Here is a 51,229-nt window from a genome sequence, read left to right as displayed (position 1 = left end):
GAACTCGATCCACCCGTCGCTCGCCGAACGCCCCTGCACCCACTTGGTGTTGACACCGTTCAGATCCGCCTTGTCAGCGGCCACCGTCCCCCACTCGCGGCTCCCGGCGCCCTGGTACACGTTGAGGCCCGCGGGCGGGAACTCGATCCACCCGTCGCTCGCCGAACGCCCCTGCACCCACTTGGTGTTGACACCGTTCAGATCCGCCTTGTCAGCGGCCACCGTCCCCCACTCCTGCTGTCCGTCCTTGCGCACGTTCACGCCGGACTGCGGGAAGTCGATCCACCCCTTGCCGGAGTCGCGGTCCCCCACCCACGTGGTGTTGATGCCGTTCACGCTGATCTTCTCGGCCGTGACCGTTCCCAGGTCGTTGCCGGTGCCGTGGCCGACCTTGATCCCGTCCGACGGGAACTGGATCCACCCGGCGCTGCCGTCCCGGCCCCGCACCCACGTGGCGGTCACGGTGTCGACGTCCGCCGTGGCGGCGGAGACCGTCCCGGGCGCGTCGGAGTCGTTCCGCACCTGCGCGCCCTGCGCGGTGAGGACGACCCGGCCCCGGTCCGTCGTCCCCTCCACCCACGGGGTGTGCACCCCGCCGGTCGCCGTCACGCCCTCGAACTCGGGGCTGCGCAGGTGGACGGTGGTGGTCAGGATGTAGCCCGGCTGCCGCCGGCTCGGCGAGGTGGCGATCAGGGTGTAGGTGGCGTCCCGCTTCGGCTCCCGGCCCGGCTTCGGCGACCACTGCCAACCGGCCGCCGTCCCGGTCCTCGGCGGGACCGCCTCCGGGGGACCGTCCGGACCCTGGATCTGGTACGTGAGATCGTCGGGGCCGCTCCACTGCAGGACGACGTCCTTGCCCGCGGCCACCAGGGACGCCCTGGGCCGGAAGTTGCGCGGCACCCTGGGTTCCCGCTTGAGCAGGCTCAGGGTCACCGGATTCGTCTTCACCCAGGGGCCGTTCGCCGCCCGCTCCGCCACCAGCAGCAGGACCAGGCCCGCCTTCGCGGAGACCGGGAAGCCCTCCAGCACCAGGACCAGCGAGCCGCTTCCCTTGAACACGGAGCGGCCGGGGTCCTTGGCGGCCACCCTGAGGAGACCCGTCGTCGGGTCCCAGCCGATCGTCGGCTCGTCCGCCGGGTCCGTCGCGCTGTTCTGCGCGATCCGCACGGCGACGGCCTTCGGATCCGGCGTCAGGTCGCCGTCCTTGTCCCCGAAGGGCACGCGCACCTCGGTGGAGAACCAGAGCGCGTCGTCGGTGGTCGGGTTGGAGACGACGAGGTACACGGCTCCCCGCGATTCCTCACCCGCCTCCGACACCTGGAGCGGAGCCGGGTCGGTGAGGATTTCGTAGTTCAGATATGCCACCGCTGAGAACCCCCTGCTTCTGCTGTGCGGGCGCTCGCCCCCCACGGGCACGGCCCCTGTACCAGCACTGTCCTGCCGGACGGAAAGCGGGGAAGCCCGATTCACCGCATGCGGCGCGAACCGGACCTGCACTGGCCGAAAGCGGGGTCGCCCGATTTCCGGCCTCTCGGTTTCCCACGCGGCACTTCAGGCCCGGAGAATGCGTGATCACCCGGCAGCATCAGCGGTTGCCACCGCTTTCGGCCGTTCGATCCCATTGATCGGCCTGCAGGGCGGGCTATGGCAAAGTGAATCCACAGGCGACCAGCTGCGGCACATTGATTCCGCTTTCCCCGGTCTTGAAATCGAACTCGGCCTGACCGGAGTCCTGGGCGCCGAGGACGAGCTCCACTCTCACAATAAATACCGCAGTGGATCCTTGATCCACAAAGGAAAGGTTCCTGTCGGCGAGAAAGGAGGAGTTGCTGATGAGTCCACTCTTGTCGGTGTAGCTGTCCCAAAATCCGGACGAGACGCCCGCAACGACGGGGGCCTTGGCATCACCGGCCGGAAGTTCCGTCATTGCACCATCAGGCGAATAGGAATAGAGGAGCAGGATCGTGGAATAGGACAGCTCCCCGCTGCCCAAAGGCCAGTCCCCCTCCAGGAAGTACGACCCATTGGGCTGGACGTATGTGATCGCGTTCAGTAGCAATGGTCGATCCATGAGCCATTCGAACATGAAATCCAGCCTGAAAACCGAAAAGTAGTCCGGATTATCGCCATAATCGGTGCTCATATTGGCATACACCTTGGCCCGATTATTCAGCGGATCCATCTGGACAACTTCTGAATCGAAGCTGGTGTCCTCCGACGTGATAAACGGCGTGGGTCGAATTTCTGAGGCGGTTTCGAGATTGGCCGTTTCCTGCCACTGGAGCGGCCCGTTCCCCAACGCCGGAATCGGCCTGGCGGCCCTCGCGATCTTCGCGACCGTAGCCGCATGCTGCTCCGTCTCTCGCGCTTGACGCTCGGCGACGACCTTGGAGCGGCCCACGACATTGGCCCGCCGGACTTCGAGGAACGACCGAGCCCACGAGTCGTCCCGCCGGCCCTGCCGGTCCAGCTTGGTGGTGTCAATGCCGGCAAGCTCAAGCAGTCTGCGCTGGGCCTGCGCTCGCTCCGGGAAGGCCGCCTCTGCGCGCCGGCGCCATTCTTCTCGGCTTGCGTGCCTGAGGAGGCGGGAGAACTCTTCCTCGCTCTGGCGGCGACCCTCGATCGCAGCCCACACTGCGTCTCGTTGCGTTTTGGTCAGGGTCATTTGAGGTCCCTCGTCACTCATGGCGATCCGAAGCTCCATCAGGGAGCTGGATTATCAGCCTGATGAGGTACCGCGCTTCACGCGCACACTGTCCGGATTTGAGCGCCGAAGTTCGAGGGCCGAACAGGAGGTAGCGCGAACTCCCGTCACGGTGCCGGAAGCTGTCGCCCGGCGCCTCTGTGGCCTCCTTCCAGCCTGCGCCGAACCGGACTCCACCGCATCTTCAAACCTGAGCTTGACGTTCCGACCGGGTCCTGTGCGGTGCGGCGGATCAGGTGTTTGCAGCAGCACAGGGTGGCGGCGGGGCCGAGGAGGACCGTCAGGGCGGTTCGTGGGCAGTCCGAAGCCCGCCGGATGCTTCTCCTCGTAGGACAGGAAGACCTGGTGCTCAACCTCTCGACCGCGTCCGATCCGCGCCCAGGCACCGCCCTTCGAGACGGAACAAGGCGCGAGGTTCACCGGAACTCCGCGACCGCACGTCGGCCCCGGAGGCCAGGCAGCGCGGCATAGGGGACGAAGGTGCTGGTGTGCTCGTCGACGGCCAGTGGCCGGCCGATGGCCGGGGCGGAGCGCTGCGGACAGGCCGGGCGTTCGCAGACCTTGCAGCCCGTTGGGCTTCCCCCAGTAGCTTCCGTCCCCGGTGGAGGTGGAGCTTCGTCCTGGCGACCTGTGCCTGCGCCCCACCCTTTCGGTTCAGGGGTGCGCCGGTCCAGTGGGCTGCGCAGCGGTGGGCGGCCCCACATCGGCGGCCGGACCGTGGTGAGCCTCGAAGCGCACCGTGGGCTCGAAGTTGGCGCGGCGGGCCGCACGGCGGAAGACGGTCAGGACGGCGGGCCCGACGACGAGGACGGCGGTGAAGGTGGTGACGGCGCGGCCGGTGTCCCAGCCGAGCGAGGTGGCGAGGTCGAAGAGCAGGTAGCGGTGCCACTGTTCGGTGAAGGGCAGGCCGGGGAGGTAGGCGATGGAGCTGTTGGGATCGGTGGAGAACGGCCAGAACGACAGGTTGAGCAGGAAGCCGAACAGGTAGCCGGAGAACGCCCCGTACACGGCCAGCATGGGCACCTCCACACGGCGCCGCCGGACCTTCGGCAGCAACCCGGCGAGCAGGCCGACGAAGGCGCAGCCGAACATCTGGTAGGGCATCCAGGGGCCGACGCCGCCGGTGAGCAGGGCGGAGGCGAAGAGCGAGGTGCAGCCGAGGGTGAAGCCGAAGCCGGGGCCGAAGATCCGGCCGGCCAGGACAAGGATGAAGAAGACCGTCTCCACCCCGGCCGTCCCGGCGCCGAGCGGACGCAGTCCGGCGTTGACGGCGGACAGGACGCCGAGCATGGCCAGGGCCTTGGCGTCGATGCCGCCGGACGAGAGCTCCGCGATGACGACGGCGAGGACCAGGACCAGGAGGGCGCCGAAGATCAGCGGCGGGGCGTAGGAGGAGCCGAACTTCCCGGGCGCGACGACGAACGGCCAGGTGAAGGCGACCAGCCCGATGAAAGCCGCCAGGGCGATGACGACCCGGGCCCGGCCGGGGATCCGTAGGGCGGTCATCGGGCCGCCTCCGCGGGTTCGAGGGCCTCGGCGACCTGTCGGGTGGACAGGTAGGGCAGCGGGGCGAGGATCTTGGCGGTCTGCGGGGCGAAGGTGGGCGAGGCGACGATGACCTCGGCGGTGGGTCCGTCCGCGACGATCTCGCCCTCGGCCATCACCACGACGCGGTCGGCGGCGGAGGCGACGAACTCGACGTCGTGGGTGGAGACGACGACCGTACGGCCTTCGGCGGCGAGGGCGTCCACGATGCCGGTGAGCGCCGCCTTCGCCTGGTAGTCCAGGCCCCGGGTGGGTTCGTCCAGCAGCACGACCCGTGGTGCGGCGGCGAGTTGGATCGCCAGGACGAGGGCCAGCTTCTGCCCCTCGGAGAGGTCCCGGGGGTGGGTGTCGTCCGGGATCCCGGGGGCGAGGCGGTCGAGGATCCGCCGTGCGGTCGGCCCCCCGGTGTCATCGGCTTCGAGGTCGCTCTGGGCGAGTTCCTGGGCGACCGTCTCCAGGTACAGCAGGTCGGTGGGGGTCTGCGGGACGAGCCCGACCAGTTTCCGGGCCCGGGCCGCGGGCAGGCGCTTGGGGTCCTCGGGCTTCCCGCCCTCGGTGCCGACCACCTTCACGCTGCCGCCCTGGCGGGGCCCGGAGCCCTGGAGGGCCCACAGGAGCGAGGACTTGCCGGAGCCGTTGCGGCCCATCAGAGCGGTGACCTCGCCCGCGCGCAGCGCCAGGTCGACCTCCCGGACGGCGGCCACCGGCCCGTACCGGACGATCACCCCCTTCGCGTCCAGCACCGGCTCCCTCGCCACCGCTGCCCGGCGCGGCGGGGGAACCGGCAGATCGGTGAGCCGTTCCCGCAGCGGCGCGGCGGCCCGGCGGGCGTCCCGGACGGACAGCGGCAGCGGCCGCCAGCCGGCCAGGCGGCCGAGCTCGACGACGGGCGGCGCGATCGCGGTGTCCCGGAAGACCTCGGCCGGGTGGCCGTGCACGACCGTCCCGTCGCCGGGCAGGTAGGCGACCCGGTCGGCGTACTGGACGACCCGCTCCAGCCGGTGCTCGGCCAGCAGGACGGTCACGCCGAGGTCGTGGACCAGCCGGGTGATCGCGGCCAGTACCTCCTCGGCGGCGGTCGGGTCGAGCGCGGAGGTCGGCTCGTCCAGCACCAGGACGCGCGGGTGCGCGGTGAGCACCGAGCCGATGGCGACGCGCTGCTGCTGGCCGCCGGAGAGCTCGTGCAGGGCGCGGTGGCGCAGCTCGGCCAGGCCGAGCAGGTCGAGGGTCTCCTCGACGCGCTTGCGCATGGTCTCCGGCGGGATCGCCAACTGCTCCATGACGTAGGCCAGTTCCTCTTCCACCGTGTCGGTGGTGAAGCCGGCCAGCGGGTCCTGCCCGACCACGCCGACCACGTCGGCGAGTTCGCGCGGCGGGTGGTGGGCGGTGTCGCGCCCGTCCACGGTGACCCGGCCGCGCAGGGTGCCGCCGGTGAAGTGCGGCACGAGGCCGTTGACGGCGCCGAGCAGGGTCGACTTGCCGGCGCCGGTGCGGCCGACCACCAGGCAGAGCTCGCCCTCCGGGATGTGCAGGTCGACGTCGCGCAGGACGGGCGTGGTCTCGCCGTCGTACACCACGCCGACCCGGTCGAATCGGATCACGTGCTCACCTCGGAGGTCGTGCGGTCGGTGCGGGTGCTGCTGGTTCCGCCGGTCCTGCCGGGAACACCAGCGGCTACCGGCGTCCGGCCGGGCGGCGGTGAGACGATCCCGGCCGCGCCCGCCACAAGCAGGGCGAGCACCGGGACGAGCGGCAGCGTCGGCCAGGTCAGCGGGTACAGGGAAGGGTTGAGGTCGGTGGCGTCGTAGCCGACGGTGGCGAACAGCAGCACGGCGGCGGTCACCCCGCAGCCGGCCACGCCCCACTCGGCGGCCCGCCAGCGGTCCGGCCGGTAGGTGGTGCGCCGGACGCGCCGCCCGCCGAGCAGCAGGCCGGCCACGCAGAGCACGGCACCCGCGAGGAAGGCGGGCAGACCGAGCGCGGCCGGGGCCGTTCCGTCCAGCAGCCCGTACACCCCGGCACACAGGCCGCACATGCCGAGCAGCATCAGCGCGCCGGTGAGCCGGCGGGAGCGGCGCGAGGCGGTGCCGGAACGCCCGTAGCCGCGCGAGTCCATCGCGGCCGCGAGGCTGAGCGAACGCTCCAGCGCGTCCTCCAGGACCGGCACCACGATGCTGCGCAGGGCGCGCACGCCCTTGCGCTGCCCCGCGCGCAACCGCCGTGCCCGGGCGACGCGTTGGACGCTCTGCACCAGCTGGGGCGCGACACTGAGCGACACCGTCACCGCGACGCCCAGCTCGTACAGCGCACCGGGCAGGACCCGCAGGGCCCGCTTGGGGTTCGCGAGGGTGTTGGCGGCGCCGATGCAGCAGATCAGGCAGGCCAGCCGCAGCCCGTCGAAGGCCGCGGAGAGCGTGGCCTCCAGCGAGACCGGGCCGCCGATCCGGATGCCCGCGTACCAGTCGGGGGTGGGAATGTGCGGCAGGGAGAAGAGCAGGTGGTCGTGCGGGGTGATCCCGGTGGCGAAGACGCACCGGAAGACCACCCGGATCGCCACCACCGTCAGGGCCAGCCACAGGTAGTAGGTGAATCCGCGCGCCCACGGGGCGTCGCTGCGGCGGGCGGTGACCACGTAGCCGAGCACGGCGAGGACGAGCAGGAGCAGCAGCGGGTTGGTGGTGCGGCTGGCCGCCGTCGCCAGGGCGAGTGCCCAGGCCCACCAGGCCAGCGGGTGGAGGTTGCGCGGGATGCGCCGGCCCCCCGTGACCCGCCCGGGGGCGGTGGGTGGGGTGACGGGCGGCGTGACAGCGTGCTTGTCAAGCGTGGTCAACCGGATCACTCGGCCTGTCGCCGGCGGCGGCGCGCCGTGATCACGGTCACCACGCCCAGGACCACGACGAGGACGGAGCCCACCACCGCGGGGAGCATCGAGCCGGAGTCGTGCGGAGCGTCGGCGACGGGGTTGGCGTCCACCACCCCGCCGGGTACGGCGGGGGTGGGCGTCGGCGCGGCCGCGGCGGGCTGCTCCGTCGGCTGGTCGCTCGGGGTGTCGGTCGGCGCTGCGGTGGGTGTATCGACCGGTACCGGTGTCGCGGGTACCGGCGTCGGCTCGGGCGCGCCCGGCGGGGTGATGCCGTCCTCGGGGGTGACGGCGGTGCCGGGGGGCGTGCCGGGCGCGGGCGGACGGGCGCCGCCCGCCGGGGGCTTGGTGGGAGCCGGGGCCCGTCCGGTCCCGGAGCCACCGGTCGTGCCGGTGGCTCCGCCGGAGCCGCTGCCGGAACCATTGCCGCCGGTCGTCCCGGCACCACCACTTGTCGACCCGCTGCCGGAACCGCCCGAGGCACCGCCGGTGCCGCCCGCAGTGCCCTGGCCCGGGTCGGCCGGCTGCCCACCGGGGCTGGAGTTGTGCGCCCGGACACTGTCGGGCGAGAAGGTCGGACGCCCCTCGGTGCCCTCGATGTCGGTGCCGCCGAAGATCCACAGGTCGACGCTGCCGGGCTTCGGCTGGTAGCTCATCGCGCCCAACTGGCTGTACGACCAGGTGTTCTGGCCCGGGTCGGCGTGCCAGTACGACCAGTACGCGGTGGCCGGGGGCGTCAGGACGCACTTCTCCTGGTCGGGGGTCGGGTACTGCTTGCCGCCCTGGAAGCCGCTGTAGCCGATGCGGCAGATGAAGGCCGGGCCGTCGTGCCCGGTGCCGGTGGTCTTCCAGCCTCCCTGGTTCAGCAGGGCGTACCCGGTGGTCGGCGTGGTGCCGCAGGAGCGCAGCAGCGGTCCGCCCCACGTGCCGAAGTCCACGGCGAGCACGACGCCGGAGGTGGTGGTGCACTGGTCCATCGGCAACGGCGCCGCGGACGCCGGGGCGGTGCCCACGGCGACGCCGCCGAACGCGACAGCCAGGGTCGTGGCCGCTGCGCCCAGCAGCCGGCCGAAGCGCCGGATCACCGGTGACGCCCCGGGCCGGAGGCGGTACGACGGCGGGCGGCCAGGACGGCCGCAGCGCCGAGCACGGTCAGCAGACCGGCGGCCCCCGTCAGTGCGAGTGCTTCGCTCCCCGTGGCCGCGAGGCCGCCGGTACCGGACCGCCCGGCACCGGCGGAGGCGCCACCGCCGACCGGGCCACCGGCGAGCGGGTCACCGACGGGCGGGGCGTCGGACGGACGGGTGGTCGAGCCGTCACCGGGATTGGACGCGACGGAGGTGGGGGACGTCGTCGCCGTCTGCGTGCCGGTGCCCGTCGGGGTCGGCGTACCGGTCGCGGTCGCGGTGCCCGTGGGAGTGCCGGTCGGCGTCCCGGTGGGAGTCGGCGTCGGCGTGCCTCCGAGGTTGCGGGACAGCGTGCCGAAGGGGATTCCGGTGGCACCGCCCAGCACCTGCGTGGACGCCCGGACGTCCGAGCCCTGCTGTCCCCCGGAGGCGACGTTGAACCCGCCGTCGCCGTTCTGCTGCCCGGCGAGGAAGTCGAGCGCCCTGGCGATCTGCCCGCCGTAGGCGGCCTTGCGCAGCGTCATGCCCTGGACGGCCAGCGCGGCCGAGTTGGTCGAGTCGCCGGCCGCGCCGGGGAAGCCGCCGTCGGGCAGCTGCCGCGAGGCGAGCCAGCCGAGCCCCTTGTCGACCGCCTGGGCGGCCTCGTCCCCGGGGACGAGGGCGAAGGCCATGACGGCCATCGCCGTGCTGTCCACGTCGGCATCGCCGGTGGCGGGGATCAGGCTCGGCCAGGAGCCGTCCGGGTGCTGGAGGCCTCTCAGGTAGGCGATCGCAGGGGCGGCGTTGGCGGCGTCCCCGGCCCGGAGCTGGGCCATGACGGCGAGCGCCTGGGAGAACACCGAGGTCGCGTAGACGTAGTTGCCCGGGGCGGCGCAGCCGGTGTTCGCGTCGGCCTTGGTGCACACCATCGCGGCGAGGGCGGCGATCAGGTCGTGACCGCCGAAGGCGCGCGGGTCGCGGCCGACCACCTCGGCGAGCAGCGCCTCCTTGCCGATCGACCCACCGCCGGCGTACTCGGTACCGATGGCCGTCCAGTCGTTGACGGTGCGCTCGCTCGCGTCCTTGCCCTGCTGGTCCAGGAAGTCGACGATCCGGCGCAGCGCCGCGTCATCGGTGCCGGTCGCGGCGAGGGCGTAGGCCCCGTCGATGGTCAGGCCGAAGTCGGCGAAGGCCGGGAAGCCCTCGTAGTAGTGGCCGTCGATCAGCCGGGCCGGGTCGGTGAGGTAGGCGCTGCCCTTGGCCGCGTCCGGCTTTCGCCCGGCAGGCGTGGTCGGGGGCGTGGTGGCCGGCGTGGTGGTCGGCGGAATGGTGGCGCCGTCCGGGTTGTGCCGGACGCTGGTGAGGTCGGTGCCCGTCAGGGCCAGGATCGCCTGTTCGGTGGCTGCGGCGTCCGGGTCGGTGGTCGACGCGTCCGGGCCGAAGCCGCCGTCCTTGTTCTGGCGGGCGGCGAGCCAGGCGGTGGCTGCGGCCCGGCAGGCGCCCTGGCCGCTGGCCTGGAAGGCCTGGGCGGCGCTCGCGGTGCTGGTGGTGTCGCCGGGGGCGCCGACGTAGGGCAGGAGGGAGCCGTCCGGCTGCTGGCTCGCCGCCAGCTGGTCGGCGGCCTTCCTCGCCGCCGCCTCGTACCCGGGGGCGGTCCGCAGGGCGAGGACGGCGACGGCGGTGGTGAGCGGGTCCGACTCGCAGTGCTCACCCGCGACGATCATCGAGCCGGCCATGCCGCCGTCGGCGCACTGGAGGGCGGTGAAGCGGGCGAGCGCCGGCGCGGGCGGGGTGACGCCGGCGCGCTGGAGCGCGATGACGCCGAGGGACTGGACCCAGGGCGAGGCCGCGCCGAGGAAGTCCCCGGCAGCGGTGCAGTTGCCGTTCTCCCCGGCTGCGGTGCAGACGTGGTCGGTGAGCGCGGCGATCAGGTCCCGCCCGCCGAAGGTGCGCGGGTCGCGGCCGGTGCTCTCGGCGACGAGGGCCAGCAGCGCAGCGGCCCGCGTGTCGGGCGTGCCGGTGGGGCCGGCGGGGTGGAGGAACGCGTCGGTGTGGTCGGCGAGGAAGCCGACGACCTTCCGCAGCGCCGGGTCCTGCGTGCCCGCGGCGGCGAGCGCGATGGCGGTGAGAGCGGTCCGGGGGTAGTCCGGCCCCGGGGCGGCCCAGTTCTCCATGTGGTCGCCGCCGACCAGTTGTCCGGCCAGCCAGGCCGCGGCCGGGTCGCCGGTGGCACTGGGACCGGTCGGGCTCGCGGACGGCGAAGGGGTCGCGGAGGGCGAAGGGGTCACGGAGGGCGAGGCACCGCCGTTCCTGGCCCGCACCGAGTCCGGGGTGAAGCTCGGCGCCCCGCTGGTGCCCCCGATGTCGGTGCCGCCGTACACCCAGGCCTCGACCTCGCCGGGCTTGGGCTGCTGCGTGCCGGCGCCGAACCGGCTGTAGGACCAGGTCTGTTGGCCGGGTGCGGCGATCCAGTACGACCAGTACGCGGTGGCCTGCGGGGTGTTGACGCACGGCTCCTCGGCCGGAGTCGGGTACTGGGCACCGCCGTTGAAGGTCCCGGTGCCGAGTCGGCAGATGAAGGCGGGCCCGTCGTGCTCGGTTCCGGTCGTGGTGAATCCCGCGTTGTGAAGCAGGTTCATGCCCGTCGTGGGGTGGGCGTCACAGCCCCGGACGACCCCGCCGCCCCAGTGGCTGAAGTCGACGGCGACGATCGCGCCCGTCGTCGCCGTGCACTGCTCGATCGGATCGGCTGCCGCGGAGCCGGGGTGGCCCAGCAGGACGGTTCCTCCCGCGGCCACCGCGACGGCCGTGGTGACCAGAAGCGAGCCCAGTTCTCTGCTTCTGTGACGCGTAGGACTGCTGCTGACCCTCACCGGCGACTCCCCGATCGGTCGTCGGGGTCCCACGACGCAGCCGACGGCTCTCCCCGGTACGGGGGGCCGTCGCGACCGCGTCGTAGTCCACGACGACGCATGCACTCATGAACAAGGCCCCGGCGCAGGCATTCCGGCTCACCGGCCCTTGCGGGCGGGTCTACGGTTGCGGGTCAGCGCCGGAATCGGACCGGCTTCCCCTGACTGCCGAGGATTAAAAAGCGGTTCATCACACCATGTGCTCGGAGTCGTCGTCAACGAGTCGTCATGTCGCTTTCGCCACCTCGTAGATCCGTTCACGGGTGCGGTAACGTCCGCGGTGGCCGAGCGGGGGAATCCGGTGCGAATCCGGAGCTGACGCGCAGCGGTGTGGGGCGGTGGTTGCACCGGCCCCGAGCCCGAATGCCCGCGCGGTCGTGCAGCACCAGCACCAGCCAGCCCACGCGATCCGGGCGGCCGCCGCCCCGTACCGCCGCGCTCCTGGAACGAGTGCGCTGGGTCCCGGGGCAGGACCGGCGCGCCCGTCACCCCAAGGAGCCCGTTCCGTGTCCGTTCCCGCGCACTCGCGCTTCGTCTCCTCACGTCTCGCTTCCGCGGCGACCGTCTCGATGGCCGCCGGCGCCCTCCTGATGTCGGCCGTCCCTGCGCACGCCACCGCCTCGCCGAGCCAGATAGCCACCTCCAGGAGCACCGGCGTCACGTACCTCAAGTCCCTCCAGGCCGCCGACGGCAGCTACGTCACCGGCGGCGGGCTCTCCAACGAGTGGGCCTTCGGCGCGCTCGCCGCCGCCGGCACCGCCGCGGCCGATGTCACCCCTGGCGGTGACACGAGCAAGAACGCGCGCCTGGTCTACCGCAACCAGCTCGCCGCGAACAGCTGGCCGAGCGCCTCGCCGGTCGTCACCGACTACGAGCGCGGCATCCTCAACTCCTACGCGGCCGGCATCGACCCCGCGCGGATCGGCCCGGCCCGCAACCTCGTGGCCGACCTCGCCGCCTACTGGCAGACCGCCGAACCCGGCTACTACGGCCCGTCCGCGAACTTCAACGGGACCGTCTTCGGCCTGCTCGCCCTCGGCGGCGCCAAGACCCGGAGCGGCGGCCAACGCGTCCCGCAGGCCCTGCTGAACGCCTCGGTCGCGGCCGTGCGCGCCAACCAGCACAACGACGGCGGCTGGAACTACAGCAAGGCCGCCGGCGACCCGACGGCTCTCGCCCAGGGCAGCGACATCGACATGACCGGTGCCGCCATGGCCTCCCTGTGTGCCGGCGGCGTCCCGAACACCGACGCCGCGGTCGTGGCCGCGAAGAACTTCCTCAAGGGCAAGCTCGCCTCCTCCGGCGCCTTCAACGCCATGTTCGGCGTCAACACCGACTCCAACGGCTGGGCCGTGTCCGGCCTCAACGCCTGCGGCATCAACCCCCAGGGCACCGACTTCACCAGCGGTACCGGCAAGACCCCGCTCGACTTCCTCATCGCCCAGCAGTTCAAGCCCGGCGGCGGCTTCAAGTACCTGCCCACCGACACCTCCCCGTCCCCCTACGCCTCCGTCGACGGCCTGCGCGCCGTCGCCGGCGCCGGGTTCACCGCCACCCCGCCGACACCGACCACCTCGGGCGAGCCCGTCTGGGCCGCCACCGGCGACTTCACCGCGGGTACGGCCGCGAAGCTCGCCCTGGTCGTCGACGACGGCACCAGCAACCTCAAGGTCTGCGCCGTCACCCTCACCCCCACCGGCACCACCACGACCCTCGGCGACGTCCTTGACGCGGCGGGCACCGCCACTCCGAGCGGCTGCGTCACCTCCGTCACCCCGTCCACCGGCGGCGGCACCGTCACCGCGCTCAACGGCACCGCGAACAGCGGCTCCTCCACCTGGAAGGTCAGTCTCGACGGCACCGCCTCCACCGCCGCCACCCGGGCCACCACCGTCCACCTCGGCGACACCGTCTCGCTGCGCTACGGCAGCTGATCCACCGACAGGACGAAGCTGCGGCGGCAGTCCTGCATCGGCCGTGCGTGTTCGGGTGCGGGCCCCCGGGCCCGGCGCGCGCGGTCCGTCTCGGCCCCCGCGCGAACGGCCGCGTGGACCGCGCGCGCCACCCGTGCGCCCCACAGCGAGCGCGGGCCGCCGAACGGCTCCGGCTCGTCGCCCGCCCCGGTGCGCCGCACCGCGACGCACACCGCGTCGGAGGGCGTTCCGGAGCAGTCGTAGCCGGCGTCCAACAGGGCCTGGACCTTCGCCTCCGTGGCCGTGGCGAGCAGGTTCACCAGGCCCGCGTCGGACACCGCCGCCGGGACGACGACGAGGATGTTGATCGTGCCCGGCACGTACGCGTGGGCCGGGGCGGTTTCGGGCTCGGCGGCCCAGATCGGCACGCCGATCCCCGTCGTGACCACCGCCGAGGCCCCGCCGTCGCACGCCCAGGTGAAGTCGTCCACCTGGGCGGCGGTCATCAGCCCCGCCCCGGCGCCCCGCAGCCGCTCCGCGGCAGCCAGCTCCGCCAGGTGCTGCTCCGGGTCCATCCGGCTGTATCCCGGCCTGACCTGTGCGTTCACCACCCACTCCCGTTCGCCGAGGCCACCGCCGAGGACGGCGCTGCCGAGCAGCCGCCAGCCGGGCCCGCAGCGCCAGACCAACAGGTGGCGGCATGCCCCCTCCTCCGTGCGGCACGCCCGTTCGATCACCAGGCCGCCGGGCGACCGGCCGGCCTCCGCCGGGCCGTCGGACTTCTGCTGCGGGATCACCACGAGAAACGGTCCACCTTCGAGGGAGCGATCCCCCGGTGTCCGCGGCGGGTACCTCCTCGCCAGGAACGCCTCCGCGCCGACGGTGGCGCCTGGGATCCGTACGGCCGAGCGTACCGAGCGCCGGGACCGCCGCGACGGCGGCTCCCGCGACCGGTCCGGTGAGTGGCCGGGCGGAGGAGGATCATGGTCTCGGCGGGCGATCGCCCGTCGGCTTCACGGAGCAGGGGGACGGGTTCCGATCGGTGCTTCCCGATGGGTGGCAGGCTGCTACGTGGGTGTGGTGGGCCTGCTGGCGGGGCTGGGCGGGCTGACCGTGCTGTACGACCACCTCGTCCGGCGCCGGCGGGCACCCCACGCCTGACCCCTGCGCCCCGGCCTCCCTCATCGGGGAGGCCGGGGCGTCGACGTGTACGGGCAGACGGGTCAGGGGGCGGTGATGCCCGGCTGCGCGCCGGCGCCGAAGGACCAGCCCTCGACGTCTCCGGGTGCCGGGTTGTAGCTGCCCGCACCGAGGCTGCTGTACGACCAGGGGCCGCCGTGCTGGGCGTGCCAGTACGACCAGTAGGCGCTGCCGGTGGGGTTGGTGCAGGTCGTCGGCAGGGCGTTGATGGTGCAGACGAAGCCCGGGTAGCGCGGATGGAAGGCGTACGAGAATCCGGCGCCGGTGAGCGCGGCCAGGCCGCTGGCCGGGTCACCGGGCGCGCAGCCGGTCTGGACGCCGCCGCCGACGGCGGTGAAGTCGACCACGACGGTGACTCCGGTGGTCCCGCTGCAAGCGGCCGCCTGCGCCTGCGGGGCCTGGACGGCGGAGACGCCGAGCAGTCCGGCGGTGAGGGCGGCGGCCGCGGCGATCGAGCCGAGCGTACGGCGGGCCGGGCGGCCCGCCGTGAAGGTGTCGGTCATCGGTGAAATCCTCCTGGTGTCAGGTGTGTTCAGCGCGTGGCCGGGGTCGGGCAGGCCAGGGTGGGCGCGTCCGGGCGGGCCCCGGCGGCGGAGAGCGTGGCCAGCGGGGTACCCGCGAGGCCGAGGACGGCCTGCGCGGTGGCCCGGGCGCCGTTGCCCGCGTTGAAGCCGGAGGCGTCGTAGGCGACGGCGCCGCGGAGCGCCGGGTCGGCGGCGCAGCCCTGCTGGAACTTCACCAGCCGGCCCCAGCCCTTGAGACCGGAGCCGAGGCGTCCACCGGAGAGCAGCGCCTGGGTGGCCAGGCCCGTGCTGTTGGCGTTGGAGGTGGTCGACCCGGCAGCCGCGAACCCGCCGTCGGCGTTCTGGTGGGCGGTGAGCCAGCCGAGGCCCGCGTTCGCCTTGGCGGTGCGGCCGGTGGCGGCGAGGGCCTGGGCGGCCAGGGCGGTGGCGTCCGGGTCGCTGGTGCAGGCGGCCTGGCCGAAGGAGACGGGGAAGCCCCCGTCCGCGCACTGGCTGTTGGCGAGGTAGTCCACGGCCGCCGCCGGGGCGTCACCGGGCGTGCGGTGCAGGGCGATCAGGGCCAGCGACTGGCCGAAGGCATTGCTGTAGTCGCCCCACTGCGAGCGGTCGGAGAAGCGGCCTTCGGCGGTCTGCAGCGAGCGCAGCCGGGCCGGCAGGTCGACCCCGCCGAAGGCCGTCGGGTTCCCGCCGCGCACCTCGACGGCGAGCAGCAGCTTGGCGGTCACGCCCGCGTAGGCCTCGGTGGTGCCGTCGCCGAGGTAGCCGCCGATGATCTCGGGCTTCGCCAGCCAGGCGGTGGCCTTCGCGGCGGCCTCGTCGGCGCTGTGCGACGCGGCGAAGGCCAGCACGGCATCGATGGTCAGGCCCTGGTCGGGGTAGGCGGTCCCGTTGAAGACGGACTCGAAGTGGTCGCCGTCGACGAGCTGGCGGGCCAGCCAGCCACCCGCGGCGGCGTCGGGACGGACCGTCGGCGACGACGTCGAGGTGGCGGGAGCAGCGTGGGCGGCGGTGGCCGCCGGGAGTGCGGTGGCGAGCGTGAGGGCGGGTATCGCGAGCAGACCGAGGGAGCGGCGAACAGCGGGCATGGGATGCCTTTCCGGGCCTGGGCGCAGGGGCCCGGAAGGCGTCGGCGAGCGCCGAGGGGCCAGCGGGCTCCGGCCCGCAGACCACGACGGGAGGAGGGGTGACACACCTCCGCCGACGGGTACTCGGGCTCGCCGCCGACGCGGGGTCGGCGGCCTACCGTTGCGGGTCAGCGCCGGATTCGAACCGGACTTCCCCCAGCGGCGGAGTCACAACATGACGGCCCATCATGACGATGCCCGAACAGCGGGTCAAGGGATCCCGGGCCCGGACCCCGATGCCACGCGCGCCGCGGTGTCCGCCGCCACCAGGACGTCGCACATCATCACCAACTCGCAACCGCCGCCCAGCGCGTAGCCCGCGACGGCCGCCACCACGGGCTTGCGCAGGGCGGCGAAACGGTCCCGGGCGGCGAACCAGTCGCCGAGGCAGGCGTCGACGAACTCGAGGGACTGCATCTCCTTGATGTCCGCGCCGGCCGCGAAGGCCTTCTCCGAACCGGTGACCACCAGACAGCCGATCTCCGGGGCGCGGTCGAAGGTGGCCGCGGCCGCGACCACCTCGTTCATCAGCTGGGTGTTCAGCGCGTCGAGCGCCTTCGGGCGGTCGAGCGTGATCAGCCCGACCCGGCCCTTGCGTTCGACCAGGATCGTCTCCTACGTCATGCGGTGTCCTTCCCGAAGGTGGTGATGATCGCCGAGAAGTCCAGGCCCGAGCCTTCGGACGACGCGAAGTCCGCGTACAACTGCGCTGCCTTGCGCCCGAGTTCCGTGGGCAGGCCCGCGGCTTCGGCCGCGCCGGCGGCCAGTCCGAGGTCCTTGGCCATCAGGGCGGCGGCGAACCCGGCGGCGTAGTCGCGGTTGGCCGGGCTGGCCGGCACCGGCCCGGGGACGGGACAGTTGCTGGTGAGCGCCCAGCACTGCCCGGAGGCGGTGGAGGCCACGTCGAACAACGCCTGGTGGCTGAGCCCGAGGCTCTCGCCGAGCACGAAGGCCTCGCTGACCGCGATCATCGAGATGCCGAGGATCATGTTGTTGCAGATCTTCGCCGCCTGGCCGGCACCGGCCGCGCCGCAGTGCACCACCTTGCGCCCCATGACCGCCAACACGGGCTTGACCGCGGCGAATTCGGCCTTTTCGGCGCCGACCATGAAGGTCAGGCTCGCAGCCGTCGCGCCGACCACCCCACCGGAGACCGGTGCGTCCACCGCGCGCTGCCCGGCACGTACGGCCAGGTCGTGCGCCTCCCTGGCGTCGGCGACGTCGATCGTGGAGCAGTCCACGAAGAGGGTGCCCGGACGGGCTGACGGCAGCAGCTCCGCGTAGGCGGCCAGGACGTGGCGGCCGGCCGGCAGCATGCTGATGACGACGTCGGCCTGTCGGGCCGCCGCGGCGGCGGAGGCCGCCGGGCGGACGCCGGCCGTCTCCGCTTGCCGCAGCGCCTCCGGCGCGAGGTCGTAGCCGGTCACCTGATGTCCGGCCTCGACAAGGTTGGCGGCCATCGGGCCGCCCATGTTGCCCAGTCCGATGAATCCGATGGTGAGGGTCACCAGCGCTCCAGGGGGGTTGTGGTGGCAAGGCCGAGTTCGCGCTCGCCGAGCGGGGCGAAGTAGCGGGCCACGGTGGCGGGTTCGACGGCGCTCAGCGTCTCCGGACGCCATCGTGGCGAACGGTCCTTGTCGATCACCTGGGCCCGGATGCCCTCGGCGAGGTCCGGCGTGGCGAGCGCCGCACAGGAGGTGCGGTACTCCTGGTCGAGGACGGCCTCCAGCGGGCCGAGTGCCCGGGCCCGGCGCAGCGCGGCGAGCGTCGCCTTCACGGCGGTCGGGGAGTTGGCGGCGATCCGGTCGACGGCCTTCTTCGCCTCGGGTTCGCCGCTCTCCCGCAGCCGGTCCAGGATCTCCTCCACGGTTCCGGCCGCGTAGCAGCTGTCGATCCACCCGCGTCGGTCGGCCAGCGCACCGGTCGGCGCGGGCTCGACGTTCCGTTCGAGGGCGTCGTGGACGGGCAGTTCGGCCAGGTCGTCCAGCAGGGCGGGCAGTCGTTCAGCGGGGACGAAGTGGTCGGCGAGCCCGCACAGCAGGGCGTCGGCGGCACCGACGGAACCCGCGGTGAGGGCGAGGTGGGTACCGAGCTCCCCGGGGGCGAGGGCGAGCAGGTAGGTGCCGCCGACGTCGGGGACGAAGCCGATGCCGGCCTCCGGGAGGGCGACGCGCGTGGTCTCGGTGACGATCCGGACGCTGCCGTGGGCGGAGACGCCGACCCCGCCGCCCATCACGATGCCGCCCATGAGCGCGACGTAGGGCTTGGGGTAGCGGGCGATCCGGGCGTTGAGGCGGTACTCGTCTCGCCAGAACTCCTCGACGGCGCCCGGATCGCCGCCGGTGGCAGCCCGGTGGATGGCGACGATGTCGCCGCCCGCGCAGAAGGCCCGCTCGCCGGCGCCCGTGACGACGACGGTGTCGACCCGGTCGTCGCCCTCCCAGGTGTCCAGGGCTTCGGAGATCGTCCGCACCATGCCGTGGGTGAGGGCGTTCAGGGCAGCGGGGCGGTTGAGGACGATCAGTCCGGCCCGTCCCTCGCGCTGGAGGATGACCTCGTCGAGGTCGGTCCCGGCCATCACGCGGCTCCGGTCAGGCCGCGGGCGACGATGACGCGCATGATCTCGTTGGTCCCTTCCAGGATCTGGTGCACCCGCAGGTCGCGGACGATCTTCTCGATGCCGTACTCGGCCAGGTAGCCGTAGCCGCCGTGCAGTTGGAGGGCCTGGTTGGCCACCTCGAAGCCGGTGTCGGTGGCGTAGCGCTTGGCCATGGCGCACAACTGCGGCGCCCGGGGGTCGCCCCGGTCCAGCGCCGCGGCGGCTCTCCACAGCAGCGCCCGGGCGGCCTCCAACTCCGTGGCCATGTCGGCGAGTCGGAACTGCAGGGCCTGGGCGTGCAGCAGCCTGGCGCCGAACGCCTCGCGATCCGCCAGGTGGCGGGTGGCCCGCTCCAGCGCGTGTTGTGCGCCGCCGAGGGAGCAGGCGGCGATGCCGAGCCGGCCGCCGTTCAGCCCGTTCATCGCGATCCGGAAGCCCTCGCCCTCCGCGCCGAGGAGGCGGTCGGCGGGCAACCGGACCCCGTCCAGCAGTACCTGGCGGGTCGGCTGGGCGTTCCAGCCCATCTTCTTCTCGTCGGGCCCGAAGGCGACCCCCGGGTCGTCGCGCTCGACGACGAACGCGGAGATCCCGTCCGGCCCGGGGGCACCGGTCCGGGCCAGCACCACGTACACCTGCGAGGCTCCCGCACCGGAGATGAACTGCTTGACGCCGTCCAGCACCCAGTGGTCGCCGTCGCGCACGGCCCGAGTGGCGATCGCGGCCGCGTCGGAGCCGGCACCGGGCTCGGTCAGGCAGTAGCTGCCCAGGTGCTCGGCCGTGCAGAGCGCGGACAGCCAGCGAGCGCGCTGCGCCTGCGTGCCGTAGCGGTCGAGCATCCAGGCGACCATGTTATGGATGGACAGGTAGGCGGCGATGGACGGGCAGCCGGTGGCGAGTGCCTCGAAGGCCACCACGCCGTCCAGCCGGGAGAGTTCGGAGCCGCCCGCGCCCTCCCGGACGTACACGCCGGCCAGACCCAGGTCGGCTGCCTTGCGCAGCACGTCCACCGGGAAGTGCTTGGCCTGGTCCCACTCCACGGCGTGCGGCGCGAGGTACTCCTCGGCGAAGGCCCGGGTGGTCCGGGCGATGGCGCGCTGGTCCTCGGTGAGGTCGTGCATCGCGCTCATCCCATCGTCGGCATGGTGAAGCTCGCGCCCTCCTTGACCCCGGAGGGCCAGCGCGAGGTGACGGTGCGGGTGCGGGTGTAGAAGCGGATCGCGTCCGGCCCGTGCTGGTTGAGGTCCCCGAAGCCGGAGCGCTTCCAGCCGCCGAAGGTGTGGTACGCGATCGGCACCGGGATCGGCACGTTGACCCCGACCATGCCGGTGTTCACCCGGCGGGCGAAGTCCCGGGCGGTGTCGCCGTCCCGGGTGTAGATGGCCACGCCGTTGCCGAACTCGTGCTCACTGGGCAGCCGCAGCGCCTCCTCGTAGTCGGCGGCACGCACCACGGTCAGCACCGGGCCGAAGATCTCCTCCCGGTAGATCCGCATGCCGGGCGTGACCCGGTCGAAGAGGGTGGCGCCCAGGAAGTAGCCGTCCTCGTTCCCCTCCAGGCGGAAGTCCCTTCCGTCCACGACGAGTTCGGCGCCCTCCTCGACCCCGAAGTCCAGGTAGCCGCGGACCCGGTCCAGCGCGTCACGGCCCACCAGCGGGCCGAAGTCGGCCGCCGGGTCGTCCGAGCGCCCGACCTTGAGCGCGCCGATCCGCTCGACCAGCTTCGCCACCAGGGCGTCCGCGGTCTCCTCCCCCACCGGGACGGCCACCGAGATCGCCATGCACCGCTCGCCGGCCGATCCGTACCCGGCGCCGACCAGCGCGTCGGCCGCCTGGTCGAGGTCGGCGTCCGGCATCACGATCATGTGGTTCTTGGCGCCGCCGAAGCACTGCGCCCGCTTCCCGTGCGCGGCGGCGGTGGCGTACACGTACTGGGCGACCGGTGTGGAGCCGACGAAGCCGAGGGCCTGCACCCGCGGGTCCTCCAGCAGGGTGTCCACGGCCTCCTTGCCGCCGTTGACCACGTTGAGCACGCCCGGCGGCAGCCCGGCCTCCAGGAACAGCTCGGCCAGCCGCAGCGGCACCGAGGGATCGCGCTCCGAGGGCTTGAGCACAAAGGCGTTTCCGCAGGCCAGCGCGGGCGCTGCCTTCCAGAGCGGGATCATCGCCGGGAAGTTGAACGGCGTGATGCCCGCGACCACGCCGAGCGGCTGGCGCATCGAGTAGACGTCGATGCCGGTGCCCGCGTTGTCGCTGAACTCGCCCTTCAGCAGGTGCGGGATCCCGGCGGCGAACTCCACGACCTCCAGCCCGCGTTGGAGGTCGTTATGGGCGTCGGCCACGGTCTTGCCGTGCTCGGCGGAGAGCAGCCGGGCCAGCTCCTCCTTCTCCTGCTCGACCAGCTGCAGGAAGCGCAACAGGACGCGGGCCCGCCGCTGCGGGTTCCAGGCGGCCCACGCGGGCTGGGCCTGCGCGGCGTCGGCGATCACCGCCTCGACCTCGGCGCGGCTCGCCAGGGGCACCCGGGCCTGCACCCGGCCGGTGTTGGGGTCGTACACGTCGCCGAAGCGACCGGAGGTGCCGACGGTGGGCTTTCCGGCGATGAAGTGGGTCAGTTCTCGGACCATCGGTTCCTTCTCTCGACAGGGGTGGGGAGAGGAGGAATGGAGGCCGCCGCCGACGGGCGGGCGCACGGTGATGCGGCCCCGCAGCGTCACGGTGGCGGTGGCATGACGTACCGTCAGAGCAGGTGGGCTCCGACAGCCGTCGGCACAGGACAGCCAGGAGCAGCGGAACGGGAGCAGCCCGGAGTCATGCGTGTCGTCTCCATCCTCGTGGAAAACACGGATCACCCGCGGCCGGTATCCTGACTCCCGGATCACCGCACGCCCTCAGGCCTTCCCGGCTGGCTGCCAGTGGCTGTCATCTGCGAGGACGGACTCCCCGGTCACAGTGGCGGGACCGTGCCGGACTCACACCGGCTTCCCTGACACCGCGGACCTGTCATCGACCATATAGTTGGACGTCCTAGTAAGTCCAGGGATTCGTGCTCGCGTCGCACCACCGTGATCTCGCCACGCCGAGCTCTCCCCGGCCTCGTTCCGGGGCCTGGCACCCAGGACCCGAAGCAGACCGGCCTGCAAACGGGGCCTGGGCGAGTGCCATCCCGATCTACTGCAACAGCTCGTCCGAGCCGGCAGCCCGCAACACCCGATGCTCGCTGCTGAAGCAGACGTGCGACGAGGGGGATGCCGGCACTTCCCCGGGCCGGATCATCGGCACCAGCACGGTCGCGACGCTCGCCGGACTCCAGGACCGGGATCCTGTCCTGAAGTCCGGTGGCAGGCGCGGCTTCGGGAGCACCCCGCGGCCCCGACGGGGGTGGCCCGGGGCAGCTGGGTTCAGACCCGGGCGGGGTGGGTGAGGGTGTGCCAGGCGGCGTAGCCGCCGAGGAGGTCGGAGATCTCGGTGTGGCCGTGGTGGCGCAGCAGGCTGGCGGCGATGGAGGAGCGGTGGCCGCTGGCGCAGTGGACGACGAGGGGGCGGTCGGTGGGGATCTCGTCGAGGCGGCCGGGGAGTTCGGTCAGGGGGATGTGCAGGGATTCTTCGATGGAGCCCGTTTCGCGCTCGCCGCAGGTGCGCACGTCCAGGACGGTGGGGGGCTGCTCGTCGGCGAGCGCGGTGCGGAGCCGGTCAGCGGTGAGGCGGCCGGCGGGGGTGACCTCGTCGGCGAGGGCGGGCAGGGCGTTGCCGGGGTTGCGCAGGTAGCCGGCGATGTGGTCGAAGCCGATGCGGGCGAGGCGGGTGATGACCTCGCCCTCGCGGTCCTGCGGGGCGATGATCGCGATGCTGCTGTCGGGGGTGAGGACGGTGCCGGCCTGTTCGGCGAAGCGGCCGTCGACGGGGACGTTGATGGCGCCGCGGATGTGTCCCGCGCCGAACTCCTGGGGGCTGCGGGCGTCGAGGACGACGGCGCCTGCGTAACGGGCCTCCTTGAAGCCTTCGGGGCACAGGGGGCGGGCTGCGTTCGTGGGATCCAGCAGCGGGCGGTCCTGCCGGTTGAGGGCGGCGTCGTGGCCGAAGTAGGCGGGGGCGGTGGACTGGCCGGCGGTGACGATGCGGACGAAGGTGTCCTGGTCCATGGGCCGGCAGGCGTAGTTGGTCAGTCGCTGCGCCCCGATGGTGGACTGGCGGTCGGCGGAGAGGTTCTTGCCGCAAGCCGAGCCGGCACCGTGGGCGGGGAAGACGAGGGTCTCGTCGGGCAGGCCCATCAGCTTGCGGTGGACGCTGTCGTAGAGCATCGCGCCGAGTTCCTCGGCGGTGACGCCGGCCGAGGCGAGCAGGTCGGGACGGCCGACATCACCGATGAACAGGGCGTCGCCGGTGAGCACACCGTACGGGACGGTGTCGTCGGGCTGCTCGAAGACCAGGATGCTGATCGACTCGGGCGTGTGGCCGGGGGTTTCGAGGACCTGGACGGTGACGTCGCCGAGTTCGATCCGCTCTCCGTCGGTGAGCTTGCGGATGGGGTACTCGGTCTCGGCGCGGTGACCGTACCCGATCCAGGCGCCGGTGCGGGCGGCGAGTTCGAGGTGGCCGGCCAGGAAGTCGGCGTGGAAGTGGGTGTTGATGACGCCGACGACGGTCAGGCCACGCGCCATGGCGTCGGCGAGGTACTCGTCGACGTCCCGGCGGGGGTCGACGATCACGGCCTGGCCGGTGCGTTCGTCGGCGATCAGGTAGGAGGCCTGGGAGAGGCAGTCGAGGTAGTACTGGCTGAAGATCACGGGGTTGTCTCCTCCGGGTCGGGCCTTGGCCTTCTCCTGGTTGGCGAAGCCGGATTCCTGGGCGCCACAGCGCCATCGTGATACCCCCCTCGGTATATTTCCGAGCATACGGCTTCGGGAGCCGATACGGGCGGGGGTATGTCCGAACGATTTCGATAATACCCCCGGGGGTACTATGGTGAAGCCATCGAGGGGGTCGGCCACCGCCGCCGAGCCGATACGGGCGGGGCCGAGGACGCACCGGCCACGCCGCCGTACCGGGCCGTCGGGCCCGTACGGACGCCCGCGCCGCCCCCGACCCACCGGACCACTGCGATCCGGTCTGCACCACTGGAGACACCGCATGCCTTTGCTGCCGCACGCCCACGGGGCCGCTCCCCACGAAGACCGCGCCCGCGGACACCGCACCCCCGGGCGGACCACCCCCACCGAGGCCCACGAACTCGCCCGCACCGGCGCCGCCGTGCTGCTCGACGTCCGGGAGGCCGCCGAGTTCACCGCCGGGCACGCCCCCGGCGCGCTGCACCAGCCGCTGATCGGCCTGGTCGCCGGTGTCCCGCTGCCGCCCGCGGCGGCCGGCCGGACCGTACTGGCGATCTGCCGCTCCGGCCACCGCTCCCAGCGCGCCGCGGAGCTGCTCGCCGAGCGCGGCGTCGAGGTGCTGAACGTGGCCGGCGGCATGAACGCCTGGGCCCTGTCCGGGCTCCCGGTCACCACGCCCGACGGAAGCGCCGGGCACGTGATATGACCACGCTGCTCCTGGCACTCGCCGCCGGCGCGGTGGTCGGCCTCGCCCTGGGCGGGCTGGGCGGCGGCGGCAGCATGCTCGCCGTCCCCGCCCTGGTCTACCTGCTGGGTTTCAGCCCGGCACTGGCCACGACCGCCAGCCTGGTGATCGTCGCCGCGACCTCGCTGACCGGCCTGATCGCCCACGCCCGGGCGGGCCGGGTCCGCTGGCGCACCGGCGCCCTGTTCGCCGCCGCCGGACTGCCCCTCGCCGCGGCCACCGGGGCGCTGTCCGCCCACCTGCCGGGCGCGCTGCTGACCGGCGCCTTCGCGGTACTGGCGGCGCTCGCGGCCTTCCGGATGCTGAGGCCGCCCAAGGCCGGAGCGGCGGAACGTTCCGCCGCAGGACTCGGCCGCTCCACGGCCGCCGGCGCCGGGCTCGGCGCCGTCACCGGACTGCTCGGCGTCGGCGGCGGCTTCCTCGCCGTACCGGCCCTGGTCTCGGTGCTCGCCTTCACCATGGCCGAGGCGGTCGGCACCAGCCTGCTGGTCATCACCGCCAACTCGCTCGCCGCCCTGCTGCCCCGCCTGGGCGCGACCGGCGCGATCGACTGGGCCGTGGCCGCGCCCTTCACCGGGGCCGCGATCCTCGGCGCCTGGGACGGCAAGCGGCTGGCCGACAAGCTCAGCGGGAGCACCCTTCGGAAGGCCTTCGCCGTCGCCCTGCTCGCCGTCGCCGCGCTGATGCTGATCACCACGCTGGCCTGATTCACCACGCCGGGCCGATCAGCACACCGGGCCGACCACCGCAGCGGGCCGGCCACCGCGCCGCCGCGGCGGGCCGACGCCCAACCCCCCGATCCCCCATCCCCCAGCCACACCCCCTTCCCGAGAGGACCCCGCATCCCCATGACCACGCCGCTGACCGTCGAGCAGTTCCAGCCCCGCCTCGGGCAGCTCACCCTCATCGACGTCCGCTCCCCCGGCGAGTACGCCGCGGGCCACATCCCCGGCGCCCTGAACGTCCCGCTCGACCAGCTGGACCGCGCCCTGCCCACGCTGCGCGAGGCCGCCGCGCACGGCGAGATCGCCGTCGTCTGCGCCGCCGGGCCGCGCGCCGACAACGCGTGCCGCCAACTGTCCGACGCCGGCATCCCGACCCTCACCCTGACCGGCGGCACCAACGCCTGGGCCGACGCCGGCCGGCCGCTGGACCAGGTGGCCGGCGCCCGCCGGGTGTGGGCACTGGACCGCCAGGTCCGCCTGGTGGCCGGTTCGCTGGTGCTGGCCGGGGTGCTGATCGACCTCGCCCTGCCGGGCGCCCGCTGGGTCTCCGCGGCCGTCGGCGGCGGGCTGGCCTTCTCCGCGCTGACCAACACCTGCGCGATGGGATCGATGCTCTCCAAGCTCCCGTACAACCGGCCCCGCCCCGGCACGCCGAGCCTGGACGAGACGCTCGCCACGCTGAAGCGCTGAACCCCGCCCCAGGACGTGAAGGCTCCCGCCCACCCCCGTCGGGCGGGAGCCTTCACCATTCGTCCCGGTCACCTCCCGGAAGCCGTTACCGCACATCCCGTTGACGCGACCGAAACAACCATGTGAAATGTCACCCATCACATGCGATGCATCATAGCTCGGCTTTCCCACCCGATTTGAACGTTCCAACGCCATCACCCCACCGACCGACCCGAGGTAGCTCCGCCATGCCGCCCCGCCCCCGCGCCTTACCCACCGGTCTCGCCCTCCTGACCGTCCTCACCGCCCAGGCCCTCGGCGCCGCCCCGGCCCCGGCCGCCGCCGGAGCACCGCTCGTCGACGGCGGCAGCTACCAGCTCGGCTCCGCGCTGGACGGCTCCTGCCTCGGCCCCCAGTACGCCCAGCCCGCCCCCGGCACCCCGGTGCTCGGCGCGGCCTGCGGACGCCTGCTCAGCCAGCGCTGGCAGCTGCGCCGCACCGGCGGCGACTACCTCCTGGTCAACACCGCCAGCGGCCGCTGCCTCACCCTCGGCGGCCCGGACCACCGCCCCGCCACCGCCGACTGCGGCTCCGCCCCCGAGGCCGAGCGCTTCACGGTCTCCCGTGCTCCGCAGGGCACCTACACCCTCACCGTCCGCGGCACCGGCGCCTGCCTGACCGCCGACCCGGCCCCGGTGAGCCACCACTGCGACCACCGCCCCGCGCACCGCTGGACGCTCACCCGCACCGAGCCGCTGGTCCTCGCCGACCCCGGCTTCGAGCAGAGCAGCGGAAGCGGCGGCCCGTCCACCGCCGCCGGCTGGACCTTCACCCCCCACACCGGCACCGCCACCAACAACCCGCACGGCGGCAGCCGCCTCGCCTACCTCGACGCCGGCCCCGGCTACACGGTGAGCCAGCAGGTCACCGCCGTCACCGCGGGCACCTACGACCTGTCCGCCTGGATCGCGACGGGCGGCGCCGGCGGCAGCCTCTCGGTGAGCGTCAACGGCACCGTGGTGCGCTCCCTGCCGCTGCCCGAGCAGTCCACCTACGCGAAGTACACCCTCCCCCGGGTGCGGGTCGCCGCCGGCGACCGGCTCACCCTCGCCATCGGCTCCTCCCCGACGGGCTGGGTCAACGTGGACGACGCCGCCGTCGCCCCGTCCGCCCCCAACGACCCGGTGATCAGTTCCTCCGACCCCGAGGTCGTCGCCCTCTTCGACTGGGCCAAGACCAAGGCCAACAGCTGGGTGCAGCAGCCCGGCGCCACCGGCGTGCTCGACCAGGACGAGAACCACCCCGGCGGCACCGGCACCACCACCTACGACGCCTCCTACTGGGCCGGCTACCCGTTCCGCTCCGCGTTCTACAGCCGTGACTTCGCCCACCAGCTGGTCGGCGCCCACCTGCTCGGGCTCGACGCCGAGAACAAGACCATGCTGCGCGGCTTCGCGGCCTCCGCCACCGAGGTCAACCGGCTCTACCCGGTCTGGGCGCTCAACTTCGACGCCCGCAGCTACGCGGCCATCGACTACCGCGGCCCGGACCGCTTCGTCCGCGAGCTGCCCGCGCCGTTCGAACTCGTCCAGCAGGCGGGCGAGGCCTTCCGCTGGACCGGCGACCGGGACTACGCCGAGGACCCGGGCCTGGGCCGCTACGTCCGCAACACCCTCGGCCCGTTCATCGCCGCCCGCCCCGGCCCGGTCGACAACGGCGGGGTGCCGATCCCGCAGGCCACCAGCCGCAGCATCTTCGCCGGCACCGCGAGCTACGCCGAGAACGCCACCCGCACCTACGCCGAGGCGGGCGACGCGGTCGGCGCCCAGTACCAGGCCTACCTCGCCGCCGCGACACTGGCCGAGGCCCGGGGCGACCACGCCTCCGCCGCCGGCTACCGGAAGGCCGCCGACCAGCTGCACACGTACGTCAACTCCACCTGGAGCGTGGACGGTTCGCAGCCCGGCGAGGTCGTCCACGGCTACGACACCACCGGCAAGCCGATCACCGGCTGGGGCTACGAGGCGAGCGTGCTGATGCCGGTCAAGCGGCTGCTCGACCCGGGCCCGCGCCGGGACGGCTTCCTCGCCGCCGTCGACGCCGCCGACTCCGGCCCGGAGCGCTCGGCCAACCTGGAGGCCTACACCTACCTCCCGGACGCCTTCTTCGCCAACCACGACGGCACCACCGCCTGGAAGTGGATGCGGCACATCTACGAGAGCACCGGCGAGCCGCACGTGAGCGGCGCGATGCTCAACGGCGACTACCCCGAGGTCCCGTTCACCCTGCTCGCCCAGACCGTCCAGGGCCTGCTCGGCGTCACCCCGGACGCCGCCGGCCACGCGCTCACCACCGCCCCACAGCTGCCCTCCTCGATGGGCTGGCTCCAGGTCGCGGGCATCCCGGTGGGCGCCGGCACGGTGACCGTCCGCCACGACGGCGCACAGCGCAGCACCGTCACCAACACCGGTACCGAGCGGCTGACCTGGGAGGCCCGCTTCCCCGGGCAGCACGCCCGCGTCACCGTCGACGGCGCACCGCGCGAGGCCCGCACCACGACCGTCGACGGCGTGACCTACACCTCCACCACCGTGACCCTCGCCCCCGGCCGCTCCGCGACCGCGACCGTCACCGACTGACCCCCACACCGCACCACCCGCGGCCGGCCGGCCCCACCCGGCCGGCCGCGGTCCCCTCTCCCCCCACGAGTCTTCCCGACCAACCGGTCCCCCCACATCCTCAGGAGTGCGCACATGCGCCGAACCCGCCGCCGTCTCGCGGCATCCCTCCTGTCCCTCGCCCTCGCCACCGCCGGCCTGGGAGCCGTCGGCCTCGGCACGGCCGCCCCAGCCGCCGCGCTCGGCAACGGCAACGCCCTGACCCCGCCCATGGGCTGGAACTCCTGGAACTCCCTCGGCACCGAGGTCACCCAGGAGCAGGTCGTCCAGACCATCGACTTCATGGCCGCCAACGGCCTGGTGGCGGCCGGGTACGACACCGTCACCATCGACGACGGCTGGTCGCTCTGGCACCGCGACGGCCAGAGCACCGACCTGGTCCGCAACGCCGACGGCGGCATGCAGCTGTACGACAACGCCGGGAACCCGGTCAGCGGCACCGACGGCACCGGCAACGACCCGACCTCCGGCCACCTGATCCCCCGCCCCGACCACTTCCCCGCGCAGACCGTGGACGGGCGCAGCGTCAACGGCATCGAGTACCTGGCCCGCTACGCGCACGGCAAGGGCATGAAGTTCGGCCTCTACGCCACCGACACCTACCTCACCTGCCAGATGCACCCGGGCAGCCTCGGCCACGAGTCCACCGACGCGGCCGACTTCGTCTCCTGGGGCGTCGACTTCGTCAAGTACGACGACTGCCCGTACGGCCCGCAGATCGTCGGCCCGGACGGGCACAACTACTACACCCAGGGCGAGGGCAAGGAGCTGACCCGCTCGGTCTACGCCCGGGTGCAGACCTTCCAGCGCGCCCTGGACGCCGCCTCCGCCGCCCAGGGCAGGCCCAAGGTCACCCTCAGCGTCTCCGCCCAGCCCGCCCACACCGGCGTCCCGTACCTGCTCGCCGCCGACGACCCGGCCCGCACCGACCCGGTGGTGCAGGCCGCCGGGACGGCCCCGTTCCACGCCCCCGGCTACGCGCCCACCGGCGTCTGGTGCGGCCAGGTCGCCAACCTCTGCCGGATCGGCGGCGACCGGGACAGCGAGCTCGACGGGGTGCTCTGGAACGGGCAGCTGCAGACCGCGCTGCAGTACCCGGGCAACGTCCGCCCGGGCAGCTGGAACGACCTGGACATGATGTTCACCGGCTGGCAGGACGTCTACGGCCTGTGGGGCACCACCGACACCTGCGTCTGCCACAAGCCCTTCACCGACGACGAGTCCCGCACCGAGACCTCGATCCTCGCGATGCTCGCCGCGCCGCTGATCTCCGGCGCCGACCTGCGCACCGCCGCGCAGTCCGGGCACAGCGACGGCGGCTACACCTGGTCCACCGGGATCGACGGCGCGAGCCTGGCGATCCTGAAGAACCGCGAGGTGATCGCGATCGACCAGGACGGCCTCGCCAAGCCCGCCACCCTGGTCGGCGCCAGGCCGGCCGACGGGCGCGCGCCGGTGGTCCTCAAGCGGCAGCTCGCCAACGGCGACACCGCCGTGCTGCTGGTCAACCAGGACCCGTCGGCCGGCCACACTGTCTCCACCAGTCTCACCGAACTCGGCCTCGGCGGCTCCGGCTACCGGGCCAAGGAGCTGTGGACGGGCGCGAGTTCGACCGTCACCGGGCCGATCGGCGCCTCGCTCCCGGCGCACGGCGCGGCCCTCTACCGGCTCACCCCGGCGTCGACGGGCGGGCCGTCGGGCGTCGTCGACGACGGGAAGTACCACACGCTGACCAGCGGCGGCCTCGCGCTCTCGCTGCTCGGCTCCTGCACCGCGCCGATCGCCTCGATCACCGACCTGGAGCCCGCGCGCCCCGGTGACGCGGCGCAGCAGTGGACCTTCACCACCAACCCCGACGGCACCGTCCGGATCACCGACAACTGCGCCACCGCCACCCACCGGCACACCGTGCTCTCCGCCGGGAGCTCGGCCGGCAACAGCGCCTACCTGCTCGACCTGTCGCCCGGCAACCCCTGGCAGGAGTGGAAACTGACGCAGGGCCCGGCCGGCGTCACCGTCACCAACGTCGCCACCGGCCTCGCCCTCGACGCGGGCGCCGGCACCGCCGGCACCCCCGTCACCACCCGCCCGGCCGCCGGCCAGAGCTGGACCGTCGCCTCCTGAGCCGAGCGCGTCACGAGGACCCGGGGCCAGCCGTCCGCACGGAGCGGGCGGCCGGCATCCGGACCAGCACGGCCACGCTCAGGCCGAAGATCAGCACACCCAGCGGGACGTGGACCGACGGCACGTGCGCGATGCCGAGGACGACCTGCGCCGAGGCCAGCACCAGGAAGCCCGACGCGTACAGGATCGGGCGGGGCGAGCCGCCGCCCGGCCGCCAGGCCAGGACGGCGGCGAGCACGTACAGCATCGAGGCCCCGTACATCACCCGCGCGCCGATGCCGTGCAGCAGTTCGCCGTAGGAGGTGGAGAGCAGCAGGCCGGCCGAGACCGCCTGGAGGAGGACGGTCGCGGTCTGGAGCGCGACGGAGACCCGCAGGAAGGCCCGGGTGCGCTGTGCCACCGCCGTTCCCGACACCGTCCCCGTCGGCGCCGTCCCCGACGCCGCCCCCGTCGGCGCCGTCCCCGTCGCCGCCCTCGCCGTGGTGTGGATGGCCATGTCGTGTTCCCCTCTTCTGCCTCGCGGCGGTTGATCGATAGTGTCCCGGTGATCCGACGAAACAGGCCGGCGAAGTGTGAGGCGGGGTCCGTCCCGGGGCGGACATCGCAGGCCGGCTCGTGGTCGGGTCGCAGCGGCGAGAACGGCAGGAGCCGCGAGCGCGGCGAGAGCGGCGAGAGCGCCGGCGGACGAGACGAGGCAGGGAGCGGCCCCGACCATGAACACCCCGTCCGAGCCCGGGCAGGAGCGGCCCGTACCGGAGCTGAGCGTGATCGTCGGCGAGCGGCGGCAGCTGATCAACCTCGCCTACCGGCTGCTCGGTTCGCTGGCCGAGGCCGAGGACGCGGTGCAGGAGACGTACGCCCGCTGGTACGCGCTGCCCCGCCGGCAGCAGGAGGCCATCGCCTCGCCGGGCGCCTGGCTGACCACGGTGGCCACCCGGGTCTGCCTGGACCTGCTCGGATCGGCGCGGGCCCGGCGGGAGCGGTACGTGGGCGAGTGGATCCCCGAGCCGCTGCCCGACCGCAGCGAGTGGATCGGCGGGCCGGCCGGCGGCGGCGGACCGGCCGACCCGGCGGACTGGGTGACCCTGGACGAGTCGGTGAGCATGGCCTTCCTGGTCGTGCTGGAGGCGATGACCCCGGCCGAGCGGGTGGCGTTCATCCTCCACGACGTCTTCCGCTACCCCTTCCCCGAGGTCGCCGGGATCGTCGGCCGGACCCCGGCGGCCTGCCGGCAGCTGGCCGCCTCCGCCCGCCGACGGATCAGGGCCGCGCAGGCCCCGACGACGCCGACGGGCGCGCAGGCCGGTCTGGTGCGGCACTTCAAGGAAGCCTGGGAGGCTCGGGACATCACGGCCCTGATCGCCCTGCTCGCCCCGGACGCCACGATGACCGCCGACGGCGGCGGCCTGGCCGGCGCCGCCCTGCGCCCGGTCCGGGGCGGCGAGCGGATCGCCCAGTACCTGGTCCACCTCGCCGACCGGGCCCCCGGGCTCACACTCCTCGAACGGACCGTCAACGGCCGCCCCGGCCTGGTGGCCCGGCACGGCGGCCGCACCGCGACGGTGGCGGCGTTCGAGCTGGCGGACGGCCGGATCACCCGCATCTGGGCGGTCCGCAACCCGGAGAAGCTGCGCCCGTGGACGGAGGACGACCCGCGCGAGGGCTGAGACCCCGCCCTGCTGCTCGGCCACCACCTCCGCCCCCGGGCACTCCCGCGCCAGGTCGATGCAACGCGCGGCCGGCAGGTCCAGCCGTTCGACGCCTGTGCGGAGGTGGGCCCGGCGGTCACCGCCCGACCGGTGCCTCCCGCGTCGCCGTCGGCCCGGACCCGGCTGACTCGGGCAGCACCGGCTCGGGCAGCACCGGCTCCGGCAGCGTCCGGAACAGCGCCCAGCTCAGCACCGGCATCAGCACCAGCGGCAGCAGCGCCGTACGCAGCGAGGTCGCGTCCGCGAGGGCGCCGATCACCGGGCTCGCCAGGCCGCCGATGCTGACCGTCAGCCCGAGGGTGATCCCGCTCGCCGTGCCGATCCGCGACGGCAGGTAGTCCTGCCCCAGGGTGACCTGCAGCGAGAACGGCACGTACAGCCCCGCCGAGGTCAGCGCCACGAACAGGTACAGCGCCGGCCCCGGCACCAGCAGCACCCCGGCCACCGCGACCGCCGCCACCAGGTACGACCAGCGGGACACCGCGACCCGCCCCCACCGGTCCGCCAGCGCGCCGCCCAGCACCGAACCCACCGCACCGCCCGCGTACAGCACCACCAGCGCCGCGGTACCCGCCGCCGGACCGCCGTTGAGGCGCTGGGTGGCGTACAGGGAGAGGAAGGTGCTCAGCCCGACGAAGGCGATCGAGCGGCAGACCACCGCGAGCGACAGCCTCAGGAACGCCGCCCGGTCGTCGGCGGCCGGCGCCGGGGGCCGCGCCGCCCCGGCCGCCCGGCGCCGCTCCAGCTCGCGCAGCACCGGCAGGCAGAGCGCGGCGCCCACGAGCGCGGGCAGGGCCAGCAGCGGGGTCAGCCGCAGGCCGCCCGTCCCGACCACCGCGGCGACCAGCAACGGGGCGGCCGCGAAGCCCAGGTTGCCGCCCAGCGAGAACCAGGCCATCCCCCGGTGGACGCCCGGCCCGCCCGACGCCGCGGACGCTCCCTGCTTCCCCGGCGCCCGCTGCGCCGCCAGCCGGGCCACCCGGGCCGACTCCGGGTGGTAGGCCGCCACCCCGACCCCGGACAGCGCCACGAAGAGCAGCGTCAGCCCGTACGAGCCGCTCACCCCGCTGAGCGCGATGCCGGCTCCGCCCAACAGCGTGCTGACCGGCAGCAGCCAGGGCAGCGGCCGACGGTCGGTGAGCGCCCCGAACAGCGGCTGCGCCACCGAGGAGAGCAGCGAGGCGGCGAGCACCACCCCGGACACCGCGGCGTAGCCGTAGTGGCGTTCGGCGACGAGGAAGGGCACCAGGGCCGCCACCGCACCCTGGTAGACGTCCACACAGGAGTGCCCGACGGAGAGCAGCAGGATCGACCCGTGGTCGGAGTTCTTCGGCATGCCGCCAGCCTCGGGCCTCCACCCGCCGTCGGACTTCCGATAATCTGCCATCCAATGCCGAGAATCCGCCATGAGCCCGTCGCGTCGACCGAGGCCCGGCTGCTGCCCCCGGGCGGCGCCATCGACGCGCACCGGCACGACGACCACCAGATCGCCTACGCCGCCCGCGGCGTGCTGAGCATCACCACCGACGCCGGCTCCTGGGTCGCCCCCGGCAACCGCGCGCTGTGGATCCCGGCCGGCACCGTCCACGCCCACCGGGCCCACGGCGAACTCGAACTCCACCTGATCGGCCTGCCCGCCGCCGACAACCCGCTCGGCCTCGACCGCCCGACCGTCCTCGCCGTCGGCCCGCTGCTGCGCGAACTGATCGTCGCCCACACCCGCGGCCCCGCACAGGACACCCCCGAACGCGCCCGGCTGCGCGCCGTCCTGCTCGACCAGTTGCGCGCCTCCCCCCAGCAGCCGCTGCACCTGCCCACCCCCGCCGCACCGGTGCTGCGGGCCCTGTGCGCACTGCTGGAGGCCGACCCGGCCGACAGCCGCACCCTCGCCGAACTCGGCCGCACCGTCGGCGCCGGCGACCGCACCCTGTCCCGGCTGTTCCGCGCCGACCTCGGCATGACCTTCCCCCAGTGGCGCACCCAACTGCGGCTGCACCACGCCCTGGTCCTGCTCGCCGAGGGACTGCCGGTCACCGCCGTCGCGCACCGCTGCGGCTGGGCCTCGGCCAGCGCCTTCATCGACGTGTTCCGCCGCGCCTTCGGCCACACCCCGGGCGCGCGGGCGCCCCGTTGAACGCCGTTGTCCGTGGGACGTGGGAGGCTGGGGAGCATGTGCGGCCGCTTCGTCTCCACCACCACGCCCCAGGACCTCGTCTCACTGCTCGGAGAGCTCCGGTGGGACCCGGCCGAGACCTTCGCACCGAGCTGGAACGTCGCCCCGACCGACCCGGTCCCGGCCGTCCTGGAACGCGTCGACCGGGACACCGGCGAGGTGCTGCGCCAACTGCGGCCGCTACGCTGGGGATTGGTCCCGTCCTGGTCCAAGGACCCGTCCGGCGGCGCCCGCATGATCAACGCCCGCTCGGAGACCGTCGACACCAAGCCCGCCTTCCGCAAGGCCTTCACCGCCCGCCGCTGCGTCATCCCCGCCGACGGCTACTTCGAATGGCGCGAGGTCCCCGCCACCGCCGACCGCAAGAAGTACAAGCAGCCGTACTTCCTCAGCACCGGCAACGTGATGCTGATGGCCGGCCTCTACGAGTTCTGGCGCGACGCCACCCGCCCCGAGGACGACCCGCTCGCCTGGCTGGCCACCGCCACCGTCATCACCACCGACGCCACCGACTCCGCCGGCCGCGTCCACGACCGGATGCCCCTCACCATCGCCCCCGACGACCTCCCCACCTGGCTCTCCCCCGCCCACACCGACCGCGCCGAACTCCACCACCTGCTGCGCCGCCCCGCCGACGGCGACCTGCGCGTCCGCGCCGTCCCCACCACCGTCAACAGTGTCCGCAACAACGGCCCGCAACTGCTGGACCCGGCCGACGACCCGCTGGGACTGGCCGACTGAAGCAGAACCAGGGAGACCGCATGAACCGCACCCCCGCGAGCATCGTCGAGGCCGCGTTCCGCTGCTACCGGTCACAGGACCGGGACGCGGCCGTGCCGCTGTACGCCGAGGACTTCACGTTCACCAGCCCCCAGGACGACCGCATCGACAAGGAGGCCTTCTTCCGCCGGTGCTTCCCCACCGCCGACCGGTTCACGGAGCAACGGCTGCTGCGGGTGACGCCCGCCGGCGGGGAACTCGTCTTCGCCTACTACGAGTACGAGTTGACCACCGGCGACCGCTACCGCAACGTCGAGGCGATCACGGTCCGGGACGGGCTGATCCGGGAGGTGCAGGTCTTCTTCGGCGGCCGGCAGCCAGCGCCGGGCCCGCCGCCCACGGCACCGTGAACCGGCCTCTCCGGATCGTTCCGCCCTGCCGACTCGCCCCGAGCGGCACCCCGGCGCCCGGCGGCGTCAGCAGATCCTGCCGGGCCGGGCCGCGGTGGCCCTGAGCAGATCCCGCAGCAGACCGAAGTCGACGTTCTCCGGCCTGCGGAACCGCAGGCAGCCCTTGCCCATGTCCTGCCCGGCCAGCCGTTCCTCGAACGCCTCACGGACGTCACCGCGCATGAGGTAGAAGGAGATGTACTGCTTCTGGCTGGCGAACGCGATCTCCGCGGCACCGTCCCGCTCGTACGCGGGCATCCCGTACGCCATGACCTCGTCGAAACCCACCAGTTCCTCCCGGCACAGCTGCCGCAACTCGGCCAGCACGGCCCTGCGTCCCTCGGGAACCCCGGTCAGGTAGCCGTCGACGTCACTCGCCCTGCTCTGCACCATTCCATGAGGCTATGCCGGATGTGGAACCCGCATCAACATGTCAAGCTCCTCCTCGTGCCGCACCGCGGGAATCCGCCGGGGGGGTTTGGGGCGGGCCGGGAGGCCGGGGGCCCGGGGAGCGAAAACCTGTTGGTCCCGCACGGGCGGATCTGCCACGCTCGGCGGATGGGTGCGTTGGATGGAGTGGCGGCCAGGGTCGCCGGCGGAGCCACCGTCGAGTTCAGGCCGAGCGGTTCGTCGATGGTCCCGCTGATCCGCAGTCGGCAGCTGGTGACCGTCGCCCCGGTCGACCCGTCCAAGCTGGAGCTCCGCGACATCGTTCTCGCCCGGGTCGCCGGAACCGTGTACCTGCACCTGGTGTCGGCCCTCGACCCGGCCAGGCGGCGCGTGCAGATCAGCAACAACCGGGGCCGCGTCAACGGCTGGACCGGCCACGACCGGGTCTTCGGCATCTGCGTCGCCGTCGAGGGCACGCCCCGGGCCGGGGCGGCGGACAAGACCCCGGCTGCCTCCCCCGCCCGGCCCTGAGGCGCGCGGGACCGCCTCGGTCCGAGGGGCCCCCGGCTCATCCAGGAGGCCCGTTCGGGGCCGTCAGGAAGAGGTCCCGGTGCCGGGCGGCCAGCGGTGGCCGGCTTCGTGCAGGTGCTGCAGGGCCATGAGGTCGTTGGCCACCATCACCTGGGCCAGCCCGGCCGCCGCGGAGACGACGGCGGGCCAGCCCGGCGAGTCCAGGTAGTCCTCGTCGGGGGCCCGGGCGCCGACCGCCTCCTGGACCGCGCTGTAGGCCGCACCGAGCCGGGCCATCAGCTCGACCTCCTGCTCGGTGCGCAGGCTGTACCCGAGGGACCGCCCCGGATCGTTCGCGTCGCAGAAGTCGTCGAAGAGCACGTGCACCGTGTAGGCGAGGTCCTCGAACTCGTCCCGGTCGAGCCACACCTCGCGCTGCCAGGTCGGGCTGGCCAGCGCCACCACGGCGGGCACGACGTGGAGGCGGAACGCGGGGAGGGCGATGCCGTGATCGGTCACGGGCCGAGGGTACTCACTCCATGATCACCGGTACAGTCCCCGGCCGGCCGAGCGGGAGCAGGTACTGGATCGGCTCGCCGAGGTCGTCCAGGCCGAGGAGTTCGTGGGCGAGGTCGTCCTGGAGGCCGCCGAGGGGGGTGGTGCCGAGGCCGAAGGCGGCGGAGGTCAGGAGCAGGTTCTGGGCCAGGTGTCCGGCTTCCAGGACGCCGAGGCGCAGGGCGCGCAGACCGTAGCGGCGACGCAGCCGGGCGAGGTCGAGGTACACGGCGAGGACGGCGGGGGCCCGGTCGACGCCGATGGCGTCCGGGTCCTCGGCCGGGCGGGAGAGGTAGGAGGAGAGCGCCTTGAGGTCGTCGAGGGCGGGGGCCGGGCCGATCGGGCGCAGGCTGCGATGTTCGGGGAGGCAGTGGTAGGTGCCGGCGGGCAGGCCGTCGACGGCGAGGGCGAGCAGGCGCAGCCGGACGGTGTGCAGGGCGCCCGCGCTGGGGTACGGGCGGTGGCCGGCGTCGGGGTCGGGGGCGAAGGCGGACCAGAGCAGTCCGCCGAGGGCGCCGGCGGTGAGCGGGCCGGTCAGCGGGCCGCGGGTGGAGCGGCGGGTGCGCAGGGCGTCGGCGAGGGTGACGGGCGGCAGCGGGTCGGCGGGCAGCGGGAGGTCGCCGGGTCGGGGGCTCGGGGCCGGGTGGTGCGGCAGGTCGCGCAGGGCGGTGTCCTCGCCGCGGCCGATCTGGAACTTGCTGCGCTCCAGGTACTGGTGGTCGGCTGCGTGGTGGTCGGCGGGGAAGAAGGTGAACCGCTGTCCGGTCTCCAGCAGGGTGCGGGCGGCGAGACGGCAGACCGCCCGTTCCTCGTCGGGGCCGACGCCGAGCCGGTTGAACAGCATGTGCAGCTGGGAGGCCCAGATCCACTCCAGGCGCTCCTCGGCCTCGATGGCCTCTGCGGGCGCGGGGCGGGCGGCGGCCTCGGCGGACACCGCGACCCGCATCCGGGCGGCGGCCTCGGCGACCCGCGCCGCCCAGTCCCCCAGCCAGGGCGTGGCCGTGCCGGCGTCCAGTGCCGCGCGCAGCTCCCGGGCGCGGCGGGCCAGCGTCTCCCGCTGGCGGGCGAACACGGTGTTGACCCGGGTGTGCACGGCGGCGCCCGGCAGCGGCCGGAACTCGGTGACCCAGCGCCAGGCGGCGGCGTGGCGGCGCAGCCAGCGGGAGGCGGCGAGTTCGTCGTGGCCGAGCGCGTACGCGGTGGTGTGGGCGAGGTCGAGGGCGAGTTGCAGCCGCTTCTCGGGGGCCGCGCCGAGGGCGTGCAGGGCGCGGACGGCGGCGCGGGTGGAGTGGGTGAACACCTCTTCGGCGATCGGCAGCAGGTCCGCGCCGCCGTAGCGCTCGGTCTCGGGCTCGTACGGGACCTCCGTCACGGTGCCGTGCCCGTCCGCGAACGGGCCGTCGGGCGCGGTGCGCCGGGTGGCGAGGCGGGTGAGGTCGGCGGCGAGGGAGGCGGGCGCCGGGCCCGGACCGCGGTGGCGGATGCGCAGGTGGGGGCCGCCCTCGCCGTAGCGGATGAAGAACCAGTCGGTGCCGGCGAGCCCGTCCATCAGCGGGGCGAGGTCCTCGGTGAGGAAGGCGTCGGCCTCGCGGGCGGGCAGCGGCAGCGCGAGGTGCAGGCTGTGCCAGGCGGTGGCCGGCAGCGCGTGGGTGGTCATCGCGTGCTCTCCGGTGGGCTGGGGGCGTGTCCGAAAGACACGCCCTAAGGGAACGGGTGCGGGTGGAGCGGGAGTTCGTCGTGGCGCAGCGGCGCGGGGGTGCGGCCGAGGCGGTACGGGACCTCCAGCAGGCGGGGCAGGCCCCGGGTGCGGCGGTTGGCGTGGCCGAAGGTCATCGGCAGCGTGCCGGGGACGACGACCTTGGCGCAGTGCAGGCCGAGGCGGTCGCGGACGCCGGGCTCGTCCTGGGTGACCACGAGGACCTCCAGGTCCTCCTCCGCCAGCCGGTTGACCATCCGCTCCAGCAGGTCGGTGAGGTCGGTGACCGGTTCGGGGTCGCCGGGCCAGCGCTCGGTCCAGGGCACCGGTGGCGGGCCGGCGAACAGGAAGTCGAGGCGGGGCTGGGCCTCGGGCAGGGTGTTGAGGCCGACGTGGTCGTCCAGGGAGAGGACGAGCTCCGGGCGTTCCAGCATCGGCCGCAGCCGCTGCGGGTCGCGCGGCCCGCCCGGGGCGGCGGAGCGGTGGGGCGCCTCCTGGACGTTGGTGACCACCTCGGCGACGGCGGAGCGGATCGCCGTCCGGGGGTCGTGGTGGGCTCCGGCGGCCAGGAGGGTGCGCGGGGCGTCGGGGTGGTCGCCGCGGTGGCGGCAGAGGGCGATCACGGCGGGAACGCCGAGGTCGTTGGTGGCGTCGAGCAGGGTGAGGCGGTAGCCGAACAGCTGGGCCCGGTCGGCGAGTTCGGCGATCTGCGGGTCCTCGGTGGGGACGGCGACGCCGGGCAGCGGGGTGCGGGCGTACCAGGCCATCAGGAAGGCGTCGCGCTCGGCAACCTCGAACAGGCCGTAGAGCGCGGCCTCCTGGGGGCTGTTGCCGAGTCCGCAGCCGTTCGAGGACTCGTAGACCACCCGGGGGCGGTCGCGGCCGGGAACCTCCCAGTAGGCGACGCGCTCCGGGACGGCGACCGGGCGGCGGTGGGTGAGCGACCAGCCGTGCACCCAGTCGAGGACCAGCTCGGGGGTGTACGGGGCGGTGGCCGGACTGGGGTGCCCCTGGTGGGCGTCGTCGGGCAGGCCGAGCCGGACCGGGTCGAGGACGGTGTCCGGGCCCAACTCGCCTGCCAGTTCGGCGAAGGAGGCGCGCAGGACGGTGCGGCGCCCGAGCGGCCGCATGCCCGCGTGCCGTTCCACCGCCTCGAACAGCGCGACCCGCTCGCTGGAGCGGAAGTCCTCGGCGCGCCCGTACCCGCCGTCGTCGAGCGCCCGGCCGTCGGTCACCCAGGCGGTGGTGAGGGCGAAGGCCGAGTCCTCGGTGCGGAACAGCCGGCGGACCGGGCCGAACCGCTCGTCGTACAGTTCGGCTCGCAACCGCCCGGCGTCGGTGCGGTCGTTGGGCCCGCGCAGGACGGCCGGGTCGGGCAGCGGGCGGGGGGTGGCGGGCAGCCGGGCGGCCTCGGGCGTGTCGGCGGGCAGCGGCCGGCAGACCTCGCAGCCGCCGACGGGGCGGACCCGGTGGGTGGACCAGGTGGCCCGGCCGCCGTGCACTATGTGGACGGTGGCGCCGTCGGCGCTCTCCGCGGCCTCGGGACCTCCGGCGCTCTCCGCGGCCTCGGGGCCCTTGGCCAGCTCGGCGGCGAGCGCGGACACGGCCTCGGCGAAGGCCGGGGTGCCGGTGCCGCCCAGCGCCAGGGCCGGGCTCTGCCAGGGCACCCGGCCGCCGGCGGTGGCGAGCCGCTGGTACTCGACGCAGGCGAGGCAGGCCGGTGCGCCGGGGGCGAGCACCGGCCCGACCACGGTCAGCGCGCCGTCCTCGCGCACCGGCACCAGGCGTACGGGGTGTGCCAGGGCGTGCCGGCTGAGCCGGGCGGCCAGGCCCAGGGTCCATTCGGTGAGGTGGACGACGGCGGTGCCGCTCGTGGCGGCCAGTGCCTCGACCGGGGTCAGGACCGGCAACTCGCTCATGGGCGGCCTCCTTCGGCTGTGAGGGCCGTGAAGCCGCAGCCGTCCAGGGCGTCGGCGAACGGGCGGGCCTCGGGGGTGGCGGGCCGCCAGCGGGCGGTGCGCAGACCGGTGATCCGGACCAGGGCGGCCTGCAGGTCCGTTTCCCGGTCGGCGATGTCGGCGAGCCAGCGGTCGGCCCAGCCCAGGTCGGTCCAGGCCGCCGGGGTCCGGCCGGCGGCGGCGAGCGGGGCGGCGGCGCCGGACAGGACGGTGTGGTGGACGGCGGCGAGGCCGGCGTCCCGGGCCATCAGCCGGGTGAGGGCGGCCAGTGCGGCGTGGGCGGCGGCGTCGGCGGGCGTGGCCTCGACCGCCCTGCCCTCCTCCACCTGCGCCAGGTACACCGACTCACCAGAGAGTTGACGTACCGTCAGAACTGGTGCTCGGCCGAGCCGGCGGGCCAGGACGCCGTACCAGTGCCCGGCCTGCGGGTGTTCCCGCCAGGCGGACTCGGGCACCGCCCGGTCACCCCGCACCACCCGGTCGTCCGGGAGCGGCCCGTCGCCCCGCGCCGCCCGGGCGAGCACGGCGCGGCGCAGGGCCAGGCCGAGGGCGTGGTCCGGGTCGACGCCGACCACCGGCACGGCTCCCCCGCCCACCGCCGCCAGGTGCAGTTCGGCGGACCGGCAGGCGGCGGCCAGCCGGGCGAGGTCCGTCCGCACCGCCCCGGCCGCCAGCGGGCCGGCGGGGGTGGCGCAGGAGACCAGGGCCACGGGCAGCTGCGGGAGGTCGCCCGCGGAGGGTGCGTCCAGCACACCCAGCCGGGGGTCACCGAGGGCGTTCACCCGGCGCAGCGCCTCGGCGAGGCTCCCGGGCGGCGCGGCGACGGCCCCAGGGCCCGCCGCCCACGGGTGGTGCTCGGCGTGCGGCGGAGCGGCGTCGGCGATCAGAACGGTGGGGCGCCCGTCGAGCAGCCGCGGATCGTCGGCCGGCTCGCCCGGGTCCGGCAGGCCCGCGACGGCGCAGAGCAGCCGCTGGGCGCCGGCCGCGGCGAGCAGCGCGAGGAGCACGGGCGGCGGGTCCGCAGCGGGGGCGGGTTCCAGCCGGGCGGTGAGCGCCGCCGCGTCCGTCCGGGCCCGGGCCGGGTCGGCGGGCTCGGTGACGAAGCCGCCGTCCGCACCGCACTGCACCGCGACCGCCAGCTCCGTTCCCGCCGGACCGGCCGCCGTGGCCACCACCCGGCCGGCGGGCAACCCGGGCTCGGCGACCACCGCCGGAGCCGCCGTCCCGCCCCGGGCCAGGGCGCGCGCCACCGCGCGGGCCGACGGGCCGTCCGGGTCCGCGGCGGCCACCACCGGGCGGGCGGCCGCCAGGGCCGCCTCCGCACCGCCGGGGTCGTCGGCCACCGCGCCCGGCCAGGGCGGCAGTCGGACCCCGTCCGGGTGGTCCACGAGCAGGCCGTGCTCGCGCAGCCGGGCGGTGACGGTGGCCAGCGCGGCCGCCACCCTCGGCTCGACGGCCGCGTCGACGGCCTCCGCGTCGACGTCCTCCCTCTGCGGCCCGAGCCGGGCGGCGAGCACCTGCCAGAGCGCCGGGAGCGCCCGGCTGCCCTCCAGGGTGACGCTGCTCTCGCGCCCGCGCAGGTGCAGCCCTTCGCGCAGCGGCGTCACCGCCACTCCGGGGCGCAAGCGGGGCCGAACGGCGTCCGGTTCGGCCGTCATGCCGCCCCCTCCAGTTCGGTGCGCCCCGCGCCGCCCGTCGCCACCGCGGCGCCCGACTGCTCCGCGCCGCCCTGCTTCTTCGCGCCGCCCTGCTCCTCCGCGGCACCGAGAAGCGTCTGCCAGCGGTGCCCGGTCAGCTCGGGCACGCTGCGCACCAGCAGGTGGGCGGCCAGGTAGCGCTCCATCGGGCGGACGTCGCAGATCGCGAGCAGCCGGTACAGGCCGTTGGTGCCGGCCCGGTTGATCAGGTAGTCGGGACGGTGCCACATCCTGCCGTCGGGGTCGGAGCGCTGCAGCAGTCGGTGGAACTCGCTGTAGCGGGTACGCAGTTCGGCGTTCCAGCGCTCGGCGGTGGCCGGGTCGCCGAGGGCCTCGGCGCGCTCCCGGTACTCGGCGTGGCGGCCGCCGAGGTCGGCGCCGGCCGTCAGCCGCCGCTCGGCCAGGCTCCAGGCGGTCGCCGACCAGTGCGCCCAGTCCCGTTCCCAGTCGCGGGCGCCGCCGTCGGCGATCCGGCCGACCAGCGCGGTGACCGCCCGGCCGCTCTGCTCCCAGCGGCGCTCGAAGGCGGCCCGCAGGCTGCCGTCCGGGTCCTCGTGGACCAGGAAGTCCTCCAGGTGCGAGAGCACCGAGTAGTGCGCACCGACCAGCCCGTCCGGGTGCGCGGTGGCGTGGGTCGCGAGCGCCGTCACCACCAGTTGCACCCGCGCCTGCGGGGTGTCGCCGTGCGCGCCGAGGAAGTGGCAGGCCGAGTCGAGGGCGGGCAGGCCGGTCCGCAGCAACTCCTCGCGCAGCTCGGCGGATTCGGCGCCGATCAGCGCCCGCAGGGCTTCCTCGGCGGACCGGTCGACGGGCGCCGCCACGACGGTGTTGTCCGGCACCAGCGGCGCGTACGGCGGCGCGATCAGCTCCGCGCGTCCGGCGACGGCGGCCTCGGCGAGCAGTTCCTCGTCCGACCGGTCGGCCACGGACGGGTGCGCGGCCGCCCACGCCCGCAGCGCCTCGGCGGCCCGCTGCGCCGCCCCGGCCACCCGTGCCTCCGGGCCGCGCAGCCGAAGCCGCAGGTGCGGTCCGAACCGCCAGTGCCGCTCGACGTGGGCGGCCAGCCCCTCGGCCGCCGCCTGCCGGGCCAGCGGCAGGACGGCTTCGCGCAGCGCGCGGGCCTTGTCGGGCCGGTAGTGGTACAGGACCACGTCCCAGGCGGTCACGGCTCCTCGGCCGTCGGCCGGGTCACTCATCGGGCGCCTCCTCGGCGATGGCGGTGCGGACGGATTCGAAGGCGCCCGCCGGCGGGCCGCCCCGGCCGGGCCGGTACGTCTCCACCACGAGTTCCACGGCCCGGGTCGGCTCCGGCCGACCCGCGATGGCCGGGAGGGCCTCCTCCAGGACCGCGCCGTGCGGGTGCCGGGTGAGCCATTTGGCGAGGTGGCGCAGGTGCAGCGGGTTGCCGAGGTCGACGGGCTGCGGCTTGGGGGCTCGCAGGTGGGCCACGAAGGCGTCGCCGGGCGTGCCCATGGGATCGGCCGCGGCCGGTGCGGGGTGGAGGAAGAGCTGCTCGGGCAGGTCGAGTCGGGCCCGCCAGCGGGCGACGGCCGCGGCCGGAACCCCGTCGGGGCCCGGGTCGGCGGCGAGGTCGGCCCGCAGGGCGTCGAGCACTCCGGCCGGCAGGAGCCAGCGGCGGCGGGCGAGGACGACGTGCCGGTGGCGCAGCCGCGGGGTGCGCAGCACGCTGCCGCCGGGCGCGGCGAGGGTGGTGCGCGGCAGCAGCGGCCGGAAGTCGACGACCCCCTCGGGGTGGTCGTTGAGCAGCGGGCCGAGCCGCTGGGGCAGCATGACCGGTGCGAGGAAGCCCAGGTAGAGGACGTCGAGCAGTTCGCCGGTGGTGCGCAGCCGCAGCCGGAGCTGGTCGTCGACCGGGTCGTGCACGAGGTCGAGGTCGGACTCGGCGAGGCTGGTCCACTGCCGGTCGGGTCCGATCTCGTCGGCGAGCAGCCGCGGGTGCAGGTTGGCGTTGAAGCCGCCGACCGGCCGGATCTGGGCGGCGCGGGCGCCGGCGCCGAGTCCGGACCGCAGCTGCCGGGCGACCTCGGTGGCGGCCTGCGGGGCCAGGCCGTCGAGGAAGCGGCTGGTGAAGCGCCCCCAGCCGCCGTAGACGTGGTTGACGCACAACAGGCCGTCCGCGGAGCCGCGTTGGACGAACCAGGAGTAGCTGAGCGGGCGGACCGCGGTCCAGTGGGGCAGTCGGGCGGCCAGGGCGCGGATCTTCTCGGCGGGGAGTACGAGTTCGCCGTCCTGCTCCGGCAGCTTCGCGAACTCCTCGCGCAGCGCGGCCAGTTCGCCCGGGGGTTTCGGATCCGCCCAGGAGTCCGCCAGGTCGGCAGCGAAGTCCCAGGGGGCGTCGCACACCCCGCCGACGCCGTAGCGAGCGACGAAGCGGTCCCGGGCCGCCCGTCGCATCAGGTGGGCGTGGTCGAACAGCTCGGCGAACGCGGTGAGTTCGGCGAGCACCGCCCGGTCGGCCGCGCCCGGCCGGGGCTGCGGCGGAGCCGGCGCGTGGACGTCCTCGCTGAGGACGCTGAGCGGCGCGGCCTCCTGCGGCACCGGCCGGCCGGCGTCAGCCAGCAGCCGCCGCCAGTGCTCGGCGAGGACGGCCAGCAGTGCGGGGCGGTGCGCGCCCGGGGCCATGGCCAACTCGGCGGTCTGCCGTTCGAGTTGCTCGATCCGGTGGGCCAGCTCGGCGTCCTGCGGCCACTGCCGGAGCCACCCGGCGAGGCTGCGGAGCGGGTGCCGGTCCTGCGGGTCGACCGGTTCGGTGGGCACCAGCAGCCGGGCTGTGACGAGCTGGTCCACGAAGCGGTGCGCGGCCGGGTCGTCGCCCGGCCGGCCGAGGGCCTCGGCGAGCCCGGCGGCGAGCCGGTCCGGCGGGGCCGGGGTGGCCGCGAGCGAGGTGAGGAGGGACAGTTCGGGCCGGGCGGCGAGTTCGACCTCCTCCTCCCGGGTGACCAGGAAGCGCCCGCCCGCGAACAGTGCCTCCGCACGGGCGTAGCGGGCCCGGCCGTCGGCGACCCGGGCCGCGCTGCTCATCCGGTGCGGCAGCGCGCGGCTGCGGCGGGGGTCGTCGAGCAGGGCCTGGACGAGCGCGGTGACCAGCGCCCGGTTCTCCCGGACGCAGGCGCGGGGCTCGCCCGCCGCGGCTTCGGCGTCCTCGGAGGACCAGCCGACGGCGGTGAACCAGGACAGCGGGCTGGTCTTGGCGGTGGCCCGCAGGGCGTGCCGCAGTACGGCCGCCTCCTCCTTGCGCGCCCGGCCGCGCGGTTCCCCGGTCGCGCCCGCCGTGTTGGCCACCGCGCGCAGCAGGTCGGCGCTGCCGAGCGCGACGGCCCGGGTGAAGGCGGGCTCCCGGCAGATGTCCGCGAGGGCGGCCCGTTCGGCGGCGAGGGCGGGCGGGACGGCCTCGGCGAGCGCGTCCAGCAGCCGGGCCCGCAGCCGTCGCAGCTCCAGCCACTCGGCGAGCCGCGGGATCCGGCTCGGCAGGTCGGCGAGCCGGTCGAGCAGCGCCGCCCGCGGCGTTCGCCCGTTGTGCAGGTCGCGGCGCAGCGGCAGCACGACCCTGCGGTGGAACTCCTCGTCGTGCCCGGTCCGGCCGGCGTACAGGTCGTCGCAGAGGGCCGGCCGCAGGGCCTCGGCGGCGGCCTCGGCGGCGGCGAGGTCGCGCAGCAGCGCCCGGGTGTGCGCCGTGGCGGCGGACTGGGCGGGCCGGGCGAGCACGGTGGAGCGCACCAGGGCGTGGCGCGCGGCGTACGCGGCCGGAGCCGGTTCGGGGGCCGGCGCCCGGGCGTCCCGGGGCGGGGCGGCGCGGTTGGGCATGGGCGGTTCCCTCCGACGGGGCCTGGGGCGCGTCTCGTGGGGACTGGTCGGTTCCGGCCGCGGCGCCGCCGGCCCGTCCGGGTCCGCGCGACAGGTCCTGCGGACGCGCGGCAGGCGCTGTGGACGCGGGACGAACCCGGCGCGTCCGGTGGACGCGCCGGGTCCCTCCTGGAACCGTGGCCTCGGCCTCGAAGGGCCCGGCCGACGGGTTGGGGCGGTTCCTTACATGTCCTGCGGCTGCGCGCAGGAGGACGAGGCCTGGCAGGAACAAGAGCCCCAGGAGGCGCCGTTCTCGGGCAGCGCGACGGTGTCGCGCAGCGAGGTGACGGTCAGCTCGCTGAGGTCGAGGTCCTGAAGGTCGAGGCTCTCGATGCGGGACGCGGTGATGTCGGACATGGCGTTCTCCCTCACGTTGGCAGGCCTGCCGGTCGAACCGGAAGACGGGCCTGCGATCGGATGTTGCGGGATGTGCCGGACCCCCCGTGGGTGCGCTGTGCGCAGGTCGCTCGGACCCGGGCTTCGCACCGCCCGACGGCGACTCTAGGCGGCGGGCGGCGGGCGGCGGTACGGGCCGCCGCCACCTTGGCCGGAGCCCGCGCCTGGTCGGCTCAATACCGTTTCCACTCAAGCGGAACCCCAGTCCTCACGGATCCCCCGCCCCATCGGCCGTGCGGTCCTGTGGAACGAGGACCCTGCCCGCCCACCGAGGCCGGGACCGCCGAGGAGTTCCTCGGACCATTCGCGTCACGCCTTGAGCGTGTTCCTGGCGCAGAACCCTAGGCGGTCCGGCCGGCGCAGGCCGCGGCGGTCACCAGGCTGGTGAAGGCGGCCTCGGAGGCGGGCAGTCCGGCGGGGTCGTACGGGTTGCGGGAGAGCACGACCTGGCGCCGCCCGGTGTCGTCGGCGAGCATGACGCTGCTGTAGCCGATGCTGTCGCCGCGGTGGCCCCAGAAGTCTCCGCACGGGGTGGGTGTGCGTTCCAGGCCGAGGCCGTAGTCGGCCCCGCGCCCGAGGCCCGTGGTGTGCTTCATCTCGGCGAGTTCGGCAGGCCCGAGGAGCCGTCCTCCGAGCAGGGCGGACATGAAGGCGGCGAGGTCGGCGGTGGTGGAGATGCCGGCGCCGGCCGGGCCGGCGATGCTCGGGTTGAACAGCGTGACGTCCACCGGGCCGCCGGGCAGACTGACGTAGGCGCGGGTGTGGCGACCGGGGACGGCGGGGTCGTTCTCCGGCATGGTGGTCTCGCTCAGGCCGAGGGGCCGGATGATCCGACGGTCGACCTCTTGCTGCCAACTGCGGCCGGTGGTCTTCTCGATGAGCATGCCGAGCAGGATGTAGTCGGTGTTGGAGTAGTGCCAGTCCTGACCCGGCGGGAAGTACGCCGGGTGGGTTTCGGCGACGGCGACGAGTTCCGCCATCGTCCGCGACTTCCAGCGGTCGGTGCTGAGCCAGGTCCGGAACGTGGCGTCGTCGTCGTAGGCGAAGGCCGGGTCCGAGGTGTAGTTGTAGATGCCGCCGGTGTGGTTGAGCAGTTGGCGGATGCTGATGCCGGCGCCGTCGCGCACGACGCCGGGCAGGTGCTTCTCGACCGGGTCGTCCAGGCCGATCCGGTGCTCCGCGACGAGTTGGAGGACGACGGTGGCCACGAAGGTCTTGGTGGCGCTGCCGATCCGGAAGCGGTCTCGGGCCGCGGCGGGCTCGCCGGTGGTGAGGTCGGCGGTTCCGGCCGCGCCCTTCCAGAGGGTGCGGCCGTCCTCGTCCACCCGGCCGAGCGCGGCGGTGGCACCGCCCGGCACCACCACGGCCCGCAGGCCGGCGTCCAGCGCCGCCCGGTCGACCCTCCGCGCCTGGTCCGCCGCCGCGCCGACGGCGGTCGCGCCGACGGTGTCCTGCGCGTTCGCCGCCGGGACCACGCCGGCCACCAGGCCCGCTCCTGCCAGCACGACCGCCGCCACCCGGACGGCCGACACCCGGCGCCGTCCGGTCGCCGGCCGCGCACCCGTGCGGCCGGCTCCGTCCATCGACGTCCCCACCATGGCAACCTCCGCGATCTCGACTGGAAGTCGTCTCCAACTCCCATCTGTTGTCTGCTAGTTGAAACTCTCCCAGCATTCCGGCGGCGGATCGTCGAACTCAGGTCCGACCCCTTCTCCCCACCAGGTCGCACCCCTCCGGCCGGACGGCTACGACCTGGGTAGGGGCCCGACCCCGACGGCCCCCGGAGGCGCGCCCCGATCCCCTCGGGGGCGCCACCAACCGGACAGACCACTCCGATCGACCGCCCAGCCCGTCGAAGGGGCAGGCCTGGGCCGTTCGACAGCACGGTCATGTCGATGGCCCCCGGTCCGGGCCGGCGCCCTTGGTCGCAGTGGGCGCCGGGGCGCGAGAGGGCGCCCGACGGGGTGACGTCCGCGCGGGTCTCGCCGTCGCCGAGGAGGGCCTTGGCGCCGTACGGGCTCGGCGGAGCCGCACGGAAGACATGACGGAACGTCATCACCACGGTCTCGTACGACCGGCCGGAATCAGGGCCCGACCGGACGGGACTCCGTCCGCCCGGGGCCGGTCAGCGCAGCGGCAGCAGTCCCGGCACCGGGCCGCCGCGCCGGGCGAGGCGGCGCAGGAAGGTGGTGACGCCGGGCGTGCCGACCGCCCAGGCCCGGGCCTCCGCGTCCGGCCGGCGGCCGGGCAGCAGCGGCCGGTCGGGCGGGCCGCCGGCCCGGGTGAGGATCAGGGCCGCCAGTTCCTCGGCGGCCGCCCAGTGCCGGGCCTCGCCGGTGACCATCGCGAGGTCGACGAAGAGGTCTCCGACGCCCGCGAGACCGCAGCAGCGGAACACCTGCGCGGTCCTCGGGGCGAGCGTCCGGCAGGTGTCGGCCGCCTCGGCGGCCAGGGCGATCAGCGCGTCGTCGCCGTCCTTCCGGCCGGCCTGGACCAGCAGGCTGCCGAGCCCGGCCAGGCCCCGGCACCAGGACAGGTAGCGGCGGGTCGCCCCGGGCGCGCGGGCGGCGGCGACGATGCGCGGGAGGTCGGCCGCGAGCCCGTCCACGATCTGCCGGGCGGCGTGCCGGGACGCCTCGTCGGGCATCGCGAGCAGGAAGTGGGCGACGCCCGCGCGGCCGTGGGCGAAGCCCTCGGCCAGGGCCGCGGTGCCGGGGTTGGGCTCCTCCCCGAGGTCGTCCAGTGACCGGCCGGCCAGGTCGGCGGCGCAGTCGGCCGCCGCCGCGCGGTGTGCCCCGGCCGCCGGGCCGAGGGCGGCGAGCAGCAGGTGCCCGGTGCCGATGCCGGCGGTGCCGCCGATCTGGTCCACGCCCGTCCCCTCGTACCGGCGGTGCCGCGGGGGCTCGGTGCCCAGCGCGGCGGCCGCCTCGGCGAGGAACAGGTCGACGCCCGAACGGCCCTGGTACAGCGAGCCGTCGAGGTGGCCGAGGGCCGGGTGGGCGGCCGTCCAGCGGGCCAGTTCGGCGGCGGCGGCCCGGGCGTCCGGGCGCTCGGGGTACTGGAGCAGTTCGAGGCCGAGGCCGGCCGCGCCGTCGTACAGCGAGAGCAGCGTCCGGGGGCGCTCCGCGCCGGGGTCGGCGGCGACCAGTTCGCGGGCCATCCGGACGCAGGTGGTGACGGTGTGGCCGAGGGCCCCGGCGAGGACGGCCCGCCGGGTCTGTGCGTTCCACCGGGCGTTCCCGGTGCGCCCGGCCGGCACGGACCCCTCCCGCAGCCGGGCCGCCGCGGCGGCGCGGTGTACCGGGTCGAAGCTCAGCAGGCCCTCGACCAGTACCGCCGCCGGGTGCCCGGGCTCCGGGAGGGCGGCGCGCAGGCAGGCCAGGGTGCGGTCGCGGTTGGTCGCCGGGTCCTGGTCGATCACCACCGGGTCGAGGCCGGTGAGGGCGTGGTGCAGGGTGGCGCCCAGCGCGTAGTGGTCCTCGGTGAGGTCCTCGCCGGTGGCACCCGGCAGGCCGTACCCGGCGGTGGCGCCCGGGGGGCGGTCGCCGGCCAGGGCGCTCACGCCGAAGTCGACCAGCGCGGGCCGGCCGTCCGGGTCGAGCACCACGTTGGCGGGCTTGAGGTCGCAGACCACCACGCCGCGGGCGTGCACCGCGTCCAGCACGTGCAGCAGCCGGCGCGCCAGCGTCCACCAGTCCCGGCCGCCCGCTGTCCCGGCATCGGCACTGGCGTCGGCGTCGGCGTCGTACGGGCCGGCGGTGAGCACCTCGCGGCGCAGGTCGATCCGGCCGCGGGCGGCACTGACCAGGTACTCGTCGGTGCCGTGCCGGAAGTAGTCGACCAGTGCGGGCACGCCGGGGATGCCGGCCAGCGCGTCGAGCACCCGCCGCTCGTGCCGCAGCCGGCCGCGCGCGTCGGTGCCCGCGCCGTCCTCGGCGACGAAGGCCCGGGCCTGCTTGACCACCACCTCGCGCCCGGTGGCGAGTTCGACCGCTCGGTAGACGTGGCCGCTCGGCGCCCGGGTGATGCCGGCGGTGATCCGGTAGCGGCCGGCCCCGACCCGGGTGGTCGCCGGGCGGGCGGGGGCGTCGGCCGCCTCGAAGGGGTCGTCCGCCCACGGCGGCCGGCGGTAGCGGGCCTCGGCCAGTCCGGGGAACAGCGAGCCGTCCGGCCCCGCCATGCCGGCCTGCGCCTCGTCGTCGGTGACGCGGAACGGCCCGTAGCGGTAGTGCACCGGGGCGTCGGGCCGGACGGGGCGGTCGCTCACCACGGCGGGGCCTTCCCGGCCGGCCAGTGCCTGCGCCAACTCCAGCCCCAGGGAGCGGACTTCCTCCGGCCGGGGGTAGACCGTGACGGCCTTGCCGACGGCGGCCGCGCCGTGCCGGCCGCTGTTGAGTTCCCACAGTGCCGCGGCGCTCACCGCGAACTTCACGTCGCAGACGCGGCCGAGCAGGATCGGGAGGGCGGTGTCCAGCAGGTCCGCGAAGCCCTCCGGGCGGGCGGACAGGTGGAGTTTCCAGCCGTGGGTCAGCTCCGGCATCCGGGGGTCCGGGAGGTACCACCACTGGCCGTCGGTGCGCAGCGGGCGGTGCGGGCCGGGCGCCCGGGCGGCCAGTTCCTCGGCCCGGCGCCGCAGTTGCTCCTGCCCCAGGACCGCCGCGGACTGCCCCAGGACCGCGGCGGAGCCGGGGTCGGGCGGTGTGCTCATCGTTCCGTCCTTTTCCCGGTCCGCCGTGGTCCGTCGTGCCTCGGGATCCGAAGGGATCAGGAGTTGAACTCACAGGGGAAGTTGGTCGGGACGTAGGTCACCCACACGTCGTCGATGCAGGCGACGGGGGTGAGGTCGGCGTCGAGCTCGT

The 51,229-nt window shown here is 74.5% G+C and carries 38 protein-coding genes, 2 pseudogenes and 4 riboswitches; of the genes and pseudogenes, 11 read left to right on the top strand and 29 right to left on the bottom strand.

Translation table 11 applies throughout. From position 1 onward, the window contains the following. The 8 genes and pseudogenes from ACFVVA_RS17265 to ACFVVA_RS17230 all read right to left on the bottom strand — a co-directional run. Positions 1 to 1,365: hypothetical protein (locus ACFVVA_RS17265; protein ID WP_387690320.1), on the bottom strand; the 1,365-nt coding region annotated here is incomplete at its 3' end. Positions 1,366 to 1,642: 277 nt separating this feature from the next. Further along, positions 1,643 to 2,665, bottom strand: a complete 1,023-nt coding sequence (locus ACFVVA_RS17260) for a hypothetical protein (RefSeq protein WP_387690318.1) — start codon at positions 2,663 to 2,665, stop codon at positions 1,643 to 1,645. Between the two features lie 455 nt (positions 2,666 to 3,120). After that, positions 3,121 to 3,273 (bottom strand): annotated as a pseudogene (locus ACFVVA_RS17255) (short-chain fatty acyl-CoA regulator family protein); the annotation flags it as partial. Positions 3,274 to 3,358: 85 nt separating this feature from the next. Further along, entirely contained in the window at positions 3,359 to 4,210 is an 852-nt protein-coding gene (locus tag ACFVVA_RS17250; protein WP_387690316.1) for an ECF transporter S component, read from the bottom strand. Beyond that, positions 4,207 to 5,850 carry an ABC transporter ATP-binding protein gene (locus tag ACFVVA_RS17245; RefSeq protein ID WP_387690314.1) on the bottom strand — a complete coding sequence of 548 codons (1,644 nt, stop codon included), beginning with the start codon at positions 5,848 to 5,850 and terminating at the stop codon, positions 4,207 to 4,209. Before ACFVVA_RS17245 ends, ACFVVA_RS17250 begins: the two co-directional genes overlap by 4 nt. Next, a complete protein-coding gene (locus tag ACFVVA_RS17240) occupies positions 5,847 to 6,998 on the bottom strand; it encodes a CbiQ family ECF transporter T component (protein ID WP_387690389.1) in 1,152 nt (383 codons plus the stop codon). Before ACFVVA_RS17240 ends, ACFVVA_RS17245 begins: the two co-directional genes overlap by 4 nt. A gap of 86 nt (positions 6,999 to 7,084) precedes the next feature. Next, positions 7,085 to 8,194: a hypothetical protein gene (locus tag ACFVVA_RS17235; protein ID WP_387690312.1), complete on the bottom strand. Its 1,110-nt coding sequence runs from the start codon at positions 8,192 to 8,194 to the stop codon at positions 7,085 to 7,087. Continuing rightward, the gene (locus ACFVVA_RS17230; protein ID WP_387690310.1) at positions 8,191 to 11,013 is read right to left on the bottom strand and encodes a prenyltransferase/squalene oxidase repeat-containing protein; all 2,823 of its coding nucleotides are present in this window, start codon (positions 11,011 to 11,013) and stop codon (positions 8,191 to 8,193) included. The genes ACFVVA_RS17235 and ACFVVA_RS17230 overlap by 4 nt, the downstream gene beginning before the upstream one ends. A gap of 180 nt (positions 11,014 to 11,193) precedes the next feature. After that, positions 11,194 to 11,335: riboswitch (cobalamin riboswitch) on the bottom strand. Positions 11,336 to 11,418: 83 nt separating this feature from the next. After that, positions 11,419 to 11,496: riboswitch (cobalamin riboswitch) on the top strand. Positions 11,497 to 11,696: 200 nt separating this feature from the next. Between ACFVVA_RS17230 and ACFVVA_RS17225 the strand changes: the two genes are divergently transcribed. After that, positions 11,697 to 13,061, top strand: a complete 1,365-nt coding sequence (locus ACFVVA_RS17225) for a hypothetical protein (RefSeq protein ID WP_387690387.1) — start codon at positions 11,697 to 11,699, stop codon at positions 13,059 to 13,061. On the opposite strand, the gene ACFVVA_RS17220 is transcribed toward ACFVVA_RS17225, so the two are convergent. The 9 genes and pseudogenes from ACFVVA_RS17220 to ACFVVA_RS17180 form a co-directional block, all read right to left on the bottom strand. After that, complete coding sequence (locus ACFVVA_RS17220; RefSeq protein ID WP_387690308.1) at positions 13,049 to 13,840, bottom strand: adenosylcobinamide amidohydrolase; 792 nt, start codon at positions 13,838 to 13,840, stop codon at positions 13,049 to 13,051. The genes ACFVVA_RS17225 and ACFVVA_RS17220 overlap by 13 nt on opposite strands. A gap of 423 nt (positions 13,841 to 14,263) precedes the next feature. Beyond that, complete coding sequence (locus tag ACFVVA_RS17215) at positions 14,264 to 14,743, bottom strand: flagellar hook-length control protein FliK (protein ID WP_387690306.1); 480 nt, start codon at positions 14,741 to 14,743, stop codon at positions 14,264 to 14,266. 29 nt (positions 14,744 to 14,772) lie between these two features. Beyond that, the gene (locus ACFVVA_RS17210) at positions 14,773 to 15,849 is read right to left on the bottom strand and encodes a prenyltransferase/squalene oxidase repeat-containing protein (RefSeq protein ID WP_387690304.1); all 1,077 of its coding nucleotides are present in this window, start codon (positions 15,847 to 15,849) and stop codon (positions 14,773 to 14,775) included. A 96-nt stretch (positions 15,850 to 15,945) separates the two neighbouring features. After that, a riboswitch (cobalamin riboswitch) is annotated at positions 15,946 to 16,086 on the bottom strand. An 18-nt stretch (positions 16,087 to 16,104) separates the two neighbouring features. Beyond that, positions 16,105 to 16,497 (bottom strand): annotated as a pseudogene (locus ACFVVA_RS17205) (enoyl-CoA hydratase-related protein); the annotation flags it as partial. Positions 16,498 to 16,508: 11 nt separating this feature from the next. Then, entirely contained in the window at positions 16,509 to 17,396 is an 888-nt protein-coding gene (gene mmsB, locus ACFVVA_RS17200; RefSeq protein ID WP_387690302.1) for a 3-hydroxyisobutyrate dehydrogenase, read from the bottom strand. Further along, positions 17,393 to 18,466 carry an enoyl-CoA hydratase/isomerase family protein gene (locus ACFVVA_RS17195; RefSeq protein WP_387690301.1) on the bottom strand — a complete coding sequence of 358 codons (1,074 nt, stop codon included), beginning with the start codon at positions 18,464 to 18,466 and terminating at the stop codon, positions 17,393 to 17,395. The genes mmsB and ACFVVA_RS17195 overlap by 4 nt, the downstream gene beginning before the upstream one ends. Further along, a complete protein-coding gene (locus ACFVVA_RS17190) occupies positions 18,466 to 19,614 on the bottom strand; it encodes an acyl-CoA dehydrogenase family protein (RefSeq protein ID WP_387690299.1) in 1,149 nt (382 codons plus the stop codon). Before ACFVVA_RS17190 ends, ACFVVA_RS17195 begins: the two co-directional genes overlap by 1 nt. Next, entirely contained in the window at positions 19,611 to 21,110 is a 1,500-nt protein-coding gene (locus ACFVVA_RS17185) for a CoA-acylating methylmalonate-semialdehyde dehydrogenase (protein WP_387690297.1), read from the bottom strand. The genes ACFVVA_RS17190 and ACFVVA_RS17185 overlap by 4 nt, the downstream gene beginning before the upstream one ends. A 211-nt stretch (positions 21,111 to 21,321) precedes the next feature. Continuing rightward, a riboswitch (cobalamin riboswitch) is annotated at positions 21,322 to 21,513 on the bottom strand. A gap of 371 nt (positions 21,514 to 21,884) precedes the next feature. Next, positions 21,885 to 23,270 carry a rhodanese-like domain-containing protein gene (locus ACFVVA_RS17180; RefSeq protein ID WP_387690295.1) on the bottom strand — a complete coding sequence of 462 codons (1,386 nt, stop codon included), beginning with the start codon at positions 23,268 to 23,270 and terminating at the stop codon, positions 21,885 to 21,887. Between the two features lie 343 nt (positions 23,271 to 23,613). Between ACFVVA_RS17180 and ACFVVA_RS17175 the strand changes: the two genes are divergently transcribed. The 5 genes from ACFVVA_RS17175 (at position 23,614) to ACFVVA_RS17155 (ending at position 30,253) form a co-directional block, all read left to right on the top strand. Continuing rightward, a complete protein-coding gene (locus ACFVVA_RS17175) occupies positions 23,614 to 24,018 on the top strand; it encodes a rhodanese-like domain-containing protein (RefSeq protein ID WP_387690293.1) in 405 nt (134 codons plus the stop codon). Beyond that, positions 24,015 to 24,764 (top strand): sulfite exporter TauE/SafE family protein, encoded by a 750-nt coding sequence (locus tag ACFVVA_RS17170; RefSeq protein WP_387690291.1) that lies wholly within the window; start codon positions 24,015 to 24,017, stop codon positions 24,762 to 24,764. The genes ACFVVA_RS17175 and ACFVVA_RS17170 overlap by 4 nt, the downstream gene beginning before the upstream one ends. Before the next feature lie 141 nt (positions 24,765 to 24,905). Further along, a complete protein-coding gene (locus ACFVVA_RS17165; RefSeq protein ID WP_387690289.1) occupies positions 24,906 to 25,472 on the top strand; it encodes a rhodanese-like domain-containing protein in 567 nt (188 codons plus the stop codon). 227 nt (positions 25,473 to 25,699) lie between these two features. Continuing rightward, positions 25,700 to 28,090: an RICIN domain-containing protein gene (locus tag ACFVVA_RS17160; RefSeq protein WP_387690288.1), complete on the top strand. Its 2,391-nt coding sequence runs from the start codon at positions 25,700 to 25,702 to the stop codon at positions 28,088 to 28,090. Positions 28,091 to 28,204: 114 nt separating this feature from the next. Further along, complete coding sequence (locus tag ACFVVA_RS17155) at positions 28,205 to 30,253, top strand: alpha-galactosidase (RefSeq protein WP_387690286.1); 2,049 nt, start codon at positions 28,205 to 28,207, stop codon at positions 30,251 to 30,253. A gap of 10 nt (positions 30,254 to 30,263) precedes the next feature. Here the strand turns inward: ACFVVA_RS17155 and ACFVVA_RS17150 are convergent, their stop codons facing one another. Beyond that, a complete protein-coding gene (locus ACFVVA_RS17150) occupies positions 30,264 to 30,653 on the bottom strand; it encodes a hypothetical protein (protein ID WP_387690284.1) in 390 nt (129 codons plus the stop codon). A 313-nt stretch (positions 30,654 to 30,966) separates the two neighbouring features. Here ACFVVA_RS17150 and sigJ point away from each other — a divergent pair, with 313 nt between their 5' ends. Further along, positions 30,967 to 31,920, top strand: a complete 954-nt coding sequence (sigJ, locus tag ACFVVA_RS17145; protein WP_387690282.1) for an RNA polymerase sigma factor SigJ — start codon at positions 30,967 to 30,969, stop codon at positions 31,918 to 31,920. 118 nt (positions 31,921 to 32,038) lie between these two features. On the opposite strand, the gene ACFVVA_RS17140 is transcribed toward sigJ, so the two are convergent. Next, positions 32,039 to 33,298 carry an MFS transporter gene (locus tag ACFVVA_RS17140; RefSeq protein WP_387690280.1) on the bottom strand — a complete coding sequence of 420 codons (1,260 nt, stop codon included), beginning with the start codon at positions 33,296 to 33,298 and terminating at the stop codon, positions 32,039 to 32,041. A 54-nt stretch (positions 33,299 to 33,352) separates the two neighbouring features. On the opposite strand from ACFVVA_RS17140, the gene ACFVVA_RS17135 reads away from it, so the two are divergent. Genes ACFVVA_RS17135 through ACFVVA_RS17125 form a run of 3 tightly spaced genes read left to right on the top strand, consistent with a single transcriptional unit; the run spans position 33,353 to position 35,265 of the window. Beyond that, positions 33,353 to 34,096 (top strand): AraC family transcriptional regulator, encoded by a 744-nt coding sequence (locus tag ACFVVA_RS17135; RefSeq protein WP_387690278.1) that lies wholly within the window; start codon positions 33,353 to 33,355, stop codon positions 34,094 to 34,096. A gap of 36 nt (positions 34,097 to 34,132) precedes the next feature. After that, on the top strand, positions 34,133 to 34,876 hold the full coding sequence (locus tag ACFVVA_RS17130; RefSeq protein ID WP_387690276.1) for an SOS response-associated peptidase: 744 nt from the start codon (positions 34,133 to 34,135) through the stop codon (positions 34,874 to 34,876). Positions 34,877 to 34,896: 20 nt separating this feature from the next. After that, entirely contained in the window at positions 34,897 to 35,265 is a 369-nt protein-coding gene (locus ACFVVA_RS17125) for a nuclear transport factor 2 family protein (protein WP_387690274.1), read from the top strand. A gap of 66 nt (positions 35,266 to 35,331) precedes the next feature. On the opposite strand, the gene ACFVVA_RS17120 is transcribed toward ACFVVA_RS17125, so the two are convergent. Then, positions 35,332 to 35,697 (bottom strand): iron chaperone, encoded by a 366-nt coding sequence (locus tag ACFVVA_RS17120; RefSeq protein WP_387690272.1) that lies wholly within the window; start codon positions 35,695 to 35,697, stop codon positions 35,332 to 35,334. A 165-nt stretch (positions 35,698 to 35,862) separates the two neighbouring features. Here ACFVVA_RS17120 and ACFVVA_RS17115 point away from each other — a divergent pair, with 165 nt between their 5' ends. Further along, a complete protein-coding gene (locus tag ACFVVA_RS17115; protein ID WP_387690270.1) occupies positions 35,863 to 36,225 on the top strand; it encodes a S26 family signal peptidase in 363 nt (120 codons plus the stop codon). Between the two features lie 63 nt (positions 36,226 to 36,288). Here the strand turns inward: ACFVVA_RS17115 and ACFVVA_RS17110 are convergent, their stop codons facing one another. From ACFVVA_RS17110 to lanL, 9 genes are all read right to left on the bottom strand, one after another. Then, positions 36,289 to 36,723, bottom strand: coding sequence for a hypothetical protein (locus ACFVVA_RS17110; protein WP_387690268.1), 435 nt, complete (start codon positions 36,721 to 36,723; stop codon positions 36,289 to 36,291). 13 nt (positions 36,724 to 36,736) lie between these two features. Continuing rightward, complete coding sequence (locus tag ACFVVA_RS17105; RefSeq protein WP_387690266.1) at positions 36,737 to 38,416, bottom strand: thiopeptide-type bacteriocin biosynthesis protein; 1,680 nt, start codon at positions 38,414 to 38,416, stop codon at positions 36,737 to 36,739. Positions 38,417 to 38,460: 44 nt separating this feature from the next. Continuing rightward, a complete protein-coding gene (locus ACFVVA_RS17100) occupies positions 38,461 to 40,374 on the bottom strand; it encodes a TOMM precursor leader peptide-binding protein (RefSeq protein WP_387690264.1) in 1,914 nt (637 codons plus the stop codon). After that, on the bottom strand, positions 40,371 to 42,071 hold the full coding sequence (locus tag ACFVVA_RS17095) for a hypothetical protein (protein ID WP_387690262.1): 1,701 nt from the start codon (positions 42,069 to 42,071) through the stop codon (positions 40,371 to 40,373). Before ACFVVA_RS17095 ends, ACFVVA_RS17100 begins: the two co-directional genes overlap by 4 nt. After that, entirely contained in the window at positions 42,068 to 43,306 is a 1,239-nt protein-coding gene (locus ACFVVA_RS17090; protein WP_387690260.1) for a hypothetical protein, read from the bottom strand. The genes ACFVVA_RS17095 and ACFVVA_RS17090 overlap by 4 nt, the downstream gene beginning before the upstream one ends. Continuing rightward, positions 43,299 to 45,935, bottom strand: a complete 2,637-nt coding sequence (locus ACFVVA_RS17085) for a lantibiotic dehydratase (RefSeq protein ID WP_387690258.1) — start codon at positions 45,933 to 45,935, stop codon at positions 43,299 to 43,301. The genes ACFVVA_RS17090 and ACFVVA_RS17085 overlap by 8 nt, the downstream gene beginning before the upstream one ends. Before the next feature lie 222 nt (positions 45,936 to 46,157). Next, positions 46,158 to 46,331 (bottom strand): thiazolylpeptide-type bacteriocin, encoded by a 174-nt coding sequence (locus tag ACFVVA_RS17080; protein WP_387690256.1) that lies wholly within the window; start codon positions 46,329 to 46,331, stop codon positions 46,158 to 46,160. Positions 46,332 to 46,711: 380 nt separating this feature from the next. Then, the gene (locus ACFVVA_RS17075) at positions 46,712 to 47,968 is read right to left on the bottom strand and encodes a serine hydrolase domain-containing protein (RefSeq protein ID WP_387690254.1); all 1,257 of its coding nucleotides are present in this window, start codon (positions 47,966 to 47,968) and stop codon (positions 46,712 to 46,714) included. Positions 47,969 to 48,495: 527 nt separating this feature from the next. Further along, positions 48,496 to 51,078, bottom strand: a complete 2,583-nt coding sequence (gene lanL / locus ACFVVA_RS17070; protein WP_387690252.1) for a class IV lanthionine synthetase LanL — start codon at positions 51,076 to 51,078, stop codon at positions 48,496 to 48,498. Between the last annotated feature and the right edge of the window lie 151 nt (positions 51,079 to 51,229).

The organism is Kitasatospora sp. NPDC058048 (assembly GCF_042885555.1).
Classification (GTDB): Bacteria; Actinomycetota; Actinomycetes; order Streptomycetales; family Streptomycetaceae; genus Kitasatospora; species Kitasatospora lactacystinica.
This window is presented reverse-complemented; position numbering and strand designations above follow the sequence as displayed.

Coding starts and splice junctions, on each gene's coding strand:
- ACFVVA_RS17260 (WP_387690318.1), bottom strand. CDS start 2,665: ATGACCCTGACCAAAACGCAACGAGACGCAGTGTGGGCTGCGATCGAG.
- ACFVVA_RS17250 (WP_387690316.1), bottom strand. CDS start 4,210: ATGACCGCCCTACGGATCCCCGGCCGGGCCCGGGTCGTCATCGCCCTG.
- ACFVVA_RS17225 (WP_387690387.1), top strand. CDS start 11,697: ATGGCCGCCGGCGCCCTCCTGATGTCGGCCGTCCCTGCGCACGCCACC.
- ACFVVA_RS17215 (WP_387690306.1), bottom strand. CDS start 14,743: ATGACCGACACCTTCACGGCGGGCCGCCCGGCCCGCCGTACGCTCGGC.
- ACFVVA_RS17210 (WP_387690304.1), bottom strand. CDS start 15,849: ATGCCCGCTGTTCGCCGCTCCCTCGGTCTGCTCGCGATACCCGCCCTC.
- ACFVVA_RS17195 (WP_387690301.1), bottom strand. CDS start 18,466: ATGGCCGGGACCGACCTCGACGAGGTCATCCTCCAGCGCGAGGGACGG.
- ACFVVA_RS17190 (WP_387690299.1), bottom strand. CDS start 19,614: ATGAGCGCGATGCACGACCTCACCGAGGACCAGCGCGCCATCGCCCGG.
- ACFVVA_RS17185 (WP_387690297.1), bottom strand. CDS start 21,110: ATGGTCCGAGAACTGACCCACTTCATCGCCGGAAAGCCCACCGTCGGC.
- ACFVVA_RS17175 (WP_387690293.1), top strand. CDS start 23,614: ATGCCTTTGCTGCCGCACGCCCACGGGGCCGCTCCCCACGAAGACCGC.
- ACFVVA_RS17170 (WP_387690291.1), top strand. CDS start 24,015: ATGACCACGCTGCTCCTGGCACTCGCCGCCGGCGCGGTGGTCGGCCTC.
- ACFVVA_RS17165 (WP_387690289.1), top strand. CDS start 24,906: ATGACCACGCCGCTGACCGTCGAGCAGTTCCAGCCCCGCCTCGGGCAG.
- ACFVVA_RS17160 (WP_387690288.1), top strand. CDS start 25,700: ATGCCGCCCCGCCCCCGCGCCTTACCCACCGGTCTCGCCCTCCTGACC.
- ACFVVA_RS17155 (WP_387690286.1), top strand. CDS start 28,205: ATGCGCCGAACCCGCCGCCGTCTCGCGGCATCCCTCCTGTCCCTCGCC.
- sigJ (WP_387690282.1), top strand. CDS start 30,967: ATGAACACCCCGTCCGAGCCCGGGCAGGAGCGGCCCGTACCGGAGCTG.
- ACFVVA_RS17140 (WP_387690280.1), bottom strand. CDS start 33,298: ATGCCGAAGAACTCCGACCACGGGTCGATCCTGCTGCTCTCCGTCGGG.
- ACFVVA_RS17135 (WP_387690278.1), top strand. CDS start 33,353: ATGCCGAGAATCCGCCATGAGCCCGTCGCGTCGACCGAGGCCCGGCTG.
- ACFVVA_RS17130 (WP_387690276.1), top strand. CDS start 34,133: ATGTGCGGCCGCTTCGTCTCCACCACCACGCCCCAGGACCTCGTCTCA.
- ACFVVA_RS17125 (WP_387690274.1), top strand. CDS start 34,897: ATGAACCGCACCCCCGCGAGCATCGTCGAGGCCGCGTTCCGCTGCTAC.
- ACFVVA_RS17120 (WP_387690272.1), bottom strand. CDS start 35,697: ATGGTGCAGAGCAGGGCGAGTGACGTCGACGGCTACCTGACCGGGGTT.
- ACFVVA_RS17115 (WP_387690270.1), top strand. CDS start 35,863: ATGGGTGCGTTGGATGGAGTGGCGGCCAGGGTCGCCGGCGGAGCCACC.
- ACFVVA_RS17105 (WP_387690266.1), bottom strand. CDS start 38,416: ATGACCACCCACGCGCTGCCGGCCACCGCCTGGCACAGCCTGCACCTC.
- ACFVVA_RS17100 (WP_387690264.1), bottom strand. CDS start 40,374: ATGAGCGAGTTGCCGGTCCTGACCCCGGTCGAGGCACTGGCCGCCACG.
- ACFVVA_RS17095 (WP_387690262.1), bottom strand. CDS start 42,071: ATGACGGCCGAACCGGACGCCGTTCGGCCCCGCTTGCGCCCCGGAGTG.
- ACFVVA_RS17090 (WP_387690260.1), bottom strand. CDS start 43,306: ATGAGTGACCCGGCCGACGGCCGAGGAGCCGTGACCGCCTGGGACGTG.
- ACFVVA_RS17085 (WP_387690258.1), bottom strand. CDS start 45,935: ATGCCCAACCGCGCCGCCCCGCCCCGGGACGCCCGGGCGCCGGCCCCC.
- ACFVVA_RS17080 (WP_387690256.1), bottom strand. CDS start 46,331: ATGTCCGACATCACCGCGTCCCGCATCGAGAGCCTCGACCTTCAGGAC.
- ACFVVA_RS17075 (WP_387690254.1), bottom strand. CDS start 47,968: ATGGTGGGGACGTCGATGGACGGAGCCGGCCGCACGGGTGCGCGGCCG.
- lanL (WP_387690252.1), bottom strand. CDS start 51,078: ATGAGCACACCGCCCGACCCCGGCTCCGCCGCGGTCCTGGGGCAGTCC.